The 56,922-nt window shown below is 71.4% G+C and carries 48 protein-coding genes and 5 tRNA genes (1 of these 53 only partly in view); 19 read left to right on the top strand and 34 right to left on the bottom strand.

Annotated features, from left to right (window positions below):
- The 5 genes from ACFC09_RS28845 to ACFC09_RS28825 form a co-directional block, all read right to left on the bottom strand.
- Positions 1-181 carry the start of a cell division initiation protein gene (locus ACFC09_RS28845; protein WP_376533251.1) on the bottom strand. It extends 995 nt beyond the left edge of the window, so the window shows 181 of its 1,176 coding nt (coding positions 1-181); its start codon is at positions 179-181; the stop codon falls past the left edge of the window.
- 74 nt (positions 182-255) lie between these two features.
- Positions 256-735, bottom strand: coding sequence for a pantetheine-phosphate adenylyltransferase (coaD, locus tag ACFC09_RS28840; RefSeq protein WP_376533291.1), 480 nt, complete (start codon positions 733-735; stop codon positions 256-258).
- Positions 736-761: 26 nt separating this feature from the next.
- A complete protein-coding gene (gene rsmD / locus ACFC09_RS28835; RefSeq protein WP_376533250.1) occupies positions 762-1,349 on the bottom strand; it encodes a 16S rRNA (guanine(966)-N(2))-methyltransferase RsmD in 588 nt (195 codons plus the stop codon).
- A 59-nt stretch (positions 1,350-1,408) separates the two neighbouring features.
- Positions 1,409-3,667: an ATP-dependent DNA helicase RecG gene (gene recG, locus ACFC09_RS28830; RefSeq protein WP_376533249.1), complete on the bottom strand. Its 2,259-nt coding sequence runs from the start codon at positions 3,665-3,667 to the stop codon at positions 1,409-1,411.
- A gap of 109 nt (positions 3,668-3,776) precedes the next feature.
- Positions 3,777-5,765 (bottom strand): DAK2 domain-containing protein, encoded by a 1,989-nt coding sequence (locus ACFC09_RS28825; protein WP_376533248.1) that lies wholly within the window; start codon positions 5,763-5,765, stop codon positions 3,777-3,779.
- 258 nt (positions 5,766-6,023) lie between these two features.
- Between ACFC09_RS28825 and rpmB the strand changes: the two genes are divergently transcribed.
- Positions 6,024-6,209 carry a 50S ribosomal protein L28 gene (rpmB, locus tag ACFC09_RS28820; RefSeq protein WP_004924906.1) on the top strand — a complete coding sequence of 62 codons (186 nt, stop codon included), beginning with the start codon at positions 6,024-6,026 and terminating at the stop codon, positions 6,207-6,209.
- Positions 6,210-6,455: 246 nt separating this feature from the next.
- Here the strand turns inward: rpmB and thiD are convergent, their stop codons facing one another.
- Together thiD and ACFC09_RS28810 are read right to left on the bottom strand one after the other, a co-directional pair.
- Positions 6,456-7,250, bottom strand: coding sequence for a bifunctional hydroxymethylpyrimidine kinase/phosphomethylpyrimidine kinase (gene thiD / locus ACFC09_RS28815; RefSeq protein WP_376533247.1), 795 nt, complete (start codon positions 7,248-7,250; stop codon positions 6,456-6,458).
- The gene (locus tag ACFC09_RS28810) at positions 7,247-8,212 is read right to left on the bottom strand and encodes a thiamine-phosphate kinase (RefSeq protein WP_376533246.1); all 966 of its coding nucleotides are present in this window, start codon (positions 8,210-8,212) and stop codon (positions 7,247-7,249) included. Before ACFC09_RS28810 ends, thiD begins: the two co-directional genes overlap by 4 nt.
- Before the next feature lie 251 nt (positions 8,213-8,463).
- Here ACFC09_RS28810 and ACFC09_RS28805 point away from each other — a divergent pair, with 251 nt between their 5' ends.
- Together ACFC09_RS28805 and ACFC09_RS28800 are read left to right on the top strand one after the other, a co-directional pair.
- On the top strand, positions 8,464-8,697 hold the full coding sequence (locus tag ACFC09_RS28805; RefSeq protein WP_376533245.1) for an Lrp/AsnC family transcriptional regulator: 234 nt from the start codon (positions 8,464-8,466) through the stop codon (positions 8,695-8,697).
- A gap of 21 nt (positions 8,698-8,718) precedes the next feature.
- Positions 8,719-9,234 (top strand): DUF3515 domain-containing protein, encoded by a 516-nt coding sequence (locus ACFC09_RS28800; RefSeq protein WP_376533244.1) that lies wholly within the window; start codon positions 8,719-8,721, stop codon positions 9,232-9,234.
- Between the two features lie 173 nt (positions 9,235-9,407).
- Here ACFC09_RS28800 and ACFC09_RS28795 read toward each other — a convergent pair whose 3' ends face one another.
- From ACFC09_RS28795 to ACFC09_RS28785, 3 genes are all read right to left on the bottom strand, one after another.
- Complete coding sequence (locus ACFC09_RS28795) at positions 9,408-10,565, bottom strand: D-alanine--D-alanine ligase family protein (protein ID WP_376533243.1); 1,158 nt, start codon at positions 10,563-10,565, stop codon at positions 9,408-9,410.
- 243 nt (positions 10,566-10,808) lie between these two features.
- Complete coding sequence (locus ACFC09_RS28790) at positions 10,809-11,819, bottom strand: NAD(P)H-dependent glycerol-3-phosphate dehydrogenase (RefSeq protein WP_376533242.1); 1,011 nt, start codon at positions 11,817-11,819, stop codon at positions 10,809-10,811.
- Positions 11,816-12,604 carry a lysophospholipid acyltransferase family protein gene (locus tag ACFC09_RS28785; RefSeq protein WP_376533241.1) on the bottom strand — a complete coding sequence of 263 codons (789 nt, stop codon included), beginning with the start codon at positions 12,602-12,604 and terminating at the stop codon, positions 11,816-11,818. Before ACFC09_RS28785 ends, ACFC09_RS28790 begins: the two co-directional genes overlap by 4 nt.
- A 145-nt stretch (positions 12,605-12,749) precedes the next feature.
- Between ACFC09_RS28785 and cofC the strand changes: the two genes are divergently transcribed.
- On the top strand, positions 12,750-13,388 hold the full coding sequence (cofC, locus tag ACFC09_RS28780; protein WP_376533240.1) for a 2-phospho-L-lactate guanylyltransferase: 639 nt from the start codon (positions 12,750-12,752) through the stop codon (positions 13,386-13,388).
- 9 nt (positions 13,389-13,397) lie between these two features.
- The gene (locus ACFC09_RS28775) at positions 13,398-13,610 is read left to right on the top strand and encodes a hypothetical protein (protein ID WP_121890790.1); all 213 of its coding nucleotides are present in this window, start codon (positions 13,398-13,400) and stop codon (positions 13,608-13,610) included.
- A gap of 392 nt (positions 13,611-14,002) precedes the next feature.
- Here ACFC09_RS28775 and ACFC09_RS28770 read toward each other — a convergent pair whose 3' ends face one another.
- From ACFC09_RS28770 to leuC, 4 genes are all read right to left on the bottom strand, one after another.
- Positions 14,003-14,644 carry an HU family DNA-binding protein gene (locus ACFC09_RS28770; protein ID WP_376533239.1) on the bottom strand — a complete coding sequence of 214 codons (642 nt, stop codon included), beginning with the start codon at positions 14,642-14,644 and terminating at the stop codon, positions 14,003-14,005.
- A 137-nt stretch (positions 14,645-14,781) separates the two neighbouring features.
- Positions 14,782-15,012, bottom strand: coding sequence for a hypothetical protein (locus ACFC09_RS28765; protein ID WP_376533238.1), 231 nt, complete (start codon positions 15,010-15,012; stop codon positions 14,782-14,784).
- Positions 15,013-15,278: 266 nt separating this feature from the next.
- Positions 15,279-15,872 (bottom strand): 3-isopropylmalate dehydratase small subunit, encoded by a 594-nt coding sequence (gene leuD, locus ACFC09_RS28760; RefSeq protein ID WP_376533237.1) that lies wholly within the window; start codon positions 15,870-15,872, stop codon positions 15,279-15,281.
- Positions 15,873-15,887: 15 nt separating this feature from the next.
- Positions 15,888-17,318: a 3-isopropylmalate dehydratase large subunit gene (gene leuC, locus ACFC09_RS28755; protein ID WP_376533236.1), complete on the bottom strand. Its 1,431-nt coding sequence runs from the start codon at positions 17,316-17,318 to the stop codon at positions 15,888-15,890.
- A gap of 190 nt (positions 17,319-17,508) precedes the next feature.
- Here leuC and ndgR point away from each other — a divergent pair, with 190 nt between their 5' ends.
- Positions 17,509-18,225 carry an IclR family transcriptional regulator NdgR gene (gene ndgR / locus ACFC09_RS28750; RefSeq protein WP_376533235.1) on the top strand — a complete coding sequence of 239 codons (717 nt, stop codon included), beginning with the start codon at positions 17,509-17,511 and terminating at the stop codon, positions 18,223-18,225.
- Positions 18,226-18,608: 383 nt separating this feature from the next.
- Here the strand turns inward: ndgR and ACFC09_RS28745 are convergent.
- The 6 genes from ACFC09_RS28745 to ACFC09_RS28720 all read right to left on the bottom strand — a co-directional run bounded on the left by ACFC09_RS28745 (position 18,609) and on the right by ACFC09_RS28720 (position 19,909).
- Positions 18,609-18,681: transfer RNA gene (locus ACFC09_RS28745), tRNA-Glu, on the bottom strand.
- A gap of 28 nt (positions 18,682-18,709) precedes the next feature.
- A tRNA-Gln gene (locus ACFC09_RS28740) sits at positions 18,710-18,781 on the bottom strand.
- Positions 18,782-18,802: 21 nt separating this feature from the next.
- Positions 18,803-18,875, bottom strand: a tRNA-Glu gene (locus ACFC09_RS28735).
- Positions 18,876-18,902: 27 nt separating this feature from the next.
- Positions 18,903-18,975, bottom strand: a tRNA-Glu gene (locus ACFC09_RS28730).
- 40 nt (positions 18,976-19,015) lie between these two features.
- Positions 19,016-19,087: transfer RNA gene (locus ACFC09_RS28725), tRNA-Gln, on the bottom strand.
- A gap of 90 nt (positions 19,088-19,177) precedes the next feature.
- Complete coding sequence (locus ACFC09_RS28720; protein ID WP_376533234.1) at positions 19,178-19,909, bottom strand: HAD family hydrolase; 732 nt, start codon at positions 19,907-19,909, stop codon at positions 19,178-19,180.
- Between the two features lie 110 nt (positions 19,910-20,019).
- Here ACFC09_RS28720 and ACFC09_RS28715 point away from each other — a divergent pair, with 110 nt between their 5' ends.
- Complete coding sequence (locus ACFC09_RS28715; RefSeq protein ID WP_376533233.1) at positions 20,020-20,304, top strand: type II toxin-antitoxin system RelE/ParE family toxin; 285 nt, start codon at positions 20,020-20,022, stop codon at positions 20,302-20,304.
- A 59-nt stretch (positions 20,305-20,363) separates the two neighbouring features.
- Here ACFC09_RS28715 and gltX read toward each other — a convergent pair whose 3' ends face one another.
- The 3 genes from gltX to ACFC09_RS28700 form a co-directional block, all read right to left on the bottom strand.
- Positions 20,364-21,851, bottom strand: a complete 1,488-nt coding sequence (gltX, locus tag ACFC09_RS28710; RefSeq protein ID WP_376533232.1) for a glutamate--tRNA ligase — start codon at positions 21,849-21,851, stop codon at positions 20,364-20,366.
- Positions 21,844-22,629 (bottom strand): fumarylacetoacetate hydrolase family protein, encoded by a 786-nt coding sequence (locus ACFC09_RS28705; RefSeq protein ID WP_376533231.1) that lies wholly within the window; start codon positions 22,627-22,629, stop codon positions 21,844-21,846. Before ACFC09_RS28705 ends, gltX begins: the two co-directional genes overlap by 8 nt.
- A 395-nt stretch (positions 22,630-23,024) precedes the next feature.
- On the bottom strand, positions 23,025-23,213 hold the full coding sequence (locus tag ACFC09_RS28700; protein ID WP_376533230.1) for a hypothetical protein: 189 nt from the start codon (positions 23,211-23,213) through the stop codon (positions 23,025-23,027).
- Positions 23,214-23,781: 568 nt separating this feature from the next.
- Between ACFC09_RS28700 and ACFC09_RS28695 the strand changes: the two genes are divergently transcribed.
- The 8 genes from ACFC09_RS28695 (at position 23,782) to ACFC09_RS28660 (ending at position 34,544) form a co-directional block, all read left to right on the top strand.
- Positions 23,782-27,714, top strand: a complete 3,933-nt coding sequence (locus ACFC09_RS28695) for a nitrate- and nitrite sensing domain-containing protein (protein ID WP_376533229.1) — start codon at positions 23,782-23,784, stop codon at positions 27,712-27,714.
- Between the two features lie 9 nt (positions 27,715-27,723).
- On the top strand, positions 27,724-28,137 hold the full coding sequence (locus tag ACFC09_RS28690) for a roadblock/LC7 domain-containing protein (RefSeq protein ID WP_037654657.1): 414 nt from the start codon (positions 27,724-27,726) through the stop codon (positions 28,135-28,137).
- 108 nt (positions 28,138-28,245) lie between these two features.
- Positions 28,246-28,644 carry a DUF742 domain-containing protein gene (locus ACFC09_RS28685; protein WP_121890765.1) on the top strand — a complete coding sequence of 133 codons (399 nt, stop codon included), beginning with the start codon at positions 28,246-28,248 and terminating at the stop codon, positions 28,642-28,644.
- Complete coding sequence (locus tag ACFC09_RS28680) at positions 28,625-29,200, top strand: ATP/GTP-binding protein (RefSeq protein ID WP_376533228.1); 576 nt, start codon at positions 28,625-28,627, stop codon at positions 29,198-29,200. The genes ACFC09_RS28685 and ACFC09_RS28680 overlap by 20 nt, the downstream gene beginning before the upstream one ends.
- A 431-nt stretch (positions 29,201-29,631) precedes the next feature.
- The gene (locus ACFC09_RS28675) at positions 29,632-32,895 is read left to right on the top strand and encodes a nitrate- and nitrite sensing domain-containing protein (RefSeq protein ID WP_376533227.1); all 3,264 of its coding nucleotides are present in this window, start codon (positions 29,632-29,634) and stop codon (positions 32,893-32,895) included.
- 10 nt (positions 32,896-32,905) lie between these two features.
- Positions 32,906-33,319, top strand: a complete 414-nt coding sequence (locus ACFC09_RS28670; RefSeq protein WP_376533226.1) for a roadblock/LC7 domain-containing protein — start codon at positions 32,906-32,908, stop codon at positions 33,317-33,319.
- Between the two features lie 93 nt (positions 33,320-33,412).
- Entirely contained in the window at positions 33,413-33,982 is a 570-nt protein-coding gene (locus ACFC09_RS28665; RefSeq protein ID WP_376533225.1) for a DUF742 domain-containing protein, read from the top strand.
- Positions 33,963-34,544 (top strand): ATP/GTP-binding protein, encoded by a 582-nt coding sequence (locus ACFC09_RS28660; protein WP_200262884.1) that lies wholly within the window; start codon positions 33,963-33,965, stop codon positions 34,542-34,544. Before ACFC09_RS28665 ends, ACFC09_RS28660 begins: the two co-directional genes overlap by 20 nt.
- A 194-nt stretch (positions 34,545-34,738) precedes the next feature.
- On the opposite strand, the gene ACFC09_RS28655 is transcribed toward ACFC09_RS28660, so the two are convergent.
- The 3 genes from ACFC09_RS28655 to ACFC09_RS28645 all read right to left on the bottom strand — a co-directional run bounded on the left by ACFC09_RS28655 (position 34,739) and on the right by ACFC09_RS28645 (position 39,178).
- Positions 34,739-34,936, bottom strand: a complete 198-nt coding sequence (locus ACFC09_RS28655; protein ID WP_376533224.1) for an acyl-CoA carboxylase subunit epsilon — start codon at positions 34,934-34,936, stop codon at positions 34,739-34,741.
- Between the two features lie 65 nt (positions 34,937-35,001).
- Positions 35,002-36,621 (bottom strand): acyl-CoA carboxylase subunit beta, encoded by a 1,620-nt coding sequence (locus tag ACFC09_RS28650; protein WP_376533223.1) that lies wholly within the window; start codon positions 36,619-36,621, stop codon positions 35,002-35,004.
- Positions 36,622-36,775: 154 nt separating this feature from the next.
- Positions 36,776-39,178: a polysaccharide lyase 8 family protein gene (locus ACFC09_RS28645; RefSeq protein WP_376533222.1), complete on the bottom strand. Its 2,403-nt coding sequence runs from the start codon at positions 39,176-39,178 to the stop codon at positions 36,776-36,778.
- A 188-nt stretch (positions 39,179-39,366) separates the two neighbouring features.
- Here ACFC09_RS28645 and ACFC09_RS28640 point away from each other — a divergent pair, with 188 nt between their 5' ends.
- Positions 39,367-39,978, top strand: coding sequence for a YceI family protein (locus ACFC09_RS28640; protein WP_376533221.1), 612 nt, complete (start codon positions 39,367-39,369; stop codon positions 39,976-39,978).
- Between the two features lie 269 nt (positions 39,979-40,247).
- Here the strand turns inward: ACFC09_RS28640 and ACFC09_RS28635 are convergent, their stop codons facing one another.
- A complete protein-coding gene (locus ACFC09_RS28635; protein WP_376533220.1) occupies positions 40,248-41,639 on the bottom strand; it encodes a hypothetical protein in 1,392 nt (463 codons plus the stop codon).
- Between the two features lie 647 nt (positions 41,640-42,286).
- Between ACFC09_RS28635 and ACFC09_RS28630 the strand changes: the two genes are divergently transcribed.
- Positions 42,287-44,152, top strand: coding sequence for a ricin-type beta-trefoil lectin domain protein (locus ACFC09_RS28630; protein ID WP_376533219.1), 1,866 nt, complete (start codon positions 42,287-42,289; stop codon positions 44,150-44,152).
- 226 nt (positions 44,153-44,378) lie between these two features.
- Here ACFC09_RS28630 and cimA read toward each other — a convergent pair whose 3' ends face one another.
- The 4 genes from cimA to ACFC09_RS28610 all read right to left on the bottom strand — a co-directional run bounded on the left by cimA (position 44,379) and on the right by ACFC09_RS28610 (position 50,254).
- A complete protein-coding gene (gene cimA, locus ACFC09_RS28625) occupies positions 44,379-45,989 on the bottom strand; it encodes a citramalate synthase (RefSeq protein ID WP_376533218.1) in 1,611 nt (536 codons plus the stop codon).
- Positions 45,990-46,272: 283 nt separating this feature from the next.
- Positions 46,273-47,574, bottom strand: a complete 1,302-nt coding sequence (locus ACFC09_RS28620; protein ID WP_376533217.1) for an MFS transporter — start codon at positions 47,572-47,574, stop codon at positions 46,273-46,275.
- A 303-nt stretch (positions 47,575-47,877) separates the two neighbouring features.
- On the bottom strand, positions 47,878-48,966 hold the full coding sequence (locus ACFC09_RS28615) for a branched-chain amino acid aminotransferase (protein ID WP_376533216.1): 1,089 nt from the start codon (positions 48,964-48,966) through the stop codon (positions 47,878-47,880).
- Positions 48,967-49,210: 244 nt separating this feature from the next.
- Positions 49,211-50,254 (bottom strand): 3-isopropylmalate dehydrogenase, encoded by a 1,044-nt coding sequence (locus ACFC09_RS28610; protein WP_376533215.1) that lies wholly within the window; start codon positions 50,252-50,254, stop codon positions 49,211-49,213.
- Between the two features lie 154 nt (positions 50,255-50,408).
- Here ACFC09_RS28610 and ACFC09_RS28605 point away from each other — a divergent pair, with 154 nt between their 5' ends.
- Entirely contained in the window at positions 50,409-51,962 is a 1,554-nt protein-coding gene (locus ACFC09_RS28605) for a purple acid phosphatase family protein (RefSeq protein ID WP_376533214.1), read from the top strand.
- 89 nt (positions 51,963-52,051) lie between these two features.
- Here ACFC09_RS28605 and ACFC09_RS28600 read toward each other — a convergent pair whose 3' ends face one another.
- The 3 genes from ACFC09_RS28600 to ACFC09_RS28590 form a co-directional block, all read right to left on the bottom strand.
- Entirely contained in the window at positions 52,052-52,183 is a 132-nt protein-coding gene (locus ACFC09_RS28600; RefSeq protein WP_294004210.1) for a hypothetical protein, read from the bottom strand.
- 450 nt (positions 52,184-52,633) lie between these two features.
- Positions 52,634-54,265, bottom strand: coding sequence for an L-glutamate gamma-semialdehyde dehydrogenase (gene pruA, locus ACFC09_RS28595; RefSeq protein WP_376533213.1), 1,632 nt, complete (start codon positions 54,263-54,265; stop codon positions 52,634-52,636).
- A 34-nt stretch (positions 54,266-54,299) separates the two neighbouring features.
- Positions 54,300-55,226, bottom strand: a complete 927-nt coding sequence (locus ACFC09_RS28590; protein ID WP_376533212.1) for a proline dehydrogenase family protein — start codon at positions 55,224-55,226, stop codon at positions 54,300-54,302.
- A 164-nt stretch (positions 55,227-55,390) separates the two neighbouring features.
- Between ACFC09_RS28590 and ACFC09_RS28585 the strand changes: the two genes are divergently transcribed.
- Positions 55,391-56,641: a PucR family transcriptional regulator gene (locus tag ACFC09_RS28585; RefSeq protein WP_376533211.1), complete on the top strand. Its 1,251-nt coding sequence runs from the start codon at positions 55,391-55,393 to the stop codon at positions 56,639-56,641.
- Positions 56,642-56,922: the final 281 nt, after the last annotated feature.

Here is a 56,922-nt window from a genome sequence, read left to right as displayed (position 1 = left end):
TCTGCTCACGGCCGCCGATCAGCTCCTGGGCCTGGGCGAGGGAGCCGGGCAGGGCCTGCCGCACCTCTTCGAGCATCGCGAGCAGGTCGGCGCGGTTGACCACGCACGACGCCGACATGGGCATCGCCCGTGCGCTGGAGACCGCGGTCACGATCTCGTCGAGCTTCTTCTGCACGTCCACCTGTGCTCGCCACTCTCTACAGCCGGGTTGGAGACGGACGGAACGACTGTAGTCCCATCAGTCCATGAGTCCCATCAGTCCCTGCGGAGACGCTCGTTGAGGGCGTCGAGGACCACCGGGGGCACCAGGTGGGAGACGTCACCGCCCCACGCCGCGACCTCCTTGACCAAGGAGGAGGAGAGGAAGCTGTAGGTGGGGTTGGTGGGGACGAAGAGGGTCTCGACGCCCGAGAGGCCGTTGTTCATCTGGGCCATCTGAAGTTCGTAGTCGAAGTCGCTGACGGCGCGCAGGCCCTTGACGATGGCCGGGATGTCACGCTGCTTGCAGAAGTCGACGAGGAGGCCGTGGAACGCCTCGATGCGTACGTTTCCGTACTCGGCGGTGACCTGGCGGATCAGGTCGATCCGCTCGTCGATCTCGAACAGGCCCTTCTTGGACTTGTTGATCATCACCGCGACATAGACCTCGTCGTACAGACGGGAGGCGCGGGAGATGATGTCGAGGTGTCCGTTGGTGATGGGGTCGAACGACCCGGGACAGACGGCACGGCGCACTTGTGATCCCTCGCTCTCCGGTCCGGTCATCGTGCGTCTTCGTACGGGGAAGCGGCGCGACCGTACCAAAACGTTCCCTCGCCGTAGCGACGGGCCCGGATCGCTTCGAAGCCGTCCGGCCAGTGGAAATCCCCGCCTCTGGTGCTGCGCTCCACGGTGACGAGGGCTTCGGCCGCGAGCCAGCCCTCCGAGCGGAGTGTGAGCAGAATCTCCCGAAGATCGTCGTCCGACACGGCGTACGGGGGGTCGAGGAAGACGAGGTCGTACGGCTCTGTCGGCGCCGGGGTCCGCACGACCTGTTCCGCCTTGCCCGCCCTGACCTCGGCGCCCGGCAGGCCCAGATTCCGGGCGTTTTCGCGGACCGTGCGGGCGGCACGGGCGTCGGCCTCGACGAGCAGCGTGTGGCCGGCGCCGCGGGACAGCGCCTCCAGGCCGACGGCGCCCGAGCCCGCGTAGAGGTCGAGGACGCGCTCGCCGTCCAGGGGGCCGCCCAGCAGGGACTGCCAGGTGGAGAAGAGTGCCTCGCGGGCCCGGTCGGAGGTGGGCCGGGTTCCGTTGCCCGGCGGAACGGCCAGACGGCGTCCGCCGGCCCGGCCGGCGATCACGCGGGTCATCTCGGGTCCTTGTCGGGGCTTGGCACGGGGTGCGTTCGGACGGTGGCGGTTCCAGTGTCTCAGCCCTTCTCCAGATACTGCTCCCGCTCGTCGTCCACCAAGGCGTCCAGCGCCGTCCGCAGCCCCGGCAGCCGGTCCAGGCCGGGATCGGCGGCGACCACCGCGGCCGCCTCCTCGCGCGCCTCGGCGATGATCTCCTCGTCCTCGATGACGGCGAGCACCCGCAGGCTGGAGCGGGCCCCGGACTGGGCCTGGCCGAGGACGTCGCCCTCCCGGCGCTGTTCCAGGTCGATCCGGGACAGCTCGAAGCCGTCGAGGGTGGCGGCGACGGCGTTCAGCCGCTGGCGGGCCGGGCTCGCCTCGGGCATCTCGGTGACCAGCAGGCACAGTCCGGGGGCCGAGCCGCGGCCGACCCGGCCGCGCAACTGGTGCAGCTGGGAGACGCCGAAGCGGTCCGCGTCCATGATCACCATCGCCGTGGCGTTCGGGACGTTGACGCCGACCTCGATGACCGTCGTGGCCACCAGGACGCCGGTCTCGCCGGCCGCGAAGCGGCGCATGACCGCGTCCTTGTCGTCGGGTGGCATCCGGCCGTGCAGCACCTCGACCTTCAGCCCCCGCAGCGGGCCTGCGGCGAGTTGGGCGGCCACGTCGAGGACGGCCAGCGGCGGGCGCTTCTCGGCCTCGTCCTCGGGCGGCTTCGCGGCACCCTCCTTCTTCGAGTTCTTAGGGTTCTTCGGTTCGTCGTCCTCGTCACCGATCCGCGGGCAGACGACGTACGCCTGGTGGCCGCCCGCGACCTCCTCGCGCACCCGCTCCCAGGCGCGGGCCAGGAAGTGCGGTTTGTCGGCCGCCGGCACGACATGGCTGGCGATCGGCGAACGCCCGGCGGGCAGTTGGTCGAGGACGGAGGTCTCCAGGTCGCCGAAGACCGTCATGGCGACGGTCCGCGGGATCGGCGTGGCGGTCATGACCAGCAGGTGCGGGGGTTGCTTCCCCTTGCCGCGCAGGGCGTCGCGCTGCTCCACGCCGAAGCGGTGCTGCTCGTCCACGACGACCAGCCCGAGGTCGTGGAACTGCACCTTGTCCTCGATCAGCGCGTGCGTGCCGATCACGATCCCGGCCTCCCCGGTGACCAGGTCGAGCAGCGCCTGCCGGCGGCCGGCGGCCCCCATGGAGCCGGTGAGCAGCACCACCTTGGTGGCGTCGTCGGCACCGCCGAGCATCCCTCCCTCGGCCAGTTCGCCCATCATCTCCACGATGGAGCGGTGGTGCTGCTGGGCCAGCACCTCGGTCGGCGCGAGCATGGCGGCCTGGCCGCCCGCGTCGACGACGGCGAGCATGGCGCGCAGGGCGACCATCGTCTTGCCGCTGCCGACCTCGCCCTGGAGCAGCCGGTGCATGGGGTGTTCGGTGGCCAGGTCGTCGAAGATCTCCTTCGAGACCTTGCGCTGGCCCTCGGTGAGGGTGAAGGGCAGCCGCTCGTCGAAGGCGGTCAGCACGCCGTCCGGGGCGGGCCTGCGCGGGACGGCGGGCAGCAGGGCGTCGGCGTGCCGGCGGCGGGCGAGGGCGACCTGGAGGACGAACGCCTCGTCCCACTTGAGGCGGGCACGGGCGTCGGCGATGTCCGCCTTGGTGTGCGGGCGGTGGATCTTGAGCAGGGCCTCGGGCAGCGAGACCAGGCCACGGCCCTCGCGCAGCGACCCGGGCAGCGGATCCACGGCGTCCTGGGCACTGGGCAGCACCGTCTGCATCGCCTTGCCGATCTTCCAGGACTCCAGCTTGGCGGTGGCCGGATAGATCGGGATCAGGGCGCCGGCCCAGGTCTCCACCGTCTCCTCGGCGTCGTCGTCGGCGCCGTGGAGCAGTGCGTACGCCGGGTGGGCCAGTTGGAGCCGCCGGTTGAAGACGGAGACCTTGCCCGCGAACATCGCGCGGGTGCCCGGCAGGAGTTCCTTGTGCGGCTTGTGCACGCCGTTGCCGAAGAAGACCAGCTGGAGCCGGCCGCTGCCGTCGGTGATGGTCACCTCCAGCCGCTGGCCCTTGCCGCGGGGGGCCTTGGCGGAGGCGAACGAGTGCAGCCGGGCGTCGGCGACCTGGGCAACCACCGTGACGTGCTCGTCCATCGGCAGGTCGGCGAGGTGGGTGAGCTGCCCGCGCTCCTCGTATCTGCGGGGGTAGTGGTGCAGGAGGTCCCCGACCGAGTGCAGGCCGAGGTGCTCGGCCATCACCTTGGCGGTGGCGGGGCCGAGCACCGACTTCAGTGGCTGGTCCAGCGTGCGGTTCGGTGGTTCTTCCAGTGCGGGCACGAGATCCATTGCACACCACGACACTGACAAAGCCCCACAGGGCGCGGGAAACCGCCGACCGGGCGGCGGCCCGGCGCCGGGGCGGGCCGTGCCCGTCCCGCCGCGGGGCGGCCCCGGCTCACTCCACGCCGATGAGGAGCAGCGCTCCCTGTCGTCCCCCGCGGTGGACCACCGTGTCGACGGCGAGGTAGGACTCCCGCACGTGGGTCTCCAGCCGGTCGGCGAGCGGGGCGGGCGCGTCGTCGCCGAGGACGATGGTGACCAGTTCCCCGCCGGCCTGGAGCATGCGGTCCAGGACGGCCACGGCGGTGGCGGCGACCTCCGAGCCGATCACCGCGACGTCGCCCTCGACGAGGCCGAGGACGTCACCGGCCTGGCAGATGCCGGCCATGGTCCAGGACTGCCGTTCGGCGACGGCGACCTCGGCGTAGCGGGTGGCGCCCGCGGCCGAGGTCATCTGGACCACGTCCTCGTCGAAGCGGCGCCGCGGCTCGTGCACGGCGAGCGCGGCGATCCCCTGCACGGCGGAGCGGGTCGGGATGAGTGCGACGCGGACGCCCTCGGCACGGGCCTGCTCGGCCGCCGCCGCCGCGGTGTGCCGCAGTTCGGCGTCGTTGGGCAGCAGCACGACCTCGCGCGCGTGGGCCCGCCGTACCGCCTCGACCAGTTCGCCGCTCGCCAGTGGCTCTCCCGGACGGGCGAGCACGGTGGTGGCCCCGGCCTCGGTGTACAGCCCGGCCAGGCCCTCGCCGGGCACGACGGCGACGACGGCCCGCTGCACCCGCTCCCGGGGCGGCGGCGCGCCCCCGTGGGCACGGACGTCACCCCGGCCGAAGTGGGTGATCCGGATCCGGTACGGCCGCCCGGCCTCGACGCCCGCCTCCACGGCGGCGCCCGCGTCGTCGACGTGCACGTGGACGTTCCACAGGCCGTCGCCGCCGACCACCACCAGGGAGTCACCGAGGCCGTCGAGCCTGGCCCGCAGCCGGTCCACGGCGGCGTCGGCGGCTTCCAGCAGATAGATCACCTCGTAGGCGGGCCCGCCCCGCTCCGCCCCGCCGCCGTGTCCGGCGTCCTCGGTGCGGGTCGCCGGGCACGCGCGCGCGGGCGTGGGCTCGGGCTCGGCCGATACCGCGGATGCGGCGGATGCGGCCGACACGGCGGATGTGGGTACGACGGGAGGCTCGGCGTGGCTGTCGGGCACCACGCGCGCGTGCGCGCCGCGTATCGGGACGGTGGCACCGGGCGCCTCCCCCGTGAACGTCTCCACCAGTGCCGCCAGGACGGCCACCAGCCCGCGTCCTCCGGCGTCGACCACCCCGGCCCGCTCCAGGACGGCCAGCTGCCCCGGAGTGGCCGCGAGAGCCGCGCACGCGCCCGTGTAGGCGGCCCGGGCCACCGCTCCGCAGTCGCCCTCGGCAGCCCCGGCCGCGTCCGCCGCCGCCGAGGCGACCGAGAGCACGGTGCCCTCGACCGGGTGGGCCACGGCCAGGCGGGCGGAGTCGGCGGCGTGCCGCAGAGCACGCCCGAGCCCCGGCCCGTCGACACCGGCCGCCCCAGCCCCGTCCCGCGTAGCGATCGGGGCGCCCGGGTCCGCCCCGCCGCCCAGGTCCGCGCCCTCGCCCGCGGGGGCAACGGCACTCACAGGAGCCCCCGCACGCACAGGCACCCCGTCGCTCGCGGAGACAACCGCGCCCGCAGGAGCCCCGTCACGCGCCAGGGCCACGACCCGCGTGGGCGCCCAGGCCCCCGCGGACGCCCCGTCCGCGAGTACCTGTGCCATGCCGCGCAGCAGCTGCGCGAGGATCGTCCCGGAGTTGCCGCGGGCCCCGATGAGCGCCCCGTGCGCCATCGCGTGCGCGGCCTCGGCCAGCGACGGCGCCGCGCCCTCCCCGGCGCCCACCTCGTACCCGGCGAACACCGCCTCGACCGCGGCCGCGGCCGACTCCAGGGTCAGGTACAGGTTGGTCCCCGTGTCGCCGTCCGCCACCGGGTACACGTTGATCGCGTCGATCTCCTCGCGGGCCCGTCCCAGCGCCCGGAGCGCGTGACCGCACCAGTCGCGCACCGCGGGAGCATCGAGGAATGTCTGCGGCACCTGCGCCACCTGCGCCTCCCTGAGCCGGCCGGACGTGGACGCAGCGTAGACCCCGGATCGTGGTCGGCCGGAGCAGGGCCGCAGGAGGCCCTTGAGCTGCCATGGTAGTTTCGCCCCACGGGCGCAGTCGTTGTATGCTGCTCCGGTTGCCCGATCCTGATCGGGCCATTCCCCTGGCAACGCCACTCAAGATCTTCGATCTTCGGATCTCGATCCTCGGCCTGCCGGGATCAACCGTAAGTGCATCTGAAGTCTTTGGAGTGACCCGTGGCTGCCAACTGCGACGTCTGCGGCAAGGGGCCGGGCTTCGGCAACAACATCTCGCACTCGCACCGCCGTACGCCCCGCCGCTGGAACCCGAACATCCAGCGTGTGCGTACCGTGGTCGGCGGGACGCCGAAGCGCGTGAACGCCTGCACCTCGTGCATCAAGGCCGGCAAGGTCTCGCGCTGACGCACATCCCCCGCGTCCCGAACGGGCCGGGGGACCCCGCAGTGCGCGGCCATCGCCGGTTCGCCGCATCGAGTCGGTCCACCTCAGGGTGGGCCGGCTTTTTGCTGCGCCCGCACAGCGGTGCGGCGGCACGGGCGGCGGGCCGCACCGGAGGGGACCGCACCACAGGGGCGTAGCACCCGTACGCCCGTGTCCTCGGCCGACTCCGTACCCGCCCCCGCCCCCGCCCCCGCCCGTACGACGCGGTCAGCGCGGCCGGAAGCGCCAGCCGTGGTCGACGGGCCCGATCCCCCGGCCCAGGGCGAACCCGGCCGCAATGGCCCCGGTGACGTACTCCTTGGCCGCGGTCACCGCCTCGGGCACGGACAGGCCCTTCGCCAGCCCCGCCGCGATGGCGGACGCCAGCGTGCAGCCGGTGCCGTGCGTGTGCCGGTTGTCGTGCCGGGGCGCCCGCAGCCAGTGCTCCCGCGTACCGTCCGTGAGCAGGTCCACGGCGTCCCCGGCCAGGTGCCCGCCCTTGATCAGCACCCAGTCCGGTCCGTACGCCAGCACCGCCCCGGCGGCCTCGCGCATCCCGGACTCCGAATCGACGCGTACGCCAGTGAGTTGGGTCACTTCGTCCAGGTTCGGGGTCGCCACGGTCGCCAGCGGCAGCAGCGCCGTGCGCACCGAGTCCAGCGCCGAGGCGGCCAGCAGCGGATCGCCGTGCTTGGAGACCCCCACCGGGTCGACGACCACGGGCGCGTCCGTCCCGCCGATCAACTCCGCGACCGTCTCGACGAGTTCCGCGGAGGCCAGCATCCCGGTCTTCACCGCCTGGACGCCGATGTCGTCGACGACGCTGCGGTACTGGGCCCGTACCGCCTGCACCGGCAGTTCCCAGGCGCCCTGCACCCCGAGCGAGTTCTGCGCGGTGACCGCGGTGATCACGCTCATGCCGTGCACACCCAGCGCCAGCATCGTCTTCAGGTCGGCCTGAATGCCCGCGCCCCCGCCGGAGTCGGAACCGGCGACCGTCAGCACCCTGGGTGGCGCGCTCATGACTCGATGTCCCCGAAGTGGTCCCAGCCGCCCTTGCGGGTCCACGGCGCGCCGTCGACCGTCACCCGGGGCAGCGCCGAGGGGTTGAGGACCTCGCCGATCACCTTCCAGCGGGCCGGGAGCTTCACGTCCGGCGGGAAGGTCGCCACGATCGCGTGGTCCTCTCCCCCGGTCAGCACCCACTGGAGCGGGTCGACGCCGACGGCCTGCCCGATGTCGTTCATCTGGGTCGGTACGTCCATGGCACCGGAGCGGACGTCTATGCGGACCTTGCTGGCCTCCGCGATGTGCCCGAGGTCGGCGATCAGCCCGTCGCTCACGTCGCACATCGCGGTCGCGCCCAGCGCGGCGGCGGCCGGACCCGCGTGGTAGGGCGGCTCGGGCCGCCGGTGGGCCTCGACGAAGGCGCGCGGCGAGCGGAAGCCGCGGGAGAGCACCGCGTACCCGGCGGCGGACCAGCCGAGCCAGCCGGTGACCGCGACCAGGTCGCCGGGCTGGGCGCCGGCCCGGGTCACCGGTTCCTGGTTGCGCAGATCGCCGAGCGCGGTGATCGACACCATGATCGTGTCGCCGCGCACCACGTCGCCGCCGACCACCGAGGCGCCGGCGACCTGACACTCGTCGCGCAGTCCGTCCATCAGCTCGCTGGGCCAGGTGACCGGGAGTTCGGCGGGCACGACCAGGCCGAGCAGCAGGGCGGTGGGTACGGCGCCCATGGCCGCGATGTCGGCGAGGTTCTGCGCGGCGGCCTTGCGCCCCACGTCGTACGCCGTGGACCAGTCGCGCCGGAAGTGCCGCCCCTCCAGAAGGATGTCGGTGCTCGCCACCACCCGGCGGTCGGGGGCGGCGACCACCGCGGCGTCGTCACCGGGACCTACCCGGACCGCAGGCGTGGTCGTCAGGCGGGAGGTCAGCTCTCTGATGAGCCCGAATTCCCCCAGTTCACCGACAGTGCCCTTCATTGCCCTTTCGCCCCTTCTATACCTTTCCGGCCTGCTCGCACAGTACCTGTCCGTGCCCGCCGGCGATCTGTCCGTGCCCGCTCGCGCTCCGCCGTCGGCCTCGGCACCGCCGGCGCGGCCGTCAACCTCTGTCGCGCCTGCACCCCGGCGCGCGGGCCCTGGTCTGCGCGGGTCTCCCCGCGGCGAGCGGCGACGCGATACCGTGGCGTTCCTTTTCCCCACATGATCCTCGTGGCCGCCCTGGAGGTTCCGTGGTACAGGCGTACATCCTGATCCAGACGGAAGTCGGCAAAGCGTCGACCGTCGCCGAAACGATCAGCAAGCTCCCTGGGGTCATCCAGGCCGAGGACGTGACGGGACCGTATGACGTCATCGTGCGCGCGCAAGCGGACACCGTGGACGAACTCGGCCGCATGGTGGTCGCGAAGGTCCAGCAAGTGGACGGCATCACGCGCACACTGACCTGCCCCATCGTGCATCTGTAGCCCCCGACTACGCTTTGGCCGGTGAACTTCTTCCGGCACCGGCCGCTCGGCCTGCCCGCGCTGGCCCTGCTGATCTCCGTCGCGGGCTGCTCCTCGGCAGACGACAGCGGCACCGTCGCGGTTCCCAGCCCGGACGCGAAGACGGCCGGGCTGTGTCAGAACCTGGACAAGGCGCTGCCGCGGACGCTGGACGGGCGCAGCCGCAACGACCCCGAGCCCCGGTCCGCCTACACGGCGGGCTGGGGAAGCCCGGCGATCATACTGCGCTGCGGTGTCACCCGGCCGCCCAAGATGATCGACCCCAAGGTCGCGAAGGGCGACGACCCCGATGCGATGGCGGGCGCGGTGAACGGCGTGGACTGGCTGATGGAGCAGCAGTCCGACGGCACCTGGCGGTTCACCACGGCCAACCGTCAGGCGTATGTGCAGGTGACCCTGCCGAAGGGGAAGGACGGCCGGCAGAGTTCGCCGGTGCTCGTCGGCCTCGCGCCCGCCGTGAAGGAGGCGATCCCCTCGGGGATCGCCTCCATGACCTGACGCCCCGCGCCCCCGAAGGAGCGCCGGGAACCGCACGGCCGGCCACGGCGCACCGCGGACTGCGGGCCGGCGAGCCACCGCGACCGCTTCGCCGGACCCCTCCCACCTGACTCTCGGCCGAACCCTCCGGTACGGCCGAGCCCTTCGGTGCGGCCGAGCCCTTCGGTGCGGCCTCAGCGCAGTCCCGTGCTGCGCCGCAGCGCCGCCTGCACCAGCAGGTCCACCAACTCGGCGTAGCCGATGCCGGACGCCTGCCACATCTGCGGGTACATCGAGATCGGCGTGAAGCCGGGCATGGTGTTGATCTCGTTGATCACGAACTCGCCGTCCTCGGTGAGGAAGAAGTCCGCGCGGACCAGGCCCTCGCAGGAGGCGGCCTCGAACGCCGCCACCGCGAGCCGCCGCACCTCGGAGGTCTCCTCACCGCTGAGCGGGGCGGGCACGATGCCGGGCGTGGAGTCGATGTACTTCGCCTCGAAGTCGTAGTACGCGTGGGCGTCCGGCGGCGGGATCTCGGCCGGCACGGAGGCCCGCGGCCCGTCCTCGAACTCCAGCACCCCGCACTCGATCTCGCGGCCCCGCAGCGCCGCCTCCACCAGGATCTTCGGGTCGTGCGCACGGGCCGCGGCGATCGCCTCGTCGATACCGGACAGATCGTCGACCTTGGTGATGCCGATCGACGAACCCGCGCGCGCGGGCTTCACGAACAGCGGCCAGCCGTGCTCACCGGCGAAGTCGACGATCCGCCTGCGGGCGGCGGACTCGTCGCGCTCCCACTCCCGCGGCCGGATCACCAGGTAGGGGCCGACCTTCAGGCCGAAGGAGGTGAAGACCCGCTTCATGTACTCCTTGTCCTGGCCGACGGCAGAGGCGAGCACGCCCGAACCCACGTAGGGGACGCCGGACAGCTCCAGCAGCCCCTGGAGGGTGCCGTCCTCACCGTACGGGCCGTGCAGCACCGGGAAGACCACGTCGACCTCGCCCAGCGCCTTGGGCACGGAGCCGGGCTCGCTGTAGACGACCTCGCGGTTGGCGGGATCGACGGAGAGCACCACCGCGCCCTCGCTCGACTCGGCGAGTTCCTCCACCTCGGGCGTGCGGCGTTCGGCGATGGCCATGCGGTCCGGGTCGTCCGCGGTGAGCACCCAACGCCCGTCCCGCGTGATGCCGATCGGCAGCACGTCGTACTTCGTGCGGTCGATGGCACGCAGCACGGCGCCCGCGGTGACCATGGAGATCCCGTGTTCGGAGCTGCGCCCGCCGAACACGACGGCCACACGCGGCTTGCGAGGCTGCTGCTCAGGGCTCTGGGGGAGGTTCTCGGTGCTCATATCGCGATGAGAGTACCGGTTGGTAGAGGCCGGAGACAGTGTCACCCCCGTACGCAAACGGATCAAAAACCGGCTGGTTCGGTCATTTCCGTTCGGTGCTGTTCAGCAGGTCAGCGCCGTTCGCCGTTCGAGCGGTCAGTGCCGTTCGGCCGGTGAGCCGTCCAGTGCCGTTCGGCCGTTCACTGCTGTCCGGCCGGTCGGTGCTGCCCGGCCGGTCGGTGCTGTCCGGCCGGTCGGTGCTGTTCAGCGTCGTTCGGGTTTCGCGCTGCGCGACATCAGCTCCTTGAGGGCCACGACCGGTGGTTTGCCCTCGTGCACGATGCCGACGACCGTCTCCGTGATGGGCATGTCGATGCCGTGCCGACGGGCCAGATCCAGCACGGACTCGCAGGACTTGACGCCCTCGGCGGTCTGCTTGGTGACCGCGACGGTCTCCGCCAGGGTCATCCCCCTGCCCAGGTTGGTGCCGAAGGTGTGGTTGCGGGAGAGCGGCGAGGAACAGGTCGCCACCAGGTCGCCCAGACCGGCGAGTCCGGAGAAGGTCAGCGGATCGGCGCCGAGCGCCGCGCCGAGCCGGGTGGTCTCGGCGAGCCCGCGCGTGATCAGCGAGCCCTTGGCGTTGTCGCCGAGCCCCATGCCGTCGGCGATGCCCACGGCGAGGCCGATGACGTTCTTCACGGCGCCGCCCAGCTCGCAGCCCACCACGTCGGTGTTGGTGTACGGGCGGAAGTACGGCGTGTGGCAGTGGGTCTGCAACCGCCGGGCCACCGCCTCGTCGGTGCAGGCGACGACGGCCGCCGCGGGCATCCGGGTGGCGATCTCACGCGCGAGGTTGGGGCCCGTGACCACGGCGATCCGGTCCCGGCCGACCTTGGCGACGTCCTCGATGACCTCGCTCATCCGCATCGTGGAACCGAGTTCCACGCCCTTCATGAGGGAGACGAGGACGGTACGGGGCGCCAGCAGCGGGGCCCAGGCGGCGAGGTTCTCGCGCAGCGTCTGCGCGGGCAGCGACAGCACCGTGAAGTCGGCGCCGGCGGCGGCCTCGGCGGGATCGGTGGTGGCCCGCAGGTTTCTCGGCAGCTCGACGCCGGGGTGGTAGTCGGGGTTCGCCCGCGCGGAGTTGATCGCCTCGGCGACCTCCGGGCGCCGGGCCCACAGGGTGACGTCGCACCCCGCGTCGGCCAGCACCACCCCGAACGCCGTGCCCCACGAACCGGCGGTGAAGACCGCCGCCTTGACCGGCTCGCTCACTTGCCGCCGTCCCCTTCCTGAACGGTCTGCGCCTGCCTTTCCTCGACGGCCTGCGCCTGCGTCCTGCGCCGCTGGTCGATCCGCTCCCGGCGCGGATCGTACGGCGTCGCGGGCGCCTTCTCGCCGCGGATCTCCTCCAGCAGGCCGGTGACGGCGGCCATGATGACCTCGGTGGCCTCCCTGAGGACGTCCGCGGTCATCTCCTGGCCGTAGAAGCGCGACAGGTCCACCGGCGGGCCCGCGAGCACGTGGTGCGTCTTGCGCGGCAGCAGGTCGGGCTTCTTGGCGTACGGCGGCAGCAGCTCGTTGCAGCCCCACTGGGCGATGGGGACGACCGGGCACCTGGTCTGCAGGGCCACCCGCGCGGCGCCGGTCTTGCCGGTCATGGGCCAGCCGTTCGGGTCGCGGGTGAGGGTGCCCTCGGGGTAGAAGGCGACGCACTCGCCGCGTTCCACCGCGTCGATCGCGGCCCGGAAGGCGCTGAGCGCGTCGGTGCTCTCGCGGTAGACGGGAATCTGTCCGGTACCGCGCATCGCGGCCCCGACGAATCCCTTCTTGAACAGACCGCTCTTCGCCAGGAATCGCGGCACCCGTCCGGTGTTGTACTGATAGTGCGCGTAAGCGAAGGGGTCGATGTGGGAATTATGATTCACCGCGGTGATAAATCCGCCCTCGGCCGGAATGTGCTCCATTCCGCGCCAGTCCCGCTTGATCAGAACCACCAGCGGTGGTTTGCAGATCACCGCGGCGAAGCGGTACCAGAAGCCGATTCTGCGGCGGGACACACGGACACCTTCCTCTAAGGGCCTGGGGAGCCGCACAAGTGTCGCTCCGGGCGGCCTGTCTGTCGAGGACACCGTACGCCCCGCTTCCCGGGCCTTCGGCCGACCCGGGTGACAATGGCCGCGACGAGAGAGGAACGATACGTCAGTGCAGTGGACCTTGGTCATCCCCGTGAAGCCCTTGGCACTGGCCAAGAGCAGACTCGCGGACACCGCCGCGGACGGGCTGCGCCCGGGGCTGGCCCTCGCGTTCGCGCAGGACACGGTGGCCGCCGCGCTGGCCGGCGAGGCGGTACGGGATGTGGCGGTCGTCACCGACGACGCACTGGCCGGCCGGGAACTCGCGGCGCTGGGCGCGCGGATCGTCGCGGACGAACCGGGCGGCGGCCTGAACGCCGCCCTGGCGCACGCGGCCGGGATGGTACGGGCCGCGGACGCGGGGTCCGCGGTGGCGGCGCTGAACGCCGATCTGCCCGCCCTGCGCCCGCCGGAATTGTCCCGGGTACTGGACGCCGCCGCAGAATTCCCGCGCGCCTTTCTCCCCGATGCGGCCGGAATCGGCACGACTCTGCTGACGGCGGCCCCGGGCCTGGAATTGCTCCCGGCTTTCGGCGTCGATTCCCGCGCCCGGCACGGTGCGTCGGGCGCGGTGGAACTCCGGCTGGACGCGGTGGACTCGGTACGGCAGGACGTGGACACCGGCGACGACCTGCGCGCGGCGCTGGCGCTGGGGGTGGGCCCGCGCACCGCGGCCGCGGCCGCGCGGCTGCTGATCCCCGGGCAGTAGGCTGCCGCCATGCAGGCGACCGCGTACACCTACGACCCCGAGACCCGCAGTGGGCAGGTGCTGCTGGACGACGGCACCCCGGTGCCCTTCGACGCGCCGGCGTTCGACGCGGGCGGGCTGCGGCTGCTGCGGCCCGGACAGCGGGTGCGGATCGAGACGGAACCGGCGGACGGCGCCGGGCCGGGCCTGCGGATCACCCTGGTGACCCTCCAGACGCTCTGAGCCGCGGGACCCCCGCACCGGCCCCGTCGGCCCCGCGGTCCCCTTCAGCGCCGCTCCCACCGGGCCCGCCGACACCCCGCAGGCTCCACGAGTCCCCCGAACCCCTCGGTCGGCACCATCCCCCGCGAACGCACTGAGCCCTCGGTCGGCACCATCCCCCGCGAACGCACTGAGTCCTCGGCCGTCCCGGCCCCGCGGACGACCGCCAGCGCCTCCCGACCGGTCCCCGCCGGCCACGCCGGAGCCCGAGGCCCCTCCGGCCTCCCGGCTCCCGATTCCTCCACCCCTCCCCCGGCCCCGGCAAGAGCCGCGGGCCGAGCCCCCGGAACACACCGCGGGCCGGGCTCCCGAGGGAGTCCGGCCCGGCGTGTGAGTGCCCCGCGCGCCTGTGCCTAGCGGGCGGTGGCCTTCTTGGCGGTGGTCTTGCGGCCCGTCGACTTCTTGGCCGGGGCCTTCTTGGCCGTGACCTTCTTCGCCGGGGCCTTCTTGGCCGCCGCCTTCTTGGCGGTGGCCTTCTTCGCCGTGGCCTTCTTGGCGGCCGCGGTGGTCTTCTTGGCGGTCGTCTTCTTGGCCGTGACCTTCTTGGCCGCCGCGGTCGTCTTCTTGGCCGTGATCTTCTTCGCCGGGGCCTTCTTGGCCGCCGCCTTCTTGGCGGTGGCCTTCTTGGCCGCGGCCTTCTTGACCGTCGCGGAAGCAGCGCCGGTCAGGCTGCCCTTGGGCGCCTTCTTGACGGAGACCTCGCCGCTGCGCGGGAGCTTCTTCGAGCCGCTCACCAGGTCCTTGAAGCCCTGACCGGCACGGAAACGCGGTACCGAGGTCTTCTTGACCCGAACCCGCTCGCCCGTCTGGGGGTTGCGGGCGTAACGGGCTGGACGGTCCACCTTCTCGAAGGACCCGAAGCCGGTGACCGAGATCCGGTCGCCCGCGACGACGGCGCGGACGATGGCGTCCAGGACCGCGTCGACAGCATCGGCGGCCTGCTGGCGGCCACCCATCTTGTCGGCAATCGCTTCTACGAGCTGCGCCTTGTTCACGTCTTCCCCTTCGGAGACATCGCCAGAACGAAAGTGTTCAAGCTTTTTCGCACGTTAGGCAGATATATACCGCAAATCAAACACGAAACGGGCTAATCACCCTTGTGCCGCAACGGACTCGGCCCTCTCGGACCGGTTCAGCGTTCCTCTTCGGGGATTCGCCCCGCGTCGAGGTCCGTGGTGAACCGGTCGAGCCGCCTTGCCGCGTCGGCGAGATCGTGCTTGGCCGCAGCCGTAATGACCAGCAGCTTCCGGGTCAGCGCCATCCGTACGCCCTCCGGGACTTGCAGTGCGCGCACCCTTGCGTGCGCTTCCTTCAGTTGGTCCGCGACCGCCGCATAGAGCTGGAGTTGGCCGTCGTGTTCCATGCACAGATTGTGCCATCTGGGGCGAGTTGTCGCCTGCCCAGGGGGCAACTGGCGCCGTTCGCGGCGCTCCTCGGGCCCACCCGGAGCCACTGCCCGGGTGCCCGCCTACCCCGGCAATCGCCCCTCTAACGTGGGGAGTTGGAAGATCTTCCGGGAGGCACCGGGGCCGTTCGGGTGCAGACATGGCTGTACCCCCAATCGTGGCGATCGGGGGTACAGACGGGGTGTTGAGGTGGCCGAAAGTCGACCTGTTGTGGGCCGGAGAATCAGACCTTCAGCGTCCGCGGCTTGTGCGCGGGCCGCTTCGCCTCGTACGCGGCGATGTCGTCCTCGTTCCGGAGGGTGATCGAGATGTCGTCCAGGCCGTTCAGCAGCCGCCAGCGGGAGTTCTCGTCCAGCTCGAAGGCGGCGGTGACGCCCTCGGCGCGCACCTCGCGGCGCTCCAGGTCGACGGTGATCCCGACCTCGGGGTCCCGCTCGGTCAGCTCCCACAGCGCGTCCACGATCTTCTGCTCCAGCACCACTGTGAGCAGGCCGTTCTTCAGCGAGTTACCGCGGAAGATGTCGGCGAACCGGGCGGAGATCACGGCCTTGAAGCCGTAGTTCTGCAGCGCCCAGACGGCGTGCTCACGGGAGGAGCCGGTGCCGAAGTCGGGGCCGGCGACCAGGACGGTGGCACCCTGCCGCTCGGGGCGGTTGAGCACGAACTCCGGGTCCTTGCGCCATGCCTCGAACAGCCCGTCCTCGAATCCGTCCCGAGTGACCTTCTTGAGCCAGTGAGCAGGGATGATCTGGTCGGTGTCGACGTTGCCGCGGCGCAGCGGGACGGCCCGGCCGGTGTGCGTGGTGAATGCTTCCATGATCCTCAGCGACTCTCAGACTTCGGCGGGCGTACGGATGTCGGTCTCGGACAGGTCGGCGGGGGACGCCAGGTGGCCCAGGACCGCCGTCGCGGCCGCGACCTGCGGCGATACCAGATGGGTACGGCCGCCCTTGCCCTGCCGGCCCTCGAAGTTGCGGTTGGAGGTGGACGCGGAACGCTCACCCGGGGCCAGCTGGTCGGGGTTCATGCCCAGGCACATCGAGCAGCCCGCGTGCCGCCATTCGGCCCCGGCCTCCTTGAAGACCACGTCCAGCCCCTCGGAAACGGCCTGCAGACCCACCCGCGCGGAGCCCGGAACGACCAGCATCCGTACGCCGTCGGCGACTTTGCGGTCCTTGAGGACGCCCGCGGCGGCGCGCAGGTCCTCGATGCGCCCATTGGTGCAGGAGCCTACGAAGACGGTGTCCACCTGGATGGAGCGCAGCGTCTGTCCGGCCTCCAACCCCATGTACTCCAGGGCCTTTTCGGCGGCCAGCCGCTCCGAAGCGTCTTCGTACGAAGCCGGGTCGGGGACGGACGCCGAAAGCGGCGCGCCCTGGCCCGGGTTGGTGCCCCAGGTGACGAACGGCGTGAGTTCGTCCGCGTGGATGACGACCTCGGCGTCGAAGACCGCGTCCTCGTCGGTGTGCAGCGTCTTCCAGTACTCCACCGCGGCGTCCCAGTCGGCGCCCTCGGGGGCGTGCGGGCGGCCCTTGAGGTAGGCGAAGGTGGTCTCGTCGGGAGCGATCATGCCCGCGCGGGCGCCGGCCTCGATCGACATGTTGCAGATGGTCATCCGGGCTTCCATCGAGAGCTTCTCGACGGCGGTGCCGCGGTACTCCAGGATGTAGCCCTGGCCGCCGCCGGTGCCGATCTTCGCGATGATCGCCAGGATCAGGTCCTTGGCGGCGACGCCCGCGGGCAGCTCGCCGTCGACCGTGATCGCCATGGTCTTCGGGCGGGCCATGGGCAGCGTCTGGGTGGCCAGCACGTGCTCCACCTGGGAGGTGCCGATGCCGAACGCCAGCGCGCCGAAGGCGCCGTGCGTGGAGGTGTGGGAGTCGCCGCAGACGACCGTCGTACCGGGCTGGGTCAGGCCCAGCTGCGGGCCCACGACGTGCACCACGCCCTGCTCCACGTCGCCCAGCGGGTGCAGCCGCACCCCGAACTCGGCGCAGTTCTTGCGCAGCGTCTCCAGCTGGGCGCGGGAGACCGGGTCCGCGATGGGTTTGTCGATGTCGAGGGTCGGAGTGTTGTGATCCTCGGTCGCGATGGTGAGGTCGAGACGGCGCACCCTGCGGTCGCTCTGCCTGAGGCCGTCGAACGCCTGCGGACTGGTGACCTCGTGCAGCAGGTGCAGATCGATGAAGAGGAGATCGGGCTCGCCCTCGGCGCGCCGGACGACGTGGTCGTCCCAGACCTTCTCCGCGAGTGTCCTACCCATCGCTTTCCCTCCGGTCGGCAGTGCTGCACCGACCCAACTAGAGATTTCCCTGGAAACGGCGCCCGTGCCCCTGTCCTGTGGGCGTCCGTCGCCAAGCCCGCCGGACCGCGGGCCACTGTGTCTTCCAGAGTGGCGCGTTCCACCGGAAATTGAACTTGCGTTTCACAGAGTGAGACGCGAATATCGTTGCATGGACAACAGTAGCGGCGTCGGCGTTCTGGACAAGGCGGCCCTCGTCCTGAGCGCTCTGGAGTCCGGTCCGGCCACCCTCGCAGGTCTGGTCGGGGCCACCGGACTGGCACGACCCACGGCCCACCGGCTGGCCGTGGCGCTGGAACACCACCGCATGGTGGCACGCGACATGCAGGGCCGCTTCATCCTCGGCCCGCGGCTGGCGGAGCTGGCCGCGGCGGCGGGCGAGGACCGCCTGCTGGCGACGGCGGGCCCGGTGCTCACGCATCTGCGCGACATCACCGGCGAGAGCGCCCAGCTCTACCGGCGCCAGGGTGACATGCGCATCTGTGTGGCCGCCGCGGAGCGTCTGTCCGGCCTGCGGGACACCGTCCCGGTCGGTTCCACGCTCACGATGAAGGCGGGCTCGTCCGCGCAGATCCTGCTGGCCTGGGAGGAGCCGGAGCGCCTGCACCGCGGACTGCAGGGCGCCCGTTTCACGGCGACGGCCCTGTCGGGGGTGCGGCGCCGCGGCTGGGCCCAGTCCATCGGCGAGCGCGAGCCGGGCGTGGCGTCGGTCTCCGCGCCCGTGCGCGGCCCCTCGAACCGTGTGGTGGCCGCCGTGTCCGTCTCCGGCCCCATCGAGCGGCTCAGCCGGCACCCGGGCCGGATGCACGCCCAGGCGGTGATCGACGCCGCCGCGCGTCTCTCCGAGGCCCTGCGCCGCTCCGGCTGAGCCTGCCGACCGGACCGTACGGGCACCCAGCGGAACGTACGGGAGCACTTCAGGAGGGTCCGCCTCAACGCCGCGGCAGCCCCTCCCCCGCCCCCGCCGTCCCGCTCTCGCCGGCCGGCCCGCGGACCGCTTGCGCTTCCCCCGCCGCACTCGCTCCGCCGTCCCGACGGAGCGCCGAACTGCCCGCGTCCGACGCCCGGTTGACCAAGGAGGCGGTGGGTACGCGCGGAGCGAATCGCTGCGCGCGGCGGTACGGCTCAGGGTGGGACTCCAGCCGGATGGCACCGGTCGGCTGGAGCGACCCGGGTGACAGGCACCGGCAGACAGCCCCTGAAAACACGACGAAGGGCCCGTCACCGAGATGATGGGCCCTTCGTATCGAGTACCCCCGACCGGATTCGAACCGGCGCTACCGCCTTGAGAGGGCGGCGTGCTAGGCCGCTACACAACGGGGGCGAGGATCTTGCGTTTCCGCAGATCCGAGCTGGTCTACCTGGACTCGAACCAAGACTAACTGAACCAGAATCAGTCGTGCTGCCAATTACACCATAGACCAATGGTGGTTTAGACCATTCAGTACCCCCGACCGGATTCGAACCGGCGCTACCGCCTTGAGAGGGCGGCGTGCTAGGCCGCTACACAACGGGGGCCCTAGCGTCCCAGGATGATCGGGACCGTACCCCCGACCGGATTCGAACCGGCGCTACTGCCTTGAGAGGGCAGCGTGCTAGGCCGCTACACAACGGGGGCTTCGCGGATGAGATCCGCACCTGCAGATGAGCTCTGCGAGCTGGCCTACCTGGACTCGAACCAAGACTAACTGAACCAGAATCAGTCGTGCTGCCAATTACACCATAGGCCACTGGAACGCAAGCCCCGGAGGGGATCTTGTTCTAGTTGTGCGCCCGGGTCCTTGGCCTTCCGGCCCGCTCTCCGCGGCGCAGGAAGAACATTACCCGAAGCTGGACGGGGCTCCAAAACGAGTATCGGCGTGGACGATCGGGGGGAGTTCGGCCAGCGAGGAGATCCGGTGGGCCGCTGCCACGGCGGTGCCGTCGGCCGGCGTCCCGACCCGGTCGATCCACACGGACAGCAACCCGGCCTCGGCCGCGCCCCGTCCGTCGATCTCCGGATGGTCACCGACGTACGCCACCTCGTGGGGCGGCAGTTCCAGGGCCGCGCAGGCCGCCAGGAACGCCTCGCCCGCAGGTTTGGAGACGCCGAGTTCCGCCGCGCACAGCACCGCCTCGAACCGGTCGCGCACGCCCAGCGCGCGCAGTTTCGGGTCCTGGACCCGGATGCTCGAATTGGACAGCACCGCGTGCCGGTGGCTCGCGGCGAGGGTGTCGAGGACGGGCAGTACGTCCGGGAACAGGCTCCAGGCGGCTTCGTAGTGCCGGATGTAGCGCAGGAACCAGGACTCGGCCTCGCCGTCGGTCAGCTCCGCGCCCAGGAACATCCGCACCCGGTCCCGGCGCTGCTCCTCGAAGCCGACCTCGCCGGAGCCGAACCGCGCCCACTGGAGGTCGGTGATCTCCCGCCAGTGCGCGAGGGCCTGCTCGGCGCTGTCGTACCTGTGCAGCAGTCCTTCGGCCGCCAGGTGTGCGCGCATCCCGGCCCGGTCGGCGGAGGTGTAGTCGAACAGCGTGTCGTCGACGTCCCAGACCACGGCTCGGATGCTCATGGGGCGACGGTAACGCGGGGGCCGTGACCGCGTCTGTACTTTCGGCGTCCTGGGGGCTCGCGGATGCCGTAGCTTGGGCGGACCGACGAGCGAAGGACCGGGCCACAGCCATGACCGAGTACCGCGTCCAGTTCACCGTCGAGGCGCGGGACGCGTACGAGGACCTGCCCGCGGAACGCCGGGCCCAGGTGGACAGGGCCGTGCGCATCCTGGCCCGTGATCCCTTCCGCAGGACGTCGACCGCCCAGCTGGGACCGGACGAGCACCTGCGCAAGGCGTACGTGGCCCCCGGTGTGATGCTGGAGTACATGGTGGCCGGCGCGATCATGGCGGTCGTGGTGCTGGAGATCTTCGACGAGAGCCACTACTTGATCGACGAGGCCGACGCGCAGTGACCGGCGCCGAGGGGCGGCACCCGGGCATCGGGTGCCGCCCCTCGCGCAGGGTGCGGTGCCTACGCCGCCAGCTTCGCCAGGGCCGCGTCGATCCGGGCCAGCGTCGACTCCTTGCCCAGTACCTGGAGGGACTCGAAGAGGGGCAGGCCGACCGTACGGCCGGTGATCGCCACCCGCACCGGGGCCTGGGCCTTGCCCAGCTTGAGGCCGTGCGCCTCGCCGGCCGCCAGGACGGCCTCCTTCAGGGCCTCGGCCGAGGTCCAGTCGGCCTGCTCCAGCCGCTCGCGGGCCGTGCGCAGCAGGGCGTCCGAGCCCTCCTTCATCGCCTTCGTCCAGCTCGCCTCGTCGAAGACCGGCTCCGGCAGGAACAGGAAGTCGACGTTGTCCGTGATCTCCGACAGGACCTTGAGGCGGGTCTGCGCGTGCGGGGCGATCGCCTGCCACTTGGCCTCGTCGAACGCCTCGGGTGCCCAGGGCGCGAACGGGGCCCGGAGCCACGGGCGGCAACGCTCCGTGAACTCCTTCACGTCCAGCAGCCGGATGTGGTCGGCGTTGATCGCCTCGCACTTCTTCAGGTCGAAGCGGGCCGGGTTCGGGTTCACGTCGGCGATGTCGAAGGCCGCGACCATCTCGTCGATCGTGAAGATGTCCTGGTCGGCGGAGAGTGACCAGCCGAGCAGGGAGAGATAGTTGAGCAGGCCCTCGGGCAGGAAGCCGCGCTCCCGGTAGAGGTTCAGGCTGGACTGCGGGTCGCGCTTCGACAGCTTCTTGTTGCCCTCGCCCATCACGTACGGCAGGTGGCCGAAGGCGGGCACCTCCTTGGCGATGCCCAGCTCGATCAGCGCCTTGTAGAGGGCGATCTGGCGGGGGGTGGAGGAGAGCAGGTCCTCGCCGCGCAGGACGTGGGTGATCTCCATCAGGGCGTCGTCGACCGGGTTGACCAGCGTGTACAGGGGGGCGCCGTTGGCCCGGACGATGCCGTAGTCGGGCACGTTCTCCGGGGTGAAGGTCAGCTCGCCGCGGACCAGGTCGGTGAAGGTGATCGTCTCGTCGGGCATCCGGAAGCGGACGATCGGGGTGCGGCCCTGGGCCTCGTACTCCGCGATCTGCTCGGCGGTCAGGTCGCGGCAGTGGCCGTCGTAGCCGGACGGCCGGCCGGCCGCGCGGGCCGCTTCGCGGCGGGAGTCCAGCTCCTCCTGGGAGCAGTAGCAGCGGTAGGCGTGGCCGGCCTCCAGGAGCCTGGCCGCGACGTCCTGGTAGATGTCCATCCGCTGCGACTGGCGGTACGGCGCGTGCGGGCCGCCGACCTCGGGGCCCTCGTCCCAGTCGAAGCCCAGCCAGCGCATCGCGTCGAGCAGCTGGTCGTACGACTCCTCGGAGTCACGGGCCGCGTCGGTGTCCTCGATGCGGAAGACCAGGGCGCCCTGGTGGTGCCGGGCGAACGCCCAGTTGAACAGGGCGGTGCGGACCAGGCCCACATGGGGGTTACCGGTGGGCGAGGGGCAGAAACGGACGCGGGGGGAGGTGGAGCCTGCTGCGCTAGCCACGCTTGACAACCTTGTTGGTGAGAGTGCCGATGCCTTCGATGGTGACGGCGACCTCGTCGCCGACGTTGAGGGGGCCGACCCCGGCCGGGGTGCCGGTGAGGATCACGTCGCCGGGAAGCAGCGTCATGGCCTCGGTGATGTTGACGATCAGGTCCTCGATGGAGTGGATCATCTCGCTCGTGCGGCCCAGCTGGCGCTGCTCGCCGTTGACGGTGAGCTGGACGGTGAGGTCGTTCGCGCGCTCCAGGTCGAGGTCCGTCTCCACCCAGGGGCCCAGCGGGCAGGAGGTGTCGAAGCCCTTGGCCCTGGCCCACTGCTTCTCGCGCTTCTGGACGTCACGGGCGGTGATGTCGTTCGCGCAGGTGTAGCCGAAGACCACGTCCTTGACGCGCTCGCGCGGGACCTCGCGGCACAGCCGGCCGATGACCACCGCCAGCTCGGCCTCGTGGTGGAGTTCGGTGGAGAACGGCGGGTACTGGATCTCGTCGCCGGGGCCGATCACCGAGGTGGACGGCTTGAAGAAGGCGAACGGGGCGTCGGGCACCTCGTTGCCCAGCTCGCTCGCGTGCTCCGCGTAGTTGCGGCCGAAGGCCACGACCTTGTTGGGGAGCACCGGCGGAAGCAGCCTGACCTTGCTCAGCGGGACCTTGGTGCCGGACAGCTCGAAGTCCGTGAACGGGATGCCCTTGATGACGTCGAGGACGAGTTCGTCCTGCTTGTCGCCCTCGACCGCGCCGAAGGCGACGGTCCCGTCGATGGAGAACCTGGCGATGCGCACGGGTTGCTTGCGCCCCTTAACTGAAGACGACCGCGTCGGCTGGGGACCGGCTGGATGTCGGCTGGAGTCTGACGCTCCAGGCTAACGCGACAGGAGGCCGCGGCCTCGCGTAGAGAGCGGGGTACGGCCTGCCGGGTACGCCTGTCCGCGGCGCGGCACGAGGGGCCGTGGGGGCCGCTCGCGGGAGACACGGAGCCCCCTGTCGTACGAGGGCGGTCGCGGACCCCGCCGTACGACAGCGGGCGCGGACCGCGCTGTACGACGTAAAGACGTACGACGGCGGACACGGCCTCCCGTACTACGGCAGTGGTCGCGAACCCCCTTGCCACGGCAGTCGCGTACCGCCGTACGGCGACGGTGTGCGCCGCTGCCGCCACACGGCGGTCCGTGCGCGTCTACTCCGCGGCGACCGTCGCGGCCGGCAGCTCGTCGAGAACCGTGCGGCGCGGATTGGCGGTGTGGGCGGGGAGGTCGAGGGAGTGCTCCGGATGTTCCGTCGCCTGCAACTCCTCGGCGTCGCCGAGGTGGGAGAGAGTCGTGCGACGCGGGTTGGCTATGGTGCGGAACATCATCGTGGTCTTCACGGCGGTAGGAACCCTGTCCTGTGTGGGTTGGCAGATACTTCCCTCTTGTAAAGCGTCAGGCTAAACATCCGATTCCCGGGCACCGTCGCGAAGTGCGCATGATCGCCGTGTGAGTTTGCTCACGGATCCGACCACAATCCGGTCAATTCCGGCCCGCAACTCGCACTATCGAAACGGACATTGCGGCCCTGAACCTGCCATTCCGCTGCTGATCATGGCGACTGGGACACTCACCCACCGCTGGCAACTCGCAGGAGTAAGTCCGTTATGGGCGAGATCATTTTCCACGCCTCGTGACACTCTCCTCACAGGCCGTCACAGGTTTCACAGGCTCGCCCATGGGCCTTGTTGGAGATCCGGCACTGTGCTGGAATTCCACGGACCGCCGCAGGATCGAGCCGGCGCTCAGGGGGCGCAAAGCAGCGCCGAGTGGCGGCGAGACAGGGGGAGCCAGCGCCGGTCACTTCACGACCACCCGGGGGACGTATTCAGGGCGCTCCCCGACAACGCCGACACCGTGCCCCACCGCTCACGCGGAGGGGCGCCTGGTCCAGAGGTTGCGACGCTAGTGCAGGGACGTTTCAAGAGGGATGGCAGTGCTCCGGCCGCGCCGGGGCCGCACGGCGGGACCGACCGCGGTTCCTCCCCCCAGCACGCCCAGAACCCAGGCCCGACCCCGGCCGGCGACGGCACAGAGCGCCCCGGGCGTCCCGGTGTCACGCAGCCGTCGAACCCCACGCCCGCGGCCAAGCCGACCAGGTCCGCCAAGGGCCCGTCCGGCCCCGGTTCGCGAATAGCCCTGCGCAACTGGCGCATCTCCACCCGTCTGGTGTCGCTGCTCGCGCTCCCCGTCGTCGCGGCCACCACACTGGGCGGCCTGCGCATCAACCAGTCGATGGACGACATCCAGCAGCTCGACAACATGAAGCTGCTGACGGACATGACGAAGCAGGCGACCGAACTGGCCGCGGCGCTCCAGGAGGAGCGCGACCAGTCGGCCGGCCCGCTGGCCAACGGCCAGAGCGCGAACAACTACACGGTCAAGGGCTACGAGCAGCGGACCGACCGGTCCCTGACCAACTTCCTCAACGCCTCCGAGCAGATCGACTCCGCGAGCAAGGACGGCAACCTCACGGGTGTCCGTGACAGCCTCGTCGGCCTGGCCGGCCAGCTGGACAGCCTGGCCAAGATCCGCCGGACCGCGTACCAGCAGGAGGGCAACTCGACCCAGACGGTCGAGGCGTACCACCGGCTGATCACCCAGCTGATCGACCTCTCCCAGGACATGGCGGAGGCGTCCAGCAACCCGGAGATGATCCAGCGCACCCGCGCCCTGGCGGCGTTCTCCACCGCCAAGGAGTACGCGTCCGTGCAGCGCGCCGTCATCGCCGCGGCGCTGCCCGACACCAACAAGACGGTCGGCGCGCTCTCCGACAACGACCGGCTCTACGGCGAGTCCGCGCTGGAGAGCGAGTCCTCCGAGCTGAACATCTTCCGCAGCCTCTACTCCGGGCAGGGCGCCGAGGAACTCCTCAAGCCCATCGACGAGGGCAACCCGACCATCGAGTCCGCGGACACCTACGCCAAGCGCGCGCTCGGCGGCGAGGACGGCCTCAGCGTCCAGAAGCGTTCCTACCGCGACTGGGTGGACGACAGCTCGACCAAGATCGAGCAGATGCAGAAGATCGAGCACACGCTGCTCGAAGAGATGGAGCAGAAGGCCCGCGAGCTGCGCAGCGCCACCGAGCGCGACGCGATCATCTCCGGTGCGCTGATCCTGCTCGTCCTCGGCGTCTCCCTGGTCGGCGCCTTCGTCGTCGCCCGGTCCATGATCCGCTCGCTGCGCCGGCTCCAGGACACCGCCACCAAGGTCGCCCAGGACCGGCTGCCCGAGCTGGTCAAGCAGCTCTCCGAGTCCGACCCGCAGGACGTCGACACCTCCGTGGAGTCGGTCGGTGTGCACTCCCGGGACGAGATCGGCAAGGTGGCCGCGGCCTTCGACGACGTGCACCGCGAGGCGGTCCGCCTCGCCGCCGAGCAGGCCCTGCTGCGGGGCAACGTCAACGCGATGTTCACCAACCTCTCGCGCCGCTCCCAGGGCCTGATCCAGCGTCAGCTGTCCCTGATCTCCGAACTGGAGTCCCGCGAGGCCGACCCGGACCAGCTGTCCTCGCTGTTCAAGCTCGACCACCTCGCGACGCGTATGCGCCGCAACGGTGAGAACCTCCTCGTCCTCGCCGGTGAGGAACCCGGCCGCCGCTGGACCCGGCCGGTCCCGCTGGTCGACGTGTTGCGCGCCGCCGCCTCCGAGGTGGAGCAGTACGAGCGGATCGAGCTGGCCTCGGTGCCGACCACCGAGGTCGCGGGGCGCGTCGTCAACGACCTCGTGCACCTGCTCGCCGAGCTGCTGGAGAACGCGACATCGTTCTCCTCGCCGCAGACCAAGGTCAAGGTCACCGGTCACGCGCTGCCCGACGGCCGGGTGCTGATCGAGATCCACGACACCGGCATCGGCCTGTCCCCCGAGGATCTCGCGGCGATCAACGAGCGGCTCGCCTCGCCGCCCACCGTGGACGTCTCCGTCTCCCGGCGCATGGGTCTGTTCGTGGTCGGCCGGCTCTCGCAGCGCCACGGCATCCGCATCCAGCTCCGCCCGTCCGACTCCGGTGGTACGACGGCGCTCGTCATGCTGCCCGTCGATGTCGCCCAGGGCGGCAAGGTGCCCGCCGGCAAGCCGGGAGTGCCCGCCACGGGCGGTCCGGCCGCCGCGCAGGCCGCCGTCGGCGCGGCGGCGGCCCGGCGCAACGCCGCCCAGGGCGGCGGCGGTGCCCTCGGGGCCGGCACACCTGCCGGTGCGCTCGGTCCCGGTGCCGCGAGCGCTGGTGGACGGCTCGGCTCCGGGAGCGGGCCGCGCGGCCAGGTCGGCGCGGGGCAGGGGCCTCGGGCCGCGCTGCCCGGCACCGGCCAGGGCGCGCTGCCGGGTGGGCCCGGCGGCGCGGGCGGGCCGCGGCAGGACCGGCCGGCACCGGCCGGGGCGGGCGCCGGAGCCTTCGGCGGCCAGGCGCCGGGTGCCCCGCAGGGTCTACAGGCCGCGGGCACGGGCGGGCCGCAGCAGGACGTCTTCGGCGGCCGTGGCGCCGCCCCGCAGCGGGGTGGCGCCGATCAGGGCCGCCAGCCGCAGCTGCCGCCGCGCGGCGGGCCGCGGGCCGAGCTGCCGGGCGGCAACCCGCAGCCGCGCACGCCCGGCTGGGGCGACGAGGGCGTGCCGCCGCTGTCCCGGTCCTCGCTGGACGCCCCGCGCGGCCACGACGAGCAGGACCCGGCGCAGACCTCGCGCATGCCGCGCATCGACGACCGCCAGGGCCCCGGGGCGACGGCGGAGATGCCGGCCGTCCCGGCGGCCGACGCCCATCGGGATCCGGCCGCCACCGGCGAGTTCCCCCGCCCGGACTTCACCGGCGCGGGCGGCGCCCGGAACACCGGCCAGTTCACCCACGCGGGCTTCGACGCCCCGCAGCGCGACACCGGCCAGTTCCCGCGGCCCGGCGGGCCCGGTCCGCAGGGCTCGGGCCAGTTCGTCCGCTCCGACGTCTTCGGTGGGCCGATCGGACCGCAGAACCCGTCCACCACGGGCCAGTTCGCCGCGCCGGGCTACGACAACGGCTCCACCGGTCAGTTCCCCGCACAGGGCTACGACAACGGCTCCACGGGCCAGTTCCCGGCCCCCGGCCACGACAACAGCTCGACCGGCCAGTTCCCCGCACAGGGCTACGACAACGGCTCCACTGGTCAGTTCCCCGCGCCCGGCCACGACAACGGCTCCACCGGCCAGTTCCCGGCCCCCGGCCACGACAGCGGCCCCACCGGTCGGCACTCGCTGCCCACCCGGCCGGGCCAGCCGCAGGGCCAGCAGCACACGGGCCAGTTCGAGCAGCCGCAGGCGAACGGCCGGGGTGCCGACTTCGGCGCGCCCCGCCCGCCGGTGCCGGCCCAGCGCGGACCGCGGCAGGAGCCGGAGGCACTGCTGCCCCCGGCGAACACTCCCGGTGACGGCCGTACGCCGCTGTACGACACGCTGGAGACCAACTGGTTCCGCGGTGGCCAGCAGGAGCCGCCGCAGGACGGCGGACCGGCCGATCCGGCCCCGCAGCAGCAGCCGCAGGGCGGACCGGGCTTCCCGGGAGACCCGCAGCGTCCCGTCACGAGTTCCTGGCGCAGCTCGCCGAACGACGAGCTCGTCCGGCAGGCCCAGCGGGTGCGGCAGCCCGCCGCGGGCGGCGTCACCACCTCCGGTCTGCCGCGCCGCGTGCCCCGGGCGAACCTCGTCGCGGGCACGGCTCAGGAACAACAACAGCACCACAGCGGTCCGCAGGTCTCGCGTGCGCCCGACGACGTACGCGGCCGGCTGACCAATCTCCGTCGGGGTATCGCGCAGGGTCGCCAGGCCAACAACGGCCAGACCGGCAGCTTCCCGAGCCCCACTCACCAGCAGGAGCGTTAGTTGAGCCAGATGAGCCAGGCGGCACAGAATCTCAACTGGTTGATCACCAACTTCGTGGACAACACCCCCGGGGTGTCCCACACCGTCGTAGTGTCCGCCGACGGACTCCTTCTGGCCATGTCGGAAGGCTTTCCGCGGGACCGCGCCGACCAGCTCGCGGCCGTCGCCTCCGGGCTCACCTCGCTGACGGCCGGGGCCTCCCGGATCTTCGAGGGGGGCACCGTGGCGCAGACGGTCGTGGAGATGGAACGCGGGTTCCTCTTCCTCATGTCCATCTCGGACGGCTCGTCCCTCGCCGTCCTCGCCCACCCGGAGTGCGACATCGGCCTCGTCGGCTACGAGATGGCGCTCCTCGTCGACCGCGCGGGCGCCGTCCTCACGCCCGACCTGCGCGCCGAACTACAGGGCAGTCTGCTCCACTGACCGGCCCCGGATCCACCCAGCTCACGAAATCACCGTCCGGCCGCCACAATCCCCCCACCGGCCCCGCCAGGCACGACTGTCCGACCTGCTGTCCCGCCCGGAGGATTCATGACCCCGCCCACCGCCTCTCATGATCCGTACGCGGAGCCGTACGGGGACGAGGGCGACCAGCCGCTGGTACGTCCGTACGCGATGACCGGCGGCCGGACCCGGCCGCGCTACCAGCTCGCCATCGAGGCACTGATCAGCACCACGGCCGACCCGGCAGCGCTCATGGGGCTGCTCCCGGAACACCAGCGGATCTGCCACCTGTGCCGCGAGGTGAAGTCCGTGGCCGAGGTGTCCGCGCTGCTGACCATGCCCCTGGGCGTGGCCCGGATCCTGGTCGCCGACCTCGCCGAGGCCGGCCTGGTCGCCATCCACCAGCCGGGCGGCGACGAGAACAACGGCGGTGCACCGGACGTGACACTGCTCGAAAGGGTGCTCAGTGGACTTCGCAAGCTCTGACGGGGGCCGGGCCACCACCTCCGCGAAGATCGTGGTGGCGGGGGGCTTCGGCGTCGGCAAGACGACCTTCGTCGGTGCCGTCTCGGAGATCAACCCGCTGCGCACAGAGGCCGTCATGACGTCCGCTTCGGCCGGCATCGACGACCTCACCCACACCGGGGACAAGACGACCACGACGGTCGCCATGGACTTCGGCCGCATCACGCTCGACCAGGACCTCATCCTGTACCTGTTCGGCACCCCCGGCCAGGACCGCTTCTGGTTCATGTGGGACGACTTGGTCCGCGGCGCCATCGGCGCGGTCGTCCTGGTGGACACCCGACGCCTCTCCGACTGCTTCCCCGCCGTCGACTACTTCGAGAACTCGGGCCTCCCCTTCGTCATCGCCCTCAACGGCTTCGACGGCAACCAGCCCTACACCCCCGACGAAGTCCGCGAAGCCCTGCAGATCGGCCCGGACACCCCGATCATCACGACCGACGCCCGCCACCGGGCCGACGCCAAGAGCGCACTCATCACCCTCGTCGAACACGCCCTCATGGCACGGCTGAGGTAATAGGGAAGAGAGACGGCCAAAGTGGCCGCGCCGAAAGGGTAGGACTCAAGTCGACAGTCGCTTACGGCAGTTGCCGTACCGGCAGGGGATCCGGCTGTTGCCTTAGACACGGTCGGCTCCCCTGTTCATAACGTTTCGGCAGAGGAATCGGTTCAGATCGACACGCGTCGCGGTCGAATGAACCCGCTGCGCGCACAAGAGCCCCGCCTTTTGGCGGGGCTTGTTCTTTATGACCGGTTTATCTGCGACTCGGATCACGCGGAAATCACCGGCTCCACTGTTTGGAAGTGCGCTGGTCGTCGTGCTGGAATGCCTGAACTGCCCAGTAGTCAAAGACGTACTGAGGAACCGAGTAGTGGTCCGTCGACATATCGGGCTCTGAGAGACTGCGGCACGACGTAGGTGCCCGCCGCCGAGAGGTTGTTGGTCGAGTGAGGCGAAGCAAGAACGGCCCCGAGCCGTCGGCCCGGGGCAACTTCACCCCGCCGCCGCGCGCCGCGGCGCCCAGCCCCCTGCCCGGTCCGGAGCGGACGCCCGCTCCCGCGCCGCGCGGCGGCCGCCTCTCCCCCCGCAACTGGCGGGTGCCGACCCGCCTGAACGCGATCCTGCTCATACCCGTGGTGGTCGGCCTGGTCATGGGCGGCTTCCAGGTGAACAGTTCGATCGACACCTGGAAGCAGGCCCGGGACGCGGAGAGCACCGCGCGCCTGGTCCGCGCCGCCCTCACCTACGCGGACGCTCTCTACGTCGAGCGCGACGTCTCCGTGGCGCCCCTGCTGCTGAACACCGACAAGGCGCCCGTCGACGACGCCCGCAAGAAGACCGACCAGGCCGCCACCGCCTTCGACCGGGCCGCGCGGAACATGCCGCGGAAAGCCGGCCTGGAACGCCGTCTGAAACTGTTCCGCGAAGAGGAGCCCAAGCTCCAGGACCTGCGCAAGACGGCTTACACCACGAAACTCACCGGTGTGGGGACCGAAGAGGGCTATGTCGGGATCGCCCACCCCTTGATGGAGTTCGCCAACGAACTCGGACTGGGCACCGGCAACATCACTTCCTACGGCCGTACCGTCTACGCCATCTCACTGACCAAGGCCGCGCTGTCCCTCGAACGCTCCATCGGCATGCACCTGCTGATCAAGCCGGGCCCGGACGCCCCCAACCTGGCCACCCAGCGGGTGGCCCTGTCGTCGTACGCCTATCTGGAGCGGATAGCCGTCGAGGAGTACGTGGGCGGCGGTACCGACGCGGACGCGCAGAAACTCACCGACGCCGAGCAGAAGATCAAGACCGACGGTGCCGCGCTGGCCCGGCAGGCGGGGGCCAAGGACCCGAAGTACGTCGCGCCGCCGGCCAACCCGACCACGATGGTCTCGGCCGTCGCCTCGCTGCCCGACACCGGCACCGCGGCCCGTCAGGCGCTGGCCCAGAAGGGCATCACCGCGCAGAACTGGTGGGCGGTCAACACCCTCAAGTACGACGCGTACCGCACGATCGAGTCGGACCTGGCCGACAAGGCGGTGAGCGAGGCCGCGGGCATCGCCGACGACGCCAGGACCTCCGCGTTCGTCACCGGTGCCGCGATCGTGGTCGCCCTGTTCGTCGCGTTCCTCCTGGCCGGCGCCGTCGCCCGGCAGATGAGCCGCTCGATGCGCCGACTACGCAACGCGGCCTTCGGGATCGCCGAGCAGCGCCTGCCGATGCTGGTCGACCAGCTCTCCCGCACCGACCCCGGCCGGGTCGACACCCGGGTCGCGCCGATCCCGATCGCCTCGACCGACGAGATCGGCGAGGTCGCCCGCGCCTTCGACCAGGTCCACCGCGAGGCCGTCCGGCTCGCCTCCGAGCAGGCCCTGCTGCGCGGCAACATCAACGCGATCTTCACCAACCTCTCCCGCCGCAACCAGTCGCTGATCGAGGGCCAGCTGACCCTGATCACCGACCTGGAGAACAACGAGGCCGACCCGGACCAGTTGGAGAGCCTCTTCCGGCTGGACCACCTGGCGACCCGTATGCGCCGCAACGGCGAGAACCTGCTCGTCCTCGCGGGCGAGGAGCCCGGCCGCCGCTGGGACCAGCCGGTCCCGCTGGTCGACGTGTTGCGCGCCGCCTCCTCCGAGGTGGAGCAGTACGAGCGCATCGAGCTGTCCGGCGTGCCCGAGGCCGAGATTCACGGCCGCGCGGTGACCGACCTCGTCCATCTGCTGGCCGAGCTGCTGGAGAACGCCACCACCTTCTCCTCGCCGCAGACCAAGGTGCGGGTGACCGCGACCCGGCTGCCCGACGGCCGGGTCATGATCGAGATCCATGACAAGGGCATCGGCCTGACCGCCGAGGACTTCGCGGACATCAACCACAGGTTGGCCAACCCGCCGACCGTGGACGCGGCGATCTCCCAGCGCATGGGCCTGTTCGTGGTCGGCCGGCTGTCCGACCGGCACGGCATCCGGGTCCAGCTGCGGCCCTCCGGCGAGCAGGCCGGCACCACCTCGCTGGTCATGCTCCCCGACGCGATCACCCACGGCGGTGGCGGGCAGCAGCCGCTGAACCGGGAGTTCACGGTCTCGCAGATCATCCCGGAGCAGTCGTTCCCGGGCGAGAACCCCGGTCAGCAGCTGCCGATGCGCACCGCGGCGGAACTCGGCTTCGACGACAGCCGCTACCCCGACGTCCCCGACGACATCAGGGAACTGGACCCGGTCGGCCGCTCCCTGAAACGCGAGGAGCGCCGCGCGGCCCTGGGCGGCCAGGCGCAGGACGCGGGTGCGCTCCCCCAGGGCGGGCAGGAGACCCCCGGGGCGCCCTCCTACGCCGAGGGGTTCGACGCACAGACGTACGACAGCGGCCGTACGGGCTACCAGCAGCAGCCCGCGCCGTACGACCCGCAGCCGGCGTACGAGCAGCCGGGCCCGGCGTCGTACGGCGGGCAGTACTACGCGACCGACGGCGGCCTCCCGCAGCACGGCGACTTCCCGCAGCACGGCGGCCTCCCGCAGGGCGACACGTTCGACCCGACCGGCGGCTACCCGCAGCAGGCGTATGCGGAGCCCGCCCAGGAGCAGCAGGCGAGCGCGCCCGGCGAGGCGGCCGGCTCCTTCCCCGGTTTCGGCGAGCAGCCCCACCAGGACGACTGGCCCCAGCGGGACGGCTACCAGAACGGATATCCGGGCCCGTACGCTCCCGAAGCGGAATCTTCGCAGGCCGGTGACGTGACGGAGCGGGACCGCGTAGGCTTCGACCGTCCGGGACCGGCTTCCTCCGCCGTCCACGAGCTGACCGACGCCGGGCTGCCCCGCCGCGGAACCATCGCGAGCGGTCCGAACGGCAACGGCCCGCTCGACGGGGCGGACGGGCACCAGGAGACGCCGGAGCCCGCATCGGAGAACAGCGGGGACGGTGGCTGGCGTTCGGCGAACGACGAGCGCTGGCAGCACGCCTCGCAGCTGCGCAAGCCCAAGGCAGGCGGGGTCACCCCCTCCGGCCTGCCGCGGCGGGTGCCCAAGGCCAACCTGGTCGAGGGTGCCGCGGAAGCCACCCACCAGGGAGGCCCACAGGTCTCCCGAGCCCCGGAGGACATCCGGGGCAGGCTGAGCAACCTGCGTCGGGGCGTCCAGCGCGGACGCAACGCTGGCGCAGGCGGTGAAACGAACGGCCAGGGCTTCGGTCCTGACAGCACCTACGACCAGGAGCGTTAGTGTGAGCCCGATGAGCCAGGCGGCACAGAACCTGAACTGGTTGATCACCAACTTCGTGGACAACACCCCGGGGGTGTCCCACACGGTGGTGGTCTCCGCCGACGGACTCCTTCTGGCGATGTCCGAAGGCTTCCCCCGCGACCGCGCCGACCAGCTCGCGGCCGTCGCCTCCGGTCTGACGTCACTGACGGCGGGCGCCTCCCGGATCTTCGAGGGGGGCACGGTGAACCAGACAGTTGTGGAGATGGAGAGGGGATTCCTCTTCATCATGTCCATCTCCGACGGCTCGTCGCTCGCAGTCCTGGCACACCCGGAGGCGGACATCGGCCTCATCGGGTACGAGATGGCACTTTTGGTGGACCGCGCGGGCACGGTTCTCACCCCGGATCTGCGTGCGGAGCTCCAGGGCAGCCTTCTCAACTAACAGACAGACGGTGCGTTTTCGCCTTACGGAGCCGTAAGGTTTCGGGACGCGGCTCCCAGGGACGGGTGCCCGGCACGGTCGGAGGAGGAGAAAGTGGCAACACCCCCAAGCGGTTCGTCGGCAGGCAACTGGTCGTACGGCCCTGCGCAGGGCCAGGGTGACGGTTCGACGAACCGGTACAACTTCCCCTCCACCCCGAGCCACCGGCAGCCGTACGCACCGCAGGGCCCCGGCCCTTCACCGTACGACCAGCCGCCGGCCCCGCGCATCCAGCCGGTTCAGCCGCAGCGCCGTCCCGAGCCGGCGCCCGCCATGGCGGCGAACAATCCCTTGGTGCGTCCGTACGCCATGACCGGCGGCCGGACCCGCCCGCGCTACCAGCTCGCCATCGAGGCGCTGGTGCACACCACCGCGCAGCCGCACCAGATGCAGGGCCAGTTGCCCGAGCATCAGCGGATCTGCCACCTGTGCCGAGAGATCAAGTCGGTGGCCGAGATCTCGGCGCTGCTGACCATTCCCCTCGGCGTGGCCAGGATCCTCGTCGCCGACTTGGCGGAGGCGGGCCTGGTCGCCATCCATCAGCCCGGCGGCGACGAGAACGCCGGCGGCCAGCCAGACGTGACATTGCTCGAAAGGGTGCTCAGTGGACTTCGCAAGCTCTAGCGGCGGTCCTTCCCGCTCCACCACCTCAGCGAAGATTGTGGTGGCGGGCGGCTTCGGCGTGGGTAAGACCACGTTCGTCGGCGCTGTCTCGGAGATCAACCCGCTGCGCACAGAGGCCGTCATGACGTCCGCTTCGGCCGGCATCGACGACCTCACCCACACCGGGGACAAGACGACCACGACGGTCGCCATGGACTTCGGCCGCATCACGCTCGACCAGGACCTCATCCTGTACCTGTTCGGCACCCCCGGCCAGGACCGCTTCTGGTTCATGTGGGACGACCTGGTCCGCGGCGCCATCGGCGCGGTCGTCCTGGTGGACACCCGGCGCCTCGCCGACTGCTTCCCCGCCGTCGACTACTTCGAGAACTCGGGCCTCCCCTTCGTCATCGCCCTCAACGGCTTCGACGGCAACCAGCCCTACACCCCCGACGAAGTCCGCGAAGCCCTGCAGATCGGCCCGGACACCCCGATCATCACGACCGACGCCCGCCACCGGGCCGACGCCAAGAGCGCACTCATCACCCTCGTCGAACACGCCCTCATGGCACGGCTGAGGTAGCGCGACCCGCGGCCTCGGTCACCGGGCCGCCCTGCCGGGCCGTACGCCGGCCACGGGTGGTCCGTGGCCGGCCGCCCGGCTCCCCGTGTCCTGGAGAGGCGCGTCCTGAAGAGGCGCGTCCGTCCCTGGTACATGCCGAAAATGGGCCCCTCCGCAGTGGAGGGGCCCATTTGGTGTGGGCAGGCGGCGCCGGTCTAGCCGTGCCAGCTGTGCGGGGCCCGGAAGCCGGGCTCGCGCTCCAGGCGGCGCCAGCCCGCCTTGGCACGGCCGCGGTGCGCCGGGGTCGGCTCGGAGCTACGGGCGGCGGCGCGGGCCAGCAGGATCGCCGTTATGGCGGCGACCTCCTCGGGCTCGGCGTGGCCCTTCTCGACGCGGATGTCGGGATCGTTCATGGCTGTCAGTCTCCGTGAGAGAGGTTCCCGCGGGCCGGCACGTGGCTCACCGCGGATCCACCGGGTTACTGCGGGGGGTTGCCGTGCTTGCGCGAGGGCAGGTCGGCGTGCTTGGTGTGCAGCATGGCCAGCGATCTGGCCAGCACCTCGCGGGTCTCGGCCGGGTCGATGACGTCGTCGACCAGGCCGCGCTCGGCGGCGTAGTACGGGTGCATCAGCTCGGCCTTGTATTCCTTGACCATCTTCTGCCGCATCGCCTCGGGGTCGTCGGCCCCGGCGATCTGCCGGCGGAAGATGACGTTGGCCGCGCCGTCGGCACCCATCACGGCGATCTCGTTGGTGGGCCACGCGTACGTGAGGTCCGCGCCGATGGACTGGCTGTCCATCACGATGTAGGCGCCGCCGTACGCCTTGCGGAGGATCAGCGAGATCCTCGGCACGGTCGCGTTGCAGTAGGCGTAGAGGAGTTTCGCGCCGTGCCGGATGATCCCGCCGTGCTCCTGGTCGACGCCGGGGAGGAATCCCGGGACGTCCAGGAAGGTGATGATCGGAACGTTAAAAGCGTCACACATCTGGACAAAGCGTGCAGCTTTTTCGCTCGCCTCGATGTCCAGTACGCCCGCCAGCACTTGCGGCTGGTTGGCGACGATGCCGACGACCTGGCCGTCGATGCGGGCCAGCGCGCAGATGATGTTGCGGGCCCAGCGCTCGTGGACCTCCAGGTAGTCGCCGTCGTCGACGATCTCCTCGATGACCTTGGCCATGTCGTAGGGCCGGTTGCCGTCCGCCGGGACCAGGTCGAGCAGGACGTCGCTGCGCCGGTCGACCGGGTCGGTCGACTCCACCCGCGGCGGGTTCTCCCGGTTGTTCTGCGGCAGCAGCGACAGGAGGTAGCGCACCTCCGCGATGCACGTCTCCTCGTCGTCGTAGGCGAAGTGGCACACGCCGGAGGTCTCGGCGTGCACGTCCGCGCCGCCGAGGCCGTTCTGGGTGATCTCCTCGCCGGTGACCGCCTTGACCACGTCGGGCCCGGTGATGAACATCTGCGAGGTGTCACGGACCATGAAGACGAAGTCGGTGAGCGCCGGCGAGTAGGCCGCGCCGCCCGCGCACGGGCCGAGCATCACGCTGATCTGCGGGATGACCCCGGACGCCTTGGTGTTGCGCTGGAAGATGCCGCCGTAGCCGGCCAGCGCCGAGACGCCCTCCTGGATGCGGGCGCCGGCGCCGTCGTTGAGGGAGATCAGCGGGGCACCGGCCGCGATGGCCATGTCCATGATCTTGTGGATCTTCGTGGCGTGCGCCTCGCCGAGCGCCCCGCCGAAGATCCGGAAGTCGTGGGCGTAGACGAAGACCGTACGGCCGTCCACCGTGCCCCAGCCGGTGATCACACCGTCCGTGTAGGGCTTCTTGGCCTCCAGGCCGAAGCCGGACGCCCGGTGCCGGCGCAGCTGCTCGACCTCCTGGAAGGACCCCGCGTCCAGGAGCAGCTCGATCCGCTCCCGGGCGGTCAGCTTGCCCTTGGCGTGCTGCGCCTCGGTCGCCTTCTCGCTGGGACCCGCCAGCGCCTGCGCACGGATGACGTGCAACTCGGCGACCCGCCCGCGCGCGTCCGTCGGCTCGCCGTCCGCCTCGCCCACGGCCTCGCCGGCCGTGTCACCCGTCGTCTCTTCCAAAACGGTCATGTAGCGACCTTACGAAGGACACCGCGGAAAGCGAGCCGTCGACTCCGTACAGTCTCCGACCCGTTTTCCTGGTACCCCTGAACAGATCCGCACGGTGATGCAGCCGTTCCGACTGCTCAGAGGCCATCCCCGTTGTGGAGATGCCACAAAGCCGTCACCGGAGCGCCACCTCACATTCGTGCCCGGCACATGCCATCCCCGGAGTGACGCGGAGCCTCAAACGGCCGCCTGCGGCGAGCACCTCGACGGTGTCGTCGGCCCGGACCACCGACCGCACCGGGTGGTCCCAGACGATCTCCAGCGGCTCACCCGTGCGCGGCGGCTCGCTCACGCAGAGCTTAGCGGTACGGCCGTCCACCCGGACCAGCACGCTCGCGCCCGCCGATGCGGTCAGCGCGCCCGCCGTGCCCGCCTGCCAGAAGGTGGCCGCGGTCAGCCCCAGGGCGGGCGCCCGGACCGCCTGGCACCGGGCGTCGTTGGCGAGCACGGACAGCCGGCCCGGATCGGCGGCACGGGCGACGACCTCGCGCCGGGTCGCGCCGGGCAGCAGGACGTAGGCGTAACCGGCGTCCACCGGGTCGGTGCCGTGGTCCAGCCAGAGGGTCTGCCAGCGCCGGGTGCGCCGCTCGGTGGTGCTCGTGCTGTTGATGTCCGACCAGGCGCCGGTGCGGTCCTCGCGCAGGGTGCGCAGCGTGCCACCGTACGGCAGGATCCAGCCACCGTGGCCCTCCAGATGGGCCCAGTGGCGCCCGCGTACGAAGACCTGCGTGCCGTCCTCCCCCAGGTTCCGGTTGTCCACGACGGTCTCGACCGGAACGGCGCAGCTGATCCCCGCGCCCAGGCAGATCACCTCGTCGGCGAGGAAGAACCACGACTTGCGGGCCCGCAGGGTCGAACCGAGGCCCTTCAGGTGCTGTCCGATCGCCGCGTACTCGCCGTCCGTGACGCCCCCGACCCAGCGCACATCGGGTCGGGGCGCGCCCCACTCGCCGCCGGCCCGGTCGGCGAGAGGCCGGGTGGAGACGGTCGTGCCGGGCAGCCGGTACCAGTCCACCGTCGGCCAGAACCAGTCGGTGTACTGATCGCTCCGGCCGGCCCGCCCGTCCGTGCCGTCGGCCCACCAGTAGAGCATTCCGGCGCCCGTGTGCCAGCCCCGCGGGTTCTCGCCGTTGCCGCACTCGTAGTGCGTGATCCGGTCGCTGGCCATGGAGAGGGACGCCACGAAGCCGGGCCGGCGGTGCACGGCCCGGTCCATGGCCGCGAACAGACGGTGGCCGACGGGTTCGGGCGCGGCGGGCACCGGCGAGTCGGCGACGGCGTGCAGCCGCGCCAGCTCGGCGGTGCCGAACTGGGGTGCCGTCAGGACCGGGGTGACGGTGTCCCGTTCCATCCAGCCCTTGACCAGCCCGTACCAGCGTTCCCGCGCCGCGGTGTCCGCCCCCGCCGCGAGCAGCGCCACGGCCGCGACGATCCCCTGCCCGTGGAAGTGGTCGCTGCGCATGACGTGCAGGTCGTCGTCCTTGAGGTACCCCCGGCTGATGGCACGTCCGTTGACGCCGTCCATCATCAGCCCGTCGTGGATCAGCGGCGCGTAGGCGTGTTCGACGCTGTCGAGGACGTTCTGCCGGGCCGGGTCGGTGACCTCCCAGGCGGAGCCGGCCAGCAGCGCGAACAGCCGGCCGAGACCGTCGAGGAGCACCTGGCCGTACGTACCCGAGTAGGCCACCCAGGTGTGCTGGACGAAGGAGCCGTCGGCGTACAGGCCGTCCCCCTGGGTGACGTACGGGAAAACGGGCGAGAGCGCGTCCCGGGCGAGCGCGAGGCGGTCGGCGGCCCGGCCGAGGACGCCGCGCAGGGCGACGGAGCGGCACAGGTCGACCCGGTTGGCCCCGGTGGAGGTGCCGGAGTAGTCGGCGAGCAGGGCGTCCGGGATGAAGTGGTCGACGGCCGCGCAGGCGGCGGCGATCCTGGCCTCCCCCAGGTGGTCGTGGAGGGCGGCCGTGATGTCCAGCAGGAGGCGGGGGCTGCCGATCTGCCACTCCCACCAGTTGCCGTAGCGGGTGGTGGTGGGGTTGTAGACGGTGTCGGAGAGATGGTCGAGCCCGCGCAGGACGTCCGCGAGGAGGCCCGTGTCGCCGGTGGATCCGGTGCCGTCCTGGACGTATGCCTGGGCCATCGTCCACAGGCGGCTGTAGCTCTGGGTGATGCCCGCGGGCGGGTCGAAGGGGTGGTCCGGCCACAGGGAGGTGGGCGTGGGCGCCAGGCCGGCGCGGAAGGCGCGGGCCAGTTCACCGGTCGCGGCGAGCCGGGAGGCGTAGGGTTCGGCGGCCGGGTCGTAGCCGGTACCGAGGGCGATATCCAGCCAGCGCCGGCGAAGGCCGTCGTAGGCGTCGTCCGCGTCAGGGGCGCCGTACGTACGGCCGCCCGGATCGGCGGCAGGGCCGGGAGCAGCGACGCCGTCGGAGCCGGCCACCGCCGGCGAGCCGGTCGCCGTGGCCGCCGCGGCGAGGGCTCCGGCCAGAAAAGTGCGACGCGTAGGGGTGATGTCCGCAGTCATGCCCCTGCGGTCTACCACCGCGTGATGCACTGGGGAACCATGTGACGCACCGTAAAAAGCGCGACACACCCCCAGGTGATGTTGAATGTTGAACCGTACGGGTCTAGAGTCACCGCAACGCACTCATTGAACTTTCAACATCAGCACCTTTCAACATCAGCAATTCCCACGTCTTCGAGGAGCATGAGATGAGCATCTTCGGTCGCCAGAACGCCGACGACACGCCCGCGAACGCGGGCGGCACCGCCGTGAACCCCGAACTGGCCGCGGTCACCGGTGACTACACGATCGACACGGCGCACACCTCGATCGGCTTCGCGGCCCGGCACGCGATGGTCACCAACGTCCGGGGCAGCTTCCAGGAGTTCTCCGGCACGCTGCACCTCGACGGGTCCGACCCCGCCAAGTCGACCGCCTCGATCGACGTCACGCTGGCGAGCGTCGAGACCGGCAACGCCGACCGCGACACCCACCTGAAGTCGGCCGACTTCTTCAAGACCGACGAGTTCCCGACGATGACCTTCCGCTCCACCAAGGCCGAGGCCCTGGGCGGTGACGACTACCGCATCACCGGCGACCTGACCCTCCTCGGCACCACGAAACCGCTGGTCATCGACCTCGAATTCAACGGCACCGTCCAGGACCCCTTCGGCAACGAGCGGGTCGGTTTCGAGGGCAAGGCGGAGATCCTGCGCTCCGAGTGGGGTCTGACCTGGAACGCGGCCCTGGAGACGGGCGGTGTGCTGGTCTCCGACAAGATCAAGCTGAACTTCGACATCTCGGCGGTCAAGAGCGCCTGAACCGCCCGCGCCGAGCAACGGCCGCCTCGGTCCGGTGGCCGGGCACCCCGCGACCGGCCACCGCGAGCCGGCGACCGACACCGTGACCGGGCGCGCCACCCGCGCGCGCCCGGTCACGCCCGTCCCGTCACGTCAGTCCGGTCACGCCAGTCCGTCCGGCCACACCTGCCCGGTCACGCCTACCCGGCTGCACCTGCCCGGTCACACCCGCCTGGTCACACCCGCCTGGTCACGCCCGCCCGGTCACGCCCGCCCGGTCTCGTCGCGGCTCAGAACCCGCCTCCGAAATCCCCTCCCCCGCCGTAGTTCCCGCCGCCCCCGTCGAAGTCCCCGAATCCGCCCCCGAAGTCACCGGGGTCGAAGTCGGCCCCCGACACGTCCCCGCCCTGATAGCCGGCCGCGCCGAAGTCGCCGTACCCGGTGCCGTAGTCGGCCGCGTACGTCGGGGCGGCCATCGCGCTGCCGAGGAGCGTGCCGACGAGCAGACCGGGCAGCAGGCCGCCGCCGAAGTAGCCGCCCGCCCAGGGACCGTAGGCCGGACCCGCGTCCCAGTAGGGGCGACGGCCGTGCTCGGTGTCGACCTCGCGCGTCTGCGGGTCGCGGCCGTCGGCCAGCCGGGTGGCGTCGGCCGCGCAGACCGGTACCTCGCGCGCGGTGCCGCCGGGCGGGATCCAGGTCGCGTCGGCGACCGAGGGGCCGTGGCGGGGATCGAAGAAGCAGGGCGGGCGACGCGCGGGGAGCGGCCGGTGTGCGCGGCGGGCGGCGAGTTGCGCCAGGTCGAACCGGCCGTCCGCCAGCGCCTCGGTGACAGCGCGGACGTCCTCCGGCCTGCGGGCCGCGGCCATGCGCTGTTTCGCCTGGTCGTAGGCGTCCAGCGCCCGCTCGTAGTTCGCGCGCATGGCGTCGTCCGCGCCGGCCTCGGCCGGGTGGAAGTCCAGCCGGTCGAGTTCCTCGCCGAAAGCGGTGATGTCCTCGTCCACCACCACCCGCAGCCGTTCCAGGGCGGCGCGCTGCTCCTCCTCGCGGCGCCTGCGGCTGTGCCGCACCAGGGCGTACGCGCCCACGCCGCCGGCCACCAGGACGGCGGCCGTGGTGATCAGCGCGGTGGCGGAGGTCCCGCCGCGGTGGCCGGACGAGCCCCAGGTGGCGGGTGCCTTGCCGCCCACGTTGGCGAGGGCGCGGTCGGTGAAGTCGGTCAGCTGGGTCCTGGCGTCCTCGCCCTGGACGCTGCTCACCAGGTTCCGCACGGCCGTGCGCGACATGACCGAGGAGTCGGCGCGGGCGTCGAAGCGGTCGCCGAGGCGGACGGCGTACAGACCGGTGACGCCGGTCGCGGTGCGCAGGTTCGTGAAGAGGTTCTGGGTCGGGTAGCCGTCGGGCAGGACCGCGACGAAGACGGGTTTGCCGGCGCCCTCGATCCGGTCGCGCAGGGCCCGCGCATCCGCCGTGGACAGTTGTCCGGCGGCGGCCGGATCGACGTACACCGGGTTCTTGCGCAGCTCCGCGGCGATGGTCGAGACGCCGGTGGCGGCCGTGGCAACGGGGGCGAGCGCGGTCATGACGACGAGCGCCAGCACGGCCAGCAGCAGCGCCGGGAGGCTCCGGGTCCGTCGTACGGCCGTGCAGGGGGCGTTCGGTGCAGCCTTCGGTACGGCCTTCATGATTCGACGTTACCCGAAGCGTCACATATTCAGTCATTCGGAACAATTCACACCGTCGGACCTGCGGAGGTGCCGGACCCTCGCGGGCCGACCCGAGCCGTCGCGGGCCGTCGCGGGCTGTCGCGGGCCGCTCCGGCCGACCCGGGGCTGTCACGGGCCGATCCCGCCGATCAGGGCCGTCGCGGGCTGTTACGGGCCGGCTGGGCCGTCGCGGGCAGCGGTCCGTGCGCCGGTGCGCGCCGCCCGGTAGGCGCCGTCCGTCGCACGCCGCCCGGTACGCGGCAGGCGGTTCGCGTCGGCGAACGGTTCACGTCCGCGTCCGCGAAGGGCTCGCGACCGCGGCGGCGCTCCCCGGCCCTGGTCCGCGGCCCCGCCCCGTCGTGCCCGGTGCGGCCGACCCCGGAGACCTGAGCGCCACCGATCCGCCCGGCCACCGTTGCACGAGCCCGCCGCACGCTCGCCGCCCGGCGGCGCCCCGGGACCCGTCAAGTCTCACGCCGGATCCGGTACGCCGCCAAGTCCCGCGCGTCTCAAGCCCGTTGACCCTTCAGATGGTGAACGCGCGCCCCCTTGACGCGCCCGCGAAGCCGTCATTTACTCACGGCTCGCACGCCTCCCCTCCCCCACGTGAAGAAGGGTGGCGCTCCATGAAGAGATCGACGCGGGCCGTCCGGCTGCTGCTGGCCGGGCTGCTCGGCACGGCCGGCCTCAGCGTGGCGACCGCACCCGCCCATGCGGCGGGCGAGCAGGTCACGGCCTGGCTGACCACGACCGACGACGCCGGCGGACGCCATGTCGTGCGCGGGCTCCAGGCCCAGACCCCGTTCGCCTTCCAGCCCGGCTCCGGCGGCGGCGGCGAGAACATCACCGTCGACGAGAACACCCGCTACCAGACCTTCACCGGCGGCGGCGCGTCCTTCACGGACACCGCGGCCTGGCTGATGAACAGCAGCGGGGCGCTGTCGCAGACGACCCGGGACGCGGCGATGCGGAAACTGTTCTCACCGACGGACGGCATCGGACTGTCGTTCCTGCGCAACCCCATGGGCGCCTCGGACCTGGCCCGCTACGGGTACACCTACGACGACGTGCCGGCCGGGCAGACGGACCCGAACCTGACGCGGTTCTCGATCGCGCACGACCTCGCCGACGTGGTCCCGCTCACCAAGCAGGCGCTCCAGCTGAACCCGTCCCTGACGGTGATGGCCTCGCCGTGGACGGCGCCCGCCTGGATGAAGGACAGCGGGCAGCTCAACGGGGGCTGGCTGAAGGCGGAGTACTACGGGGCGTACGCCTCGTACTTCGTGAAGTACCTCCAGGCGTACCGGGATCAGGGCGTGGGCGTCGGGTACGTGTCGGCGCAGAACGAGCCGACCTGCTGCTCGGGCTATCCGTCGATGAGCTGGAACGCCGGCGGCCTCGCCTACTTCACCAAGAGCGAGCTGCTGCCCGAGCTCCAGGCCGCGGGCCTGTCCACGAAGGTGCTGGCGCACGACTGGAACTGGGACGTCTACGACTCCTACGCCGCCCAGACGGTGGACGACGCGGCGGTCCGCAGCCACCCCAACTTCGGCGGGATCGCCTGGCACGGCTACGGCGGTGACGTCGCCAAGCAGACCTCCGTGCGCAACCAGTACCCCTCGCTGGACGCGTTCGGCACCGAGCACTCGGGCGGCACGTGGATCGCGAACCAGCAGCGCGAGGACATGCTCAACATCGTCGACTACACGCGCAACTGGGCGAAGTCGGTGACCAAGTGGTCGCTGGCGGTGGACCAGAACAGGGGACCGCACAACGGCGGGTGCGGCACCTGCACCGGTCTGATCACCGTCCACAACGGGGACGGCGCGAGCGGCACGGTCGACTACACGGTCGAGTACTACACGATGGGGCACCTGACGAAGTTCGTCCGCCCCGGCGCCCAGCGGATCGCCTCGACGGCGTCGACGGCCGTACCCAACGTGGCCTGGCGCAACCCGGACGGCTCGAAGGCGCTGATCGCCTACAACGACTCGTCGGCCGCCCGGACGATCACCGTCAACTGGGGCGGGCAGCACGCCACCTACTCGCTGCCGGGCAAGACGTCGGCGACCTTCACCTGGTCCGGTACGCAGTCCGGCGGCGGCGGCCAGTCGGGGGCCTTCGTGGGACTCGCGGGCAAGTGCCTGGACGTGGCGGGCGCGTCCGGCGCCAACGGCGCGGCCGTGCAGCTCTACGACTGCAACTCCAGCACCGCCCAGCAGTGGACGGTGCAGGGCGACGGCTCGGTCCGGGCGCTGGGCAAGTGCCTGGACGTGACGTCGGGCTCGACCGCGAACGGGGCGAAGGTGCAGTTGTACGACTGCAACGGATCCGGTGCCCAGCAGTGGTCGTACAACGCGTCGACCGGCGACGTGGTCAACACGGCGGCCGGCAAGTGTCTCGACGTGACGGACAACGCGTCGGCCAACGGGGCACGCGCGCAGATCTGGTCGTGCACGGGCGCCGCCAACCAGAAGTGGCGTCTGCAATAGAACAGGCCCGGTCCCGCCGCCGGCCGGGCGACGGGCCGACCCTCGGCGAGTCCGCGCGGCTCGCCGAGGCGCTGCCCGGCCGAGGACCCGGGCCGTGCGGACCGCACCCCGGCAGCGCCTCGTCCAGCGTCCAGCGTCCCGCGGCACCTCGCCCCGCGGCCGGCAGCGTCTCGTGCCACGGCCGGCTACGCCCGGCCGTGGGGCGAGGTGCCGCCGGTCGGGTCGCTCACTTCGCCGGCTCGACGCCCGCGCGCAGCAGGCCGAAGGTGTAGGCGTCCTCCAGTGCCTGCCAGGAGGCCGCGATGACGTTCTCGGCGACGCCCACCGTGGACCACTCGCCGGCACCGTCGGAGGTGGCGATCAGCACCCGGGTCGTGGACTGGGTGCCGTGCTTGCCCTCCAGGATGCGCACCTTGTAGTCGACGAGGTCGAGCTTGGCGAGCTGCGGGTAGATCTTCTCCAGCGCCACCCGCAGGGCCCGGTCGAGGGCGTTGACCGGGCCGTTGCCCTCCGCCGTGGCGACGATGCGCTCGCCCTTGGCCCAGAGCTTGACCGTGGCCTCGTTGGCGTGGGTGCCGTCGGGGCGGTCCTCGACAATGGCCCGCCAGGACTCGACCTTGAAGTACGTCAGCGGCCGGCCCTCGGCCTCGGCGCGCAGCAGCAGCTCGAACGAGGCGTCCGCGGCCTCGTAGGTGTAGCCCCTCAGCTCGCGTTCCTTGACGCGCTCGACGACCCGGCCGACCAGTTCGCGGTCGTCGCCGAGGTCGATGCCGAGTTCCCGGCCCTTCAGCTCGATGGAGGCGCGGCCGGCCATGTCGGAGACCAGCATGCGCATGGTGTTGCCGACCCGTACGGGGTCGATGTGCTGGTACAGGTCCGGGTCGACCTTGATCGCGGAGGCGTGCAGGCCCGCCTTGTGGGCGAAGGCGGAGACCCCGACGTAGGGCTGGTGGGTGGAGGGGGTGAGGTTGACCACCTCGGCGATGGCATGCGAGATGCGGGTCATCTCGCGCAGCCGGCCCTCGGGCAGCACCTTCTTGCCGTACTTGAGTTCCAGGGCCGCGACCACCGGGAAGAGGTTGGCGTTGCCGACGCGTTCGCCGTAGCCGTTCGCCGTGCACTGCACGTGGGTGGCGCCGGCGTCGACGGCCGCGAGGGTGTTGGCCACCGCGCAGCCCGTGTCGTCCTGGGCGTGGATGCCGAGCCGGGCCCCGGTGTCCGCGAGGACGGTGGCGACCACGGCCTGGACCTGTGCCGGGAGCATGCCGCCGTTGGTGTCGCACAGCACCACCACGTCCGCGCCGGCCTCCGCGGCGGCTCGGACGACCGCCTTCGCGTACTCCGGGTTCGCCCGGTAGCCGTCGAAGAAGTGCTCGCAGTCGACGAACACCCGGCGGCCCTGGGCGCGCAGGTGGGAGACGGTGTCGCGGACCATCTCCAGGTTCTCGTCGAGCGTGGTGCGCAGCGCCAGTTCCACGTGCCGGTCGTGCGACTTGGCGACCAGGGTGATCACCGGGGCGCCGGATTCCAGGAGGGCCTTGACCTGTGGGTCGTCGGCGGCCTTGGCACCGGCGCGGCGGGTCGAGCCGAACGCGACGAGTTGAGCGTGCCGGAAGTCGATCTCCTGCCGGGCACGGGCGAAGAACTCGGTGTCCCGGGGGTTCGCGCCCGGCCAGCCGCCCTCGATGAAGCCCACGCCGAAGTCGTCCAGGTGCCGTGCGATGGCGAGCTTGTCGGCGACGGTGAGGTTGATGCCCTCGCGCTGGGCGCCGTCGCGCAGCGTGGTGTCGAAGACGTGGAACGAGTCGTCGAGTTCGCTGGTTTCCGTCTCGGTCATGGTCTCAAGGCTCCTGTATCGGATCTCGGTCTTACCGGAATGACCGGTTCACCGTTCCCCCAATGATCCCTCGCGCTGCGCCTCCGGCTGAAGGTGGGCCCGGAAAACGAAAAAACCCCTCGCGGGTGCGAGAGGTCTGCGCGCGGGTCGGGGACGACGGTGGCCGCCCGTACCTGGTTGTACGTGGCGGTCACTGCGGACCGGCGCGCCTGCTGCCAATAATCATGGCGAACGAGAGCACGGGGGCAGTCTGGCACATCCTGCCCCCGGCTCACCGCCCGTCTCAGGATGCGGTCGTCATCGGGGACGCGTCACGTGCGCCCATCCGGGTCAGATCCAGGTCCTTCGTCTCCCGCATGGTGACGTACACCACCAGGGAAACCGCGGCGCAGCCGGCCACGTACCAGTAGAAGCCGGATTCCAGGCCCGCGTTCTTGAACCACAGCGCGACGTATTCCGCCGTGCCGCCGAACAAGGCGTTGGCGACCGCGTAGGGCAGCGCCACGCCCAGCGCGCGCACCCCCGTCGGGAACAGTTCCGCCTTCACGCACGCGTTGATCGACGTGTAGCCGGTGACCACGACGAGCGCCAGCAGGGAGAGGCCGAGGGCCTGCCAGTAGCCGCCGGCGTGTTTCAGCAGCGTCATGATCGGCACGGTGAGGAAGGTGGAGCCGACCGCGAAGGTGATCAGCAGCGGGCGGCGGCCGATCCGGTCGGAGAGACAGCCCGCGAGGGGCTGGAGGCAGGCGAAGACGATCAGCGCGGTGAAGGAGACCAGGGTGGCGGTCTCCTTGCTCAGCCCCGCCGAGTTCGACAGGTACTTGGTGAGGTAGGTGGTGTACGTGTAGTAGGCGACGGTGCCGCCCATGGTCAGCGCGACGACCAGGAACGCCTCCCGCCTGTGCCGCCACAGCGCGCGCAGTGTGCCGCGCTCCTGGTCGTCCGAGGCGTCCTCCGCGTACACCTCGGTCTCCAGCATGGAACGCCGCAGGTAGAAGACGATCGCGGCACCGAGCGCGCCCACCACGAACGGGATGCGCCAGCCGTAGCTGTGCAGCGCGTCGTCGGACATGGTGCGCTGGAGGACGATCAGCAGGCCGAGCCCGACGATCTGACCGGCGGTCATGGACACGTACTGGAAGCTGGAGGCGAAGCCGCGCCGGCGCGGGTCCGTGGCCTCCGTGAGATAGGTGGCGCTGGCCGCGTACTCGCCGCCCACCGACAGACCTTGCAGCAGTCGGGCGACGAGCAGCACGAGCGCGCCGCCGTAACCGGCCACGGAGTAGGTCGGCGCGACGGCGATGAGCACCGCGGACACCGACATCAGCGTGACCGTCAGCGTCAGCGCGGCCTTGCGGCCCTTGCGGTCGCCCACCCGGCCCAGCAGCCAGCCGCCGACGGGGCGCATGAAGAACCCGACGGCGAAGATGCCCGCGGTGTTCATCAGCTGGGCGGTGGGGTTGCCGCTCGGGAAGAACGCCCCGGCGAAGTAGGTGGCGAAGCTCGCGTACACGAACCAGTCGAACCACTCGACCATGTTGCCGGCCGAGCCGATCCAGATCCTCTTCCAATGCTCTCGTCCCATGCCCGTAACGTGCCGGGCGTTCGCAGACGCGACAAGGGCGACTCGGATTGTGTTCATTGCGTTCACACACGCGGGCGCGCACACCGACCCCCAAGGGGCGCGGGGAACTGCGCAACCAGCCACCACACCCCCTCGCCCAAGGGGCGCGGGGAACTGCGCAACCAGCCACAACAACCCCGCAGACAAACGACAACCCGCCACGCCCACCCCCTTAAGGGGCGCGGGGAACTGCGCAACCAGCCACAACAACCCCGCGGACGAGCGACAACCCGTCATACCCCGCCAAGGCCGGCGCAGCGCCCGTCAGCCGAGCGGATGCATCCACCCGTGCCGGTCCGCGGTGATGCCGCGCTGGACGTCGAGGAGCGCCTGCCGGAGTTCCAGCGTGACCTTGCCCGGCTCGCCCTCCGACTGCTTCCACTCACCGCTCGCGCGCTTCACCGTGCCGACCGGGGTGATCACGGCTGCGGTGCCGCAGGCGAACACCTCGGTGAGGGTGCCGTCCTGCGAGTCGCGCTGCCACTGCTCGACGGAGACCGGGGACTCCTCCGCCTCGTAGCCGAGGTCGCGGGCCAGGGTCAGCAGGCTGTCCCGGGTGACGCCCTCCAGGATCGAGCCGCTGAGCGGCGGCGTGACGATCTTGTTGCCGTACACGAAGTACAGGTTCATGCCGCCGAGTTCCTCGACCCACCGGTGCTCGACCGCGTCGAGGTAGCAGACCTGGTCGCAGCCCTCGGCCGCCGCCTCGGCCTGGGCGAGCAGGGAGGCCGCGTAGTTGCCGCCCGTCTTGGCGTCGCCCATGCCGCCCGGGACGGCGCGGACCCGGTCCTCCGACACCCAGATGGAGACCGGCTTGACGCCCCCGGCGAAGTAGGCGCCGGCCGGCGAGGCGATGGCGAGGAACAGATACTCGTCGGCCGGTTTCACGCCCAGGCCGACCTCGGTCGCGATCATGAAGGGGCGTAGGTAGAGGGAGTCCTCGCCGCCGTGCGCGGGCACCCAGTCCTTGTCCTGCCGGACCAGGACGTCACACGCCTCGATGAAGGTCTCGACCGGGAGTTCGGGCATCGCGAGGCGGTGGGCGGAGAGCTGGAAGCGCCTGGCGTTCCGGTCCGGGCGGAAGGTGGCCACGGAACCGTCGGGACGGCGGTACGCCTTGAGCCCTTCGAAGATCTCCTGCGCGTAGTGCAGGACGTTGGTGGCCGGGTCGAGCGGGATCGGCGCGTACGGAACGAGCTGGCCGTCGTGCCAGCCCCGGCCCTCGGTCCACCTGATCGTCACCATGTGATCGGTGAAGTGGCGGCCGAATCCGGGGTTGGCCAGGATCGCCGCCCGTTCCGCCGCGGGCAGCGGGTGGGCGGAGGGCTTGAGCTCGATCTTGGGCGTCGTCATGAGTGGTAGTCCTTCACCGGTTGTAGTGACGGGCCGCGCTCACGTCCGCATGGCCGGCGGCCAGTGCTAGGACGTCCGAGCATTCCCTCATGCCGCGGCTCCGCGTTCGATTATCTCGCGGGGGGCCCGGACGGAAGGAATCGGGGTGAAAGCGGCCCAGGGATCGATGGTGGCACCCGGCGGGGACATGGGGAAGCCGCCGGGCGTCCGAGCCACCCGGCGGCTTGGTGCAGCGCGGCGGGGGTCAGCCGGCTACGCGTACGCGGAGCGCGTCGCCGATCTCCGAGGTGCTGCGCGCGGGACCCGTACCGCGCTCCGCGAGGTCGGCGGAGACGGCGTTCTCGACGCGGGCCGCCTCGGTGTCGTGGCCGAGGTGGCGCAGCAGCAGCGCGACGGACAGGACGGTGGCGGTGGGGTCGGCCTTGCCCTGGCCGGCGATGTCCGGGGCCGAGCCGTGCACCGGCTCGAACATGGACGGGAACGCGCCGCCCGGGTTGATGTTGCCGGAGGCGGCCACGCCGATGCCGCCGGAGACGGCCGCGGCGAGGTCGGTGATGATGTCGCCGAAGAGGTTGTCGGTGACGATGACGTCGAACCGCTCGGGCTGGGTGACCAGGAAGATGGTCGCCGCGTCCACGTGGAGGTAGTCGGTGGTGACCTCGGGGAACTCCTCGGCCACCTGGTTGAAGATGTTCGTCCACAGGTGGCCCGCGAAGGTCAGCACGTTGTTCTTGTGGACCAGCGTGAGCTTCTTGCGCGGGCGGGCCTGGGCGCGGGCGAAGGCGTCGCGGACCACCCGCTCGACCCCGTAGGCGGTGTTGACGGAGACCTCGGTGGCGACCTCGTGCGGGGTGCCCTTGCGGATGGTGCCGCCGTTGCCCGTGTAGGGGCCCTCGGTGCCCTCGCGGACGACGACGAAGTCGATCTCGGGCTGGCCGGCCAGCGGGGTGGCGACGCCGGGGAGCAGCTTCGACGGACGCAGGTTGACGTGGTGGTCGAAGGCGAAGCGGAGCTTGAGCAGGAAGCCGCGCTCCAGGACGCCGGAGGGGACCGACGGGTCGCCGATCGCACCGAGCAGGATGGCGTCGTGCTCCTTGAGCGCGTCGAGGTCGGCGTCGGTGAGGGTCTCACCGGTGGCGTGGTAGCGCCTGGCGCCGAAGTCGTACTCGGTGGTCTGCAGCTTCACGTCCTGCGGGAGAACGGCGGACAGGACCTTCAGCCCTTCGGCCACGACCTCCTGGCCGATGCCGTCACCGGGGATCACTGCGAGATCGATGCTGCGAGACATGCGGGCACCCTACCCCTCGTCCCATGGAATGACATAGCGCGTCCGTCATTCGGACAGGCCCAGGGCCATCCCGGCGGGTGACGGGGAGAGCGCGCCGCCGGGTGTTCACCCGCGTGCGGAGCGGATACCGGCCCCCGCTGGGCATGTCTCCGTCATGGAGACCCCTGACTTCGGCATCCCGCCGCGGCTGGCGAGCCGGATGAGCATGGCCGAACAGCACGAGTACCTGCGGACCCGGCTGTCCCGGCGCCGCACCCTGGTGACGGCGGGCGCGGTGGCGGGCGCACTGCTGACGGGCTGTTCGGGACCGTCCCGTCCGGCGGGCGCGCCGGTGTCCGCGACCGCCCGGGTCGCGGGCGCCGCCGTCGCCCCGTTCGGCCGCCACCTCGCGTTCGGCGCCGACCCGAGGACCCGGATGCGGATCTCCTGGCAGGTGCCGTTCGCGGTCCGCCGGCCCTTCGTGCGGGTCGGGCCGCGCCCCGACGACCTGAGCCGCCGGATCGAGGCGGACCTGCGCGATCTGCGCACCCCCGCGCTGACCGGGGTGCGCCCGGCGGTCGAGCAGTACTACCTGCACGCGGCCCTGGACGGTCTGCGCCCCGGCACGACGTACTACTACGGTGTCGGCCACGACGGCTGGGACCCCGTCTCCGCCGCCCACCGGTCGGCCACCACCTCCTTCCGCACCGCGCCCGCCACCCCGGAGCGTTTCGTCTTCACGGCCTTCGGCGACCAGGGGGTGGGCCGCAGCGCGAACGCCAACGACGACGTCCTGCTGCGCCAGCGGCCCGCCTTCCATCTGCACGCGGGCGACATCTGCTACGCGGACGCGGCCGGCACCGGCAGCACGGCGGACGGCTACGACCCCCGCACCTGGGACCTGTACCTGAAGCAGACCGAGCCGGCCGCCCGGTCGGTGCCGTGGATGGTGACCACCGGCAACCACGACATGGAGGCGTGGTACTCCCCGGACGGCTACGGCGGCCAACTCGCCCGGTTCTCCCTCCCGGACAGCGGCTTCGATCCGCGCGGGACGCCGGGCGCGTACTCCTTCGCCTACGGCAACGTCGGCTTCGTGGCGCTGGACGCGAACGACGTGTCGTACGAGATCCCGGCCAACCTCGGCCACTCGGGCGGCCGGCAGACGGCATGGCTGGACCGCACCCTCGGTGAGCTGCGTGCGGCGCGGGACGTCGACTTCGTGGTCGTCTTCTTCCACCACTGCGCCTACGCCACCGCCAAGCACGCCTCGGACGCAGGGGTGCGGGACGCGTGGCTGCCGCTGTTCGCCCGGCACCAGGTGGACCTGGTGATCAACGGGCACAACCATGTCTACGAGCGGACCGACGCGGTGCGCGGCGGCGAGGTCGGCCGGACGGTGCCGGTCGGCGCGTCCACGGATCCGGCCCGCGACGGGACCGTGTACGTCACCGCGGGCGGGGGCGGCCGGAACCTCTTCTCGTTCCCGTCCGGGGTCGCGGACAGCTACGAGGGACACCTCACCCCGCACGACGCGGTGCGCAGCTTCCGCTGGACGGCGTCCCGGGCCACCGAGGCGGAGACGGTGGAGTGGTCACGGGTGCGCTACACCGGTTTCTCGCTGCTGAAGGTGGAGGCGCGGCCGGGCCCTGGCGCACGGCTGACGGTGTCGGCGCTGGCCCAGGACGGCAGCCGGATCGACCACTTCGAGGTGCGGCGCGGCGGGTAGGACCGCTTCGCGTCCCCCGCGGGCGCGGCTCCCGGCCGCGAAGGTGTGACGCCTGTACCGGGCCCGGCGCGCGGGGTGTGGGGGCCGGTTCAGTGGCCGGTCTCGCCGCCGTTGTCCCGGCGGTCGAGGGCGCGCTGGAGGGCCGCGGCGGCGTTCTTGCGGTCGGAATCGCTCGTGCGGGACACGTGGCGGACTCGGCGGCGGACGGTCGTCTCGGCCATGGGAATCGACTCCTTCGGGATGCATCTGGAGTACGGGAAAAGGGGGGTGCGAGACGCCGGAGGGGCGGGGAGCGGCGCCGCAGGGATTGCCTGCACGGGCCCGGCTCACGACCGCCATTCGCTGGATCGAGCGAGACGTTCGGCTCCTACAAAAGTAAGGGAGGAGCACGCTTCTGTCTCTACAATTAGTCGGACTTCCTACTATCTGAGACGGCGCACCCGGCCTCACGGCTGTGACCTGCGGATTCACCGCCCAGCGGGCAGAGCACGTCCCCGTCGCGCCAGTCGAAGAGGAGTTCGTGACCGGGGTCGGGCGGCGCGGCGGGTGCGGGCCACAGGTGAAGGCCGCCCTCCTCGTCCGCGAGGCGCACGATCCCGTGGCATGGAAACGGGCCGGGAAGCCTGGTTCGGGGGGTCTCAGGCTTCCCGGCCCGCGTTCGGGGGGGCTCGTCAGCCCATGTGCGGGTACGTGTAGTCGGTCGGCGCGACCAGCGCCTCCTTGATGGCGCGGGTCAGCGTCCAGCGCAGCAGGTTCTGCGGGGCGCCGGCCTTGTCGTTGGTGCCGGAGGCTCGGCCGCCGCCGAAGGGCTGCTGGCCGACGACGGCGCCGGTCGACTTGTCGTTGATGTAGAAGTTGCCCGCGGCGTAGCGCAGCTTCTCCATCGTGTACGCCGCCGCCGCGCGGTCACCCGAGACGACCGAGCCGGTCAGGGCGTAGTCGGAGACGGACTCCATCTGGGTCAGCATCTCGTCGTAGCGGTCGTCCTCGTAGACGTGGACGGCGAGGACCGGGCCGAAGTACTCGGTGCGGAAGACCTCGTTCTCCGGGTCGCTGCACTCGATGACGGTCGGGCGGACGAAGTAGCCGACCGAGTCGTCGTAGGAGCCGCCCGCGACGATCGTGCAGGACGGGTCCTGCCTGGCCCGGTCGATGGCGGCCTTGTTCTTGGCGAAGGCGCGCTCGTCGATCACCGCGCCGATGAAGTTCGCCAGGTCGGTGACGTCACCCATGGTGAGGTAGTCGACCTCGGCCGCGAACTCCTCCTTGAAACCGGAGTTCCAGATGGACGCCGGGATGTAGGCGCGGGAGGTCGCGCTGCACTTCTGGCCCTGGTACTCGAAGGCACCGCGGGTCAGCGCGGTCTTGAGGACGGCGCGGTCGGCGCTCGGGTGGGCGACGACGAAGTCCTTGCCGCCGGTCTCGCCGACCAGCCGCGGGTAGGAGCGGTACGTCTCGATGTTGGCGCCGATCGTCTTCCACAGGTACTGGAAGGTCTTCGTGGAGCCGGTGAAGTGGATTCCGGCCAGGTCCCGGTGGGTCAGGGCGACCTCGGAGACGGCGATTCCGTCGCCGGTGACGAGGTTGATGACGCCCTTGGGCAGACCGGCCTCCTCCAGCAGCTGCATCAGCAGGACGGCCGCGTGGGTCTGGGTCGGCGACGGCTTCCAGACGACCACGTTGCCCATCAGCGCGGGCGCGGTGGGCAGGTTGCCCGCGATGGCGCTGAAGTTGAAGGGGGTGATCGCGTAGACGAAGCCCTCCAGCGGACGGTGGTCGAGGCGGTTCCAGACGCCGGGGGAGTTGGCCGGGGGCTGCTCGGCCAGGATCTGACGGGCGTAGTGGACGTTGAACCGCCAGAAGTCGACCAGCTCGCACGGGGTGTCGATCTCGGCCTGCTGGACGGTCTTCGACTGGCCGAGCATGGTGGAGGCGGCGATGGTCTCGCGCCAGGGGCCGGCCAGCAGCTCGGCGGCGCGCAGGATGATCGCGGCGCGGTCGTCGAAGGACATGGCGCGCCACGCGGGCGCAGCGGCCAGGGCCGCGTCGACGGCGTCCTGGGCGTCCTGCCGGGTGGCGTTGCGGAGCGTGCCGATGACCGCCTTGTGGTTGTGCGGCTGGACGACCTGGAAGGGGTCGCCGCCACCCATCCGCTTCTCGCCGCCGATGGTGCAGGGCAGGTCGATCGGGTTCTCGGCCAGTTCCTTGAGTTTGGCCTCCAGGCGGGCGCGCTCGGGCGAGCCGGGGGCATAGCCGTGCACCGGCTCGTTGACGGGGGTGGGGACCTGGGTCACAGCGTCCATGAGATCCGTAGCTCCTTGACTTGAGCGGTGTGGTTCAGCCCTTGGTGATCATGCTTCGTGCGAAGAACCGCAGGTTGGCCGGCTTCTCCGCGAGGCGCCGCATGAAGTAGCCGTACCAGTCGGTGCCGTACGCGGTGTAGACGCGCATGCGGTGGCCCTCGGCGGCGAGCCGCAGGTGCTCCTCGTTCCGTATCCCGTAGAGCATCTGGAACTCGTACTCGTCGAACTTCCGGCCGGCCTGGCGGGCGAGTTCCTGGGCGATGGAGATCAGCCGCGGGTCGTGGGACCCGATCATCGGATACCCCGTACCCTCCATCAGTGTGCGCAGGATCCGCACATACGCCTTGTCGATCTCGTGCTTCTGCTGGTAAGCGACCTCGGCGGGCTCCTTGTAGGCGCCCTTGACGAGCCGTACCCGGCTGCCGCTCGCGGCGAGGCGGCGGGCGTCGGCCTCGGTACGGAAGAGGTACGCCTGGATGACGCAGCCGGTCTGCGGGAAGTCCTTCCGCAGCTCGTCGTGGATCGCGAACATCGAGTCGAGGGTGGTGTGGTCCTCGGCGTCCAGCGTGACGGTCGTGCCGACCTCGGCGGCGGCCTCGACGACGGAACGCACGTTCTTCAGGGCGAGTTCGTGGCCGTCGGCCAGCGCCTGGCCGAACATGGAGAGCTTGACGGACATCTCGACCTTCCGGCCGAGCCGGAGTTCCCTGAGGTGACCGACCAGTTCCAGGTAGGCGTCCCGGGCCGCGGTGGCCTGTTCGGGCCTGGTGATGTCCTCGCCGACCACGTCCATCGTCAGTTCGAGGCCCTTGGCGGTCAGATCCTGGATGATCGGCACGATGTCGCCGACGGTCTCACCGGGGATGAAGCGGTCGACGACCTGCCTGGTCACCGGGGCGGCGGAGATCAGACGGCGCATCCGGTCGCTGCGCGACGCGGCGAGAATCACGGGACCCAGCACGGGGCACCTCCACAGCAGAGCACCAAAGATGCCGACAACCGACTATTCGGGTACGGCACGGGGAACCACCGTGAAACCTATGGATCCATCCGATCGTCAGCCATCGACAGCTGTCACGCATCCGCTCACCGCTTCTCAGACAGGTGTATGAAGCAGACCGGAGAATGCGGGAGAATGCCCGGGTGACGGCGGATTACAAGGGTGACCACCAGGAGCTGGTGGACGAGATCTCGGAGCTGCTGGGCGCGCCGGCGACCCTGGAGAACCGGGACTTCGAGCTGATCGCCTTCGGCGCGTACGACAGCGAGGGCGAACTGGACGCGTCCGCCCTCGACCCGGTCCGCACCCGCTCGATCCTGACCCGGCGTTCGACGGCGGCGGTCCGTACCTGGTTCGAGGGCTTCGGCATCACCCGGGCGACCGGGCCGGTGCGCATCCCGCCCACCCCGGAGGCCGGGGTGTACCGGGGCCGTATCTGCCTGCCGGTGCGCCATCGGGGTGTCGTCCTCGGCTACGTCTGGCTCCTGGACGACGATCCGGGGCCGACCGAACGGCAGCTGGCCGCGGCCATGGCGGTCACCACCCGGATCGGCGCGCTGCTCGCCGACGAGGCGCAGGCCGGGGCCGACCTGACCAGGGAGCTGCGGGCGGTGCTGGCCGCGGAGCGGGGCTGGCAGCGGGAGATGGCGGTGGCGGAGCTGCGCACCGGTCTGGGCGGCCGGTCGGAGGGGCCTTACACGATGGTGTGCGTGGCGCCCTGGCCCTCGGCGGCCGGGGACGACGCCCCTTCGGTCCGTACGGTGCCGGGCGCGACCGCGCTGTGCGCGGTGCCGTGGGACGAGGGCGGCTTCCCCGCGCCCGAGGCGGCCGGGGACGCCGGTCAGGCACTGGCGCTGCTGGTCCGGCTGCGGTCGACGGACACGCTCGCCCCGGCCGTGTCGGCGGCGGGGCGGCTGTTGGAGCAGGCGGGCGGCAAACGGCGCCGGGGCAGTGCGGTGGGCGCACGGCGGGCGGCGGGGATCGCCGCCGCGCGGACCGGGCTCGCCGGGCTGGGCGCCGCGTGGCAGGAGGCGGCCGGCGCGGCCCGTGCGGCGCTGGCCGAACCGGGGCTCGGGCCGGTCGCCGAGTGGGCGCGCATCGGCCCGTACCGGCTGCTGACCGCGCTGCCCGCCGAGCTGGCGCACGACCCCGCGGTCGCCCCGCTGCTGGTCCCCGCCCACCGGGAGCTGGCCCGCACCGCCGAGGTGTTCCTCGACTGCGCGGGCCAGGCGTCCCGTACGGCCGCCGAGTTGGGCATCCACCGTCAGACCCTGTACTACCGGCTGTCCCGGGTCGAGCACCTCACCGGTCTGGACCTGGACGACGGCGAGGACCGGCTGCTGCTGCACATGGCGCTGAAGGGCGCACGCCTCTGAGCCGCGTACGTCCTCGGCGGCATGCGCCCCGGATGCCCCGGAGCCACGTAGCCTTGGGCGGCACGCGCCGCTGAGCTGCGTACGTCTTCGGCGGCTGCCGGGGCGCGCGGGAGAGGTCCTGGCGGCGACCGCGCGGGAGGCGTTCACCGACGGGATGCAGGCGGCGGCCGGAGCGGGCGCCGTGCCGCTGGCGGTGACCGCGGCGATGGCACTGCGCGGGAGCCGGACGCCCGACGCCTAGGACAAGGAGAACGCCGGGCGGGCCGACCACTCGGTCGGCC

It is taken from the genome of Streptomyces sp. NPDC056161 (genome assembly GCF_042268025.1).
Taxonomy (GTDB): domain Bacteria; phylum Actinomycetota; class Actinomycetes; order Streptomycetales; family Streptomycetaceae; genus Streptomyces.
The sequence above is the reverse complement of the archived record's forward strand: the minus strand, read 5'-3'. Positions and strand labels throughout refer to the sequence as shown.

Excerpts from the sequence above, each read along its gene's own strand:
- ACFC09_RS28655 (WP_376533224.1), bottom strand. The coding sequence starts at position 34,936 with ATGAACGATCCCGACATCCGCGTCGAGAAGGGCCACGCCGAGCCCGAG.
- recG (WP_376533249.1), bottom strand. The coding sequence starts at position 3,667 with ATGGATCTCGTGCCCGCACTGGAAGAACCACCGAACCGCACGCTGGAC.
- ACFC09_RS28600 (WP_294004210.1), bottom strand. The coding sequence starts at position 52,183 with ATGGCCGAGACGACCGTCCGCCGCCGAGTCCGCCACGTGTCCCGCACG.
- ACFC09_RS28630 (WP_376533219.1), top strand. The coding sequence starts at position 42,287 with ATGAAGAGATCGACGCGGGCCGTCCGGCTGCTGCTGGCCGGGCTGCTC.
- ACFC09_RS28610 (WP_376533215.1), bottom strand. The coding sequence starts at position 50,254 with ATGTCTCGCAGCATCGATCTCGCAGTGATCCCCGGTGACGGCATCGGC.
- ACFC09_RS28810 (WP_376533246.1), bottom strand. The coding sequence starts at position 8,212 with ATGAAGGGCACTGTCGGTGAACTGGGGGAATTCGGGCTCATCAGAGAG.
- ACFC09_RS28620 (WP_376533217.1), bottom strand. The coding sequence starts at position 47,574 with ATGGGACGAGAGCATTGGAAGAGGATCTGGATCGGCTCGGCCGGCAAC.
- cimA (WP_376533218.1), bottom strand. The coding sequence starts at position 45,989 with ATGACCGAGACGGAAACCAGCGAACTCGACGACTCGTTCCACGTCTTC.
- ACFC09_RS28635 (WP_376533220.1), bottom strand. The coding sequence starts at position 41,639 with ATGAAGGCCGTACCGAAGGCTGCACCGAACGCCCCCTGCACGGCCGTA.
- ACFC09_RS28605 (WP_376533214.1), top strand. The coding sequence starts at position 50,409 with ATGGAGACCCCTGACTTCGGCATCCCGCCGCGGCTGGCGAGCCGGATG.
- ACFC09_RS28585 (WP_376533211.1), top strand. The coding sequence starts at position 55,391 with ATGCGGGAGAATGCCCGGGTGACGGCGGATTACAAGGGTGACCACCAG.
- ACFC09_RS28645 (WP_376533222.1), bottom strand. The coding sequence starts at position 39,178 with ATGACTGCGGACATCACCCCTACGCGTCGCACTTTTCTGGCCGGAGCC.
- ndgR (WP_376533235.1), top strand. The coding sequence starts at position 17,509 with ATGGACAACAGTAGCGGCGTCGGCGTTCTGGACAAGGCGGCCCTCGTC.
- ACFC09_RS28720 (WP_376533234.1), bottom strand. The coding sequence starts at position 19,909 with ATGAGCATCCGAGCCGTGGTCTGGGACGTCGACGACACGCTGTTCGAC.
- ACFC09_RS28615 (WP_376533216.1), bottom strand. The coding sequence starts at position 48,966 with ATGACGACGCCCAAGATCGAGCTCAAGCCCTCCGCCCACCCGCTGCCC.
- ACFC09_RS28670 (WP_376533226.1), top strand. The coding sequence starts at position 32,906 with ATGAGCCAGGCGGCACAGAACCTGAACTGGTTGATCACCAACTTCGTG.
- ACFC09_RS28775 (WP_121890790.1), top strand. The coding sequence starts at position 13,398 with ATGCAGGCGACCGCGTACACCTACGACCCCGAGACCCGCAGTGGGCAG.
- rsmD (WP_376533250.1), bottom strand. The coding sequence starts at position 1,349 with ATGACCCGCGTGATCGCCGGCCGGGCCGGCGGACGCCGTCTGGCCGTT.
- thiD (WP_376533247.1), bottom strand. The coding sequence starts at position 7,250 with ATGAGCGCGCCACCCAGGGTGCTGACGGTCGCCGGTTCCGACTCCGGC.
- ACFC09_RS28765 (WP_376533238.1), bottom strand. The coding sequence starts at position 15,012 with ATGGAACACGACGGCCAACTCCAGCTCTATGCGGCGGTCGCGGACCAA.
- ACFC09_RS28650 (WP_376533223.1), bottom strand. The coding sequence starts at position 36,621 with ATGACCGTTTTGGAAGAGACGACGGGTGACACGGCCGGCGAGGCCGTG.
- leuD (WP_376533237.1), bottom strand. The coding sequence starts at position 15,872 with ATGGAAGCATTCACCACGCACACCGGCCGGGCCGTCCCGCTGCGCCGC.
- ACFC09_RS28685 (WP_121890765.1), top strand. The coding sequence starts at position 28,246 with ATGACCCCGCCCACCGCCTCTCATGATCCGTACGCGGAGCCGTACGGG.
- pruA (WP_376533213.1), bottom strand. The coding sequence starts at position 54,265 with ATGGACGCTGTGACCCAGGTCCCCACCCCCGTCAACGAGCCGGTGCAC.
- ACFC09_RS28715 (WP_376533233.1), top strand. The coding sequence starts at position 20,020 with ATGACCGAGTACCGCGTCCAGTTCACCGTCGAGGCGCGGGACGCGTAC.
- ACFC09_RS28690 (WP_037654657.1), top strand. The coding sequence starts at position 27,724 with ATGAGCCAGGCGGCACAGAATCTCAACTGGTTGATCACCAACTTCGTG.
- leuC (WP_376533236.1), bottom strand. The coding sequence starts at position 17,318 with ATGGGTAGGACACTCGCGGAGAAGGTCTGGGACGACCACGTCGTCCGG.
- ACFC09_RS28795 (WP_376533243.1), bottom strand. The coding sequence starts at position 10,565 with ATGAGCACCGAGAACCTCCCCCAGAGCCCTGAGCAGCAGCCTCGCAAG.
- ACFC09_RS28640 (WP_376533221.1), top strand. The coding sequence starts at position 39,367 with ATGAGCATCTTCGGTCGCCAGAACGCCGACGACACGCCCGCGAACGCG.